Here is a 57,671-nt window from a genome sequence, read left to right as displayed (position 1 = left end):
CTTAGCCGCTTGACGCCAAGTTCTTGGAGCTTTTTACAACTTGTAAGCCCTGGCACAGACATAAGGTTTAGAGGCGCGGCAATTTGCTCTGCAGCCGCTTTAATTTCGTTATCGTCCTTCAATCCAGGAACAAAAATTCCACTTGCGCCGCTTTCCACATAGGCTTGTGCCCGGACTATCATTTCGTTGTACGGATCCATACTCAGCAAATAGGTATCTGTTCTTGCATTAATATAAAAATCGTTATAGCCGCTCTTCTCTAGGGCCCCTCTGATTTTCGATAAAAGCCTGCATTGTTCGTTCAATGGTTTAAGTCCTGCTTGATTCTTGCGTGAATCCTCTATATTGATCCCCGCAACCCCTATATCAGCAAGTTTCAATACATTCTCGACGATCGTATTCTCATCTTTTCCATAACCCGACTCTATATCGGCAGAAACAGGGATGTTCACATGATCCAATATCGTTTTTACGCGATTTAGTATTGTATCAAATTCAATTCTTTCACCATCCGGATAACCCAAGCTTTTCGCTATTCCCCAGCTGGTTGTACCGATAGCTTTGAATCCGGCTTTCTCCAGAGACAACGCAGAAAACAAGTCCCACGCGACTCCTAACAATAAAAGCTCGTTTGATTGATGTAGTACTTTAAACTCCTGAATTTTATTCATACCATTATTCCCTCCTGCATCTTTGTAGTAAAGCTAATTCTCCAACTGCTTCCGTCGGGTATCAGGCAATTCGACCCTGTCGAACCCATCTATCAATGAATTTCCTGACTTTTCGAAAGCAGAAGAAATCAGCTCCTTTTTAAAATGCCTAAGTATGCACTCCACGGTCCAACGTCAGCCCGGTATCTCTCCGCCATTACCCGAACCATTTGCGCCATGTGCGTAAAATCATGAACAACCCATGCAGAGAGGAGTTCCCTTAACTTCACGACGCCGAATTCCGGATGCAGACCGGTCTTTTCCAGATCGTGAGGATTGACGACTGCCCTCAGTTTGGATATGTTCGCCATTCTAATGGCACGGAACTCTGATAATGCCTCTTCAACAGTTCTCTCGGACGTGTCCTTTAAGTGGGAATAGCGATCGAATACGGGAAACGGATGGTTTTCCCCTTCCGCAAGAATGGATTCTATCCGCGGGATCCAGTTATGCTTCTCCGCTTCAACGAGATGCTCAACGACTTCAAGCGTGTTCCAGGTTCCCTCCCCTTCATTGCATTCGCCTGCGGCGACGTGCAGGACGTGCGCTTCCGTCAAGCGATTTCCGCTGCCGGAACCGTATGCATGGCTGCCATGGACTACGAGAAGTTCCTGGAAGGCAGCATGGTGCATGACTGGAGCGAAACACTGTAAAGCGGATCAAAACGAACATAGAGAAGGAGCCGGTGACGCCTCCTTTTTACATAAGAATGGAGAGTGCCGTTACCCTGATCCTGCTGAGTAAAGTGGTGCATTATGCGTGCTAGTCACTGTGTTGCTAGTTTCTGTGGATGGTATGCAGGGCACTGTGCCTTTTATTCTATTAAGATGGAAACCGCGCTGTATGCGAGAAGCAGGCCCATCGCGACGTTAAACGGGGTTTGGTACGCCGACAGCAATCGCTGAAATATGGAGCCGAACATGCTCCAACAGAAGGTGCTTATCACGCTCAAGAGTGCCAGAAACAAAGAGAAGCTGATCAAGGCCAGATGGGAAGAATGGTACGGGAGAATAAAGGTCGATACGGACGTTATGGCGTACAAAATGCCTTTGGGATTGATAAACTGCAGGAGCGCCGCCGTCAGAAAGCGGTTGTTTTTGTCCTCTCTGCTGCTCGTAGCTTTCTTGCGGTGGAATACGATTTTAACGGCGAGATACATCATATAGGCCGCTCCCAGAATCGTCATCCACCACCGGATGCCGGGAATGAGATGTTTAAGCAACAGATTGCAGTAACTGCACAGCAGCGCAACGACAAAAAAACCGGCGCCAACACCCAGACAAAAGGGGATCGTTCGTCGAAAACCGTACTGGTGGGCAAACAACATCGCCATGAAATTGTTGGGGCCCGGGGTAAAGGTGCTCACTAAAATATAGACTAAAAACGAAAATACAGGCATCTTGGATCTCCTCTGCTAGTTTGTTATAATGTCCAAAAAATACGCTATAACGCATTTCGGAGCTACATGTGGGAACAGCAGCCGGATGGCCAGCGCGGCGTGCAGGACAACCCCTCAGACGATCCAGAACGTCGTGCGCCAGTCGAACGTCATGGTAACCCACGTCCCGAATAGGACGCCCAGGATCAGCGAGATGATCTGCCCAGCAATGACGATCGCCACCGCGCTCCCCCACCTTGCGGGCCCGGCCAGAGTGGAGGCGTGGGGACGGATACCTGGAGAACAGGCCCGTCCCCAACGCGGCTACGATCCGTCCGGTCAGCATCAGGCTGTACGAGGAAGCGAATCCGCAGACCACGTTTCCAACGGCAAGCAGTAGCAGCAAACCGAACAACAATCTCCTGCGTTCTATCCTCCCGGGCAGTGTCGTCAGCAACGGCGACGACACTGATAAACAAGCGAGAACACCGTCACCAGCTGTCCGGCAATCGCCGTCGACACATGCAACGCCGCCGATCATGACCCTTCTCAAGCCATCGCAATGAAAACTATAACCAGGTTCATTCGCGGCTGGAACCAGAGGTCTTCTCAACGTCAACATAACTAAATCAGTTGCATTGAACACCGAGATACGCCCCCTCCGTCGGCCTATAAAAAAATACAGCTGCTTGGGGATCCCAATGTCACTTACTCTCTCAATGCTACTGAATTAGTTGCATTGATCGACGCGGAAAATAACGCCAATCGGCTTATTCAAACGGCAGACCGGCTTCCTCGGACGGCTCCTGCGACCGATTCCCTTTTCCGATGACTCGGGTCCTTCGGTCGTTCGGCTTCTCCGAGCCAGAAGCTGTTCCCGGCCTGCGCTTCTCCGATCCCCTCTGGTGAGCGGCTCTCCTCGGTTCGTCCTTCTCCACCCAAAAAGCCTGCCAAGTCTAAATATGAAGCGCGATCGTATAACGGCTGACGATGATCATGCGATGCACCCCCTTTCAATAAAACCATTATAGTTACATTGAATCACCCCCGTCAACGGCCCACCGGCATGTTCTCCAACTATATCAAGGATGCAAGCAACATGCTTACGTGCATAATGATGGTGCGGCAGAAACTCATCCAACACAGAATAATCAGTCGGAAGCACTCGATCACTTTCTTCATGGTTAGATCCGGGGTTTCTGTTGGGAAAACAGCACTATCCAATATGACTCCATGCTTATTACGGATACCGCATACAAACTTTGTCCCTCCAGCTTCAATCGCTCCGATAAGCATAAAATCCCCTACAATATTGTCCTGTTCTGCGCATTTTTTCGCTCTTTCGCTTCATTTTACTTGTACATCAAAAAGATATCCGAACAATAATGAAAACGTTATACGTATAATGTTGCAATCTAAATGCTTTTTGATATCCTAAAGAAGTAGAATACACGGGAAGGTTGAGATGAATGGTTAATATTACGATTGCCGATGTGGCGGCCAAAGCCGGCGTTTCGCTTGCGACAGTATCTCGAGTGCTAAACAGCCGCGATGGAAGTATAAAGATCAGTGAAAAGACAAAGCAAAAAGTGCTGCAGTCGGCCCAAGAACTCGGTTATCAGATCAATCCCTTCGCCGCTGCTCTCCGATCAAAGCGCTCAGGAGTCATCGGTGCGATCATTCGCGACATTCATGACCCCTTCCTATCGCTTCTTGTACGTGAAGTGCAAAAAGCCGCTCACGATAAAGGAATGGAAATGCTTATGGGACACGCCGATTACGATGCGCATACTGCAGAGCGTCAGCTGCATTTCATGATAAACCATTGGTTCGATGGTCTCGTTCTAATTGGAAATCTGTCCACCCATTCTCTTCTGGAACGCAGCAAACAAAGCGGTCCCCCCATTGTATCGATTACCGGGGACAGTTCACTACCAATTCCGCAGGTAAGAACAGATGACGCAAAAGGCGTTCATCTAGCTCTCGATCATTTAATCGAGCTGGGTCACCACAGTATAGGTTTCCTTGGGAATCTAGAGCACGGTGGAGTAAGAACACGATTGAGAGCCTTTAAAGATTACTTGCAGCACCGTGGTTTTGAGCTAGACGAAAGCCATATTCTAGACGCTCGCGACCGGTTTACCGCTTTCGAACGTTCCAAAGCGCTCTTTGAATGTCGCAAAGCTCCCTCGGCCCTGTTCTGCGCGTCGGATCAGTACGCCTTGAGCGCAATCCGTGCGGCTTGGTATCTAAACAAGCGAATACCAGACGACCTGTCCATTATTGGATTTGACGATATTGAAGAAGCGGCTGATTCCTTTCCGCCGCTAACAACCGTGAAGCAGCCAGCGCGAGAACTTGCCATTACGGCAATCGACCTGCTCACCGGCTTTATCGATGGAACGCTTGATACGATTGCGCAAAGCGAATCCGTTGTCGAGCCGCAACTAATCATCCGGCAAACTACTGCTACCCGAGTCTAGCTGAGAAGTTTGGTCCGTCCGCTTGCGGATGACTCTTAAGATGCTTCCATGATACGCAACATTTCGATCGCAATTTGTAACACTTCACCAAATCGCTCCATCGGAACTGAGCACCTAAAAAACAATTTGGTTGACTCGCACAATTTTCCGATAGACAGTGGAACCACGAGAATCAAGGCCGGAGGGTTGTCATAAGCTCCAAACGGGGGTTGCCTTGATGATGTCCGCCAACTCGCCGGCTCCCTTAGCAATGGCTTCAGCGGTCATTCCGAATTTACTCTTAAGAAATCAGGCCCCAGTAACTGTTGTAAAATGTCAGGCCATCTGACTGATCGGGGATACCTGTTATTTGTATGGGGACTTTAACCCCATGTGTTTGAATCGCCATTACGCAGTAAGTATGGTAGTCATCCAGTCATTCCTTTCCGGAACCCAGTGTACGGTTATAAGAAGTCCGAATTGGCACGCTGACTTCCCCAATATGAATATGGCTCTTACTTGACCCGCCATTCTTGCTCACCAGCTTGACGGATTTGAAGTTATCGACGACAACCGCCGCTCCCTCGCCCTTCAATAATCGATCCAGACCAACACCTGCAACATACATTCCTGCCGCCACCGCTGAACGGACACCGCTTCTGGCATCTTCGAACACAATGCAACTGCCGGGGTCGACGTTCAACCGTTCGGCAGCCAGAAGATAGCAGTCCGGAGCAGGTTTTCCTTGAGCGATGTGCTCGGCTGTAACGATTACATCAAAGTAAGTCTGCCATTTCATCTGGTAAATGACCTCGTTCACCTTTGACGGAGAAGCACTCGTTACGAGCGCGGTCTTTACACCCGCCTCGCTTACGGATGCCAAAAATGTTGATACGCCGATGATTTCCTGATAGGTCATCGTTGCTTCATACGATTCAAGTTTGGAAAGAACCACAGTACGTTCGATAGAAGTCAGCATAGGGAATAGACGGTCCAGTGTATAGGAAGCTTGACACCCATAGATATATTGATTAAAATCCGAAGGTTCCAAGCGGATGCCACATCCAGTGGCGACCTGGTTCCAGAATTCCTTGACGGAAGATTGAGTGTCGATAAGAACTCCATCCATATCAAATGCAATTGCTTTAAACATGCGGATACCTCCGAGATTTTACAAGTGAGGGATGATGAAGATGCAGCGATTCTAACGCTTCCGCAACCGCATCAGGGCGCTGCCGCGGCAGAAAATGTCCTGCTCCTCGGACGACTCTTCTTTCCGTGCCTTCGATAAATTTGGACATCAGTTCCTCCGATCGGAAGAGAGGGTGGACCGTATCTTCATCTCCGTGCAGCACCATTGCCGGAACTTCAATTTGCGGTAATGTCGATAGATACTTTTCAGTCTCGACGAATGCAGGATCACCGTTATCATTTCGATGAACATGCCTGTACTCCTGAATCACCACTTGTACAAAATCCGGATTCTCGAATGAATGGGCCGTTCGCTCGAAGGTAAGATCGTCAAAATGCCAGCTAGGCGACCAGCGTTCCCACAACTTTCGACAGATTTCTCTTCGATAAGCTTCCAGTCCCGCTTTTCCACGCTCCGTATTAAAGTACCATTGATACCAGCATTCTGCTTCCAGGGCCGGAGGAGCCGGCTTAGGCGGAGACATCACATCGTGGACATCATAACCGCCGATTGCAACCAGAGCTCGAATTCGTTTCGGGTTCAGGATCGCGGCGACGCAACAGGCTCGACATCCCCAATCATAGCCGGCTATAGACGCCCGTTCGAGCCGCAAGGCATCCATGAATTGCAATAAATCCAGCCCCAATGCAGCCTGCTGCCCAACCCTTGGCGTATCCGGATCGATAAATCGAGTCGGACCATAACCCCTCAAGTACGGCATCAATACCCGGTAGCCTGCCGAAGACAATATTGACGCCGTCCCATCCCAAACACGAACGTCATCGGGGAAACCATGCATCAGGATAACAGGGAAGCCGTCTGGCGCCCCCTCCTCTTCGTAAGCAATTTCCAACTGCGGCGTTCGAACCGTTTTCACTTTCACTTCACTCATTTGCGATCACCTCAAAGTATTGATCTGTCAAGTCGTTGCAAACATTAGACCGCTTTCCTTTTTGTCGCAAAGTCAACCCATATGCGAAAATCGAGTCGAAAGTGTCAGGCTTTACCGGTGAGACCTCCAACAGATCGTAGCCTGCCCGTGAAGCGCGCTGGATCGCAAGCAGTCCGGACTCGTTTGACCATTCCGCCAATCCAGGAGAGTGCAAGAATTCCATATTGAATCGCCATTCACTTCAACCTCTCCATGCTTAACTCGGTATTTCTTATTGTCGTTTTGGCTTGCACCAATAAACCCACACACTTTCAGCAATTGAATAAGTAAGATCCCCCCCTTAATGCAATCGATATACGTTAAACGTTTTCATTACCATCATATTGGAACCTGAAATTATTTGTCAAGCCATTTTCAGCGAATCGCTTCAAAGGAAGCCTTAGTCCATTGTTCTACTGTACAAGCATCGTGCGCTCCCGAAGCTTCCCGATTTTTCGCTCAGCATGTAAATAAAGGCAACCTCTAGAGGGTGCCTTTATCGTATGTTTTATTAATAGAGACCGACAATTTTGTCGCCGATTGCGCTGATTCTACGAGATGTAAAACGTCTTCAGCTTCGATTTCGCCGGCGAGCTGTCGACGAAGCCGGAAAGAAGCGCTTGGCACGATAGAACCAGTAGGCAATATGATTGCTACGTTGTCAAGAATGTTGAGGTAGGCGTGACATTCCTTCCCATCTTGAACATTCTCAATATAGCGAAATAAAAGAGCTCATTGAGAGCTCCTCAGATTGTCGAGAAACCCATGTCTTTGAGACGTTGGGTTTCTCTTTTTTCATTTGCAGTTGCTAAAAAGCCTAAAAAAGAAGGGTTACCCCCTCTTTTCCAGGCGATCCAGGTGGATCGTCATCTTCTTCATATTCTGCACGGCGGCCGTTATCAACGCTTGTTCCGTGATGTTGGAGAGTCCGCGCAAACGGCAATAGCGAAACCCATGGAGCTCTTTAGCATCCGCGAGGCTTCGCTCAATCTTTCAGCGTCGTAAGTAAACTTCCATTTGGCAATTCTTAATGCGGCGATAGCCTACGCAGGACACCTACTTATTTATCTTACTCCTCTTCTGGCTATGGATTTCACTTTTAAAAACCATCCCATCAAAATATGTCAATTCGACTCTCACCATTTGTTCTATTGAACACTTATAGCTGATTGGTACTGACATTTCATCAACTCTATCCGACTCACTCTAAAAGTAACAATTAACCTTTTCATTGGACCGCACTTGTCTTTGTATTTATCTTTTCCGCTATGTTAATCCAAATATAATTGTCACAATTAGTAAGATACTTATGAATTCAAATCCAGTATCGGTTAATTGAAACATACGATAAAAGGAATTCGTTTCCCGCCCTACTTCGGTCATTTGATCCCTCCAAGATCCACATAAGATTACTCATCTACAAATCTCCCTTTCACTAAATCTAATCTCTAGGATAGTTAATTTCCATGATATCCATAAAAGGGACCTTGGTAATAACTCCATCCTTTTTGATGTGTACTTTTCCAGTCCGAGAGTCCATTTGATCTATTTGACCCCTTACTGGCTCATCCCAACCCCACACAGTAAGTAGAATTTCTGACCCTTCTTGATAAGCCTCTGTAAGCTGATTGCCTATCTCCTCTAATACAAATTCATCCCTTGTCGGTCTCTTGGGAGCTTTTGATTTGATCATCGGTCTCTCCTCCTCGTTGTAAAGTTCGCAGTCCGCATAGGAGCGCTCCAATACATTAATAACTAGTATAATTTTACATTACAAAGTTACTTAAGAACAGCGTTACGCAAATCTACAATATTACTGATATAACAAAACCCAATAATAAAAAAGCACTTGGGTCGAAAATGCCACGATATTTGAGAAAGCAAAAAAGACGACTTGGAGTTGTCGGGACCTTTTCGGGCCTTGGGATATATTGCGTTAATCCGGCAGAGGCCCACAGAAGCGTTGGCACTTTTCAAGAGAGGCATCGCCATCTGCCAAACGTATCCGGGAACGTGGTTCCTCGCGCGAGGAGTCGAGGGGCTTGCAAGCGCGTTGTGCGGGCCGGGAGTATACCGGGCGGCCGCTACGCTGATCGGAGTCCCCGAGAAATGACGAGCCGATCTTGGCTCATTATTGTTAAAACAAAAAAAAGCCGCTGCCATGCGGCTTTTAAGCGTATATGTTCTTGTCGTCTTACAGCTGGCTTTTGTATTATTTATAATTTAAGTAATAAAACCTTCTTCTCATAGGTGTCTAAACACCATTGAAACTTCTTTAGGATATGATTGTTAATTGGTTTGCCCTCATAGTCAAATTCTTTAAAACCAAATTTTTGATAAAAATGCTTTAACTCTTCAAACGGTAGACAATACACTTCTTTTAAATTATTTTTTTTAGTTTCCTTTACCAAGTAATCAACTAACTCATTTGCAAGCGATAATCCTCTGAACTCATCCAATATATATATACCGCCAATTTCAGCTTCTTCTGCATTAAAATAAACAATCCTTCCAACGCCTGCAAATTCATCCTGATGTGTAACTATTGCAATTTTTTCATTTTCAATGAACTAAACTGCCCATTAGCGTAATAAAGCTGCCGATTAGCACCGGCAACTCTTTCTGTTCGTTTATTCGACTATCGTTTTCCGTTAGTTCAATTTCCCAATCTGAAAAATTCAGCTTGATTCATAAAATATTCATCAATTTTTTCGACGATGAGCCCTCCGTTTTCTTCCGAATTGCGTTTTACTTGAATCCATTCGATGTCTTTCTTAAACTGCTCCCATAGCCTTTGACGCTGCGCCATATCCTCATATTCCATCACGTAATATATTTTATTTTGGCCCGTTGCGTCTATCCAGAAATTCACGACCTTCATTCCCAGCCTTGTGAAAATTCTAAACGTATGCTCCTTAAATCTTTCCTGAATGGCATCCATTCGACCTTCGTAAATCGTATAGATTCGCAACTCATATAGCATGTTATTTCCTCCCTGAATGAATCTGATTGGTAATCCAGCACACATCTGTTTCGACTTTTTAAAAATCAGATCGAGCCATTCTCTCTGGACCATCCTGCTTAACCAGGTAGACCTAACCCTTACGTCTGCCTAGGCGTACGGCATATGACAATTTGTGCTCCCTCGTGGGTCTCTACATTTACGCCAATCACACATACCAAATGTTTACTTCCATGAAATCATGGGGAATGTAACCATGTTCTTGTCATCAGTCGGGAATGTTATCAAGTTATCAGTTTGATGGTTGATTTTCGTTTTGTACGGTGCGTTTTCCATAAGCGCAAAGAAAGACGCGCACGCCTTCAGTGATGATACGTTTTGTTTGTTCCTCATCTAATGTCCCGTTTTTTCTCGGTTGATCAAATACCAATAAAAACGTTAAGGCAGCGAAATGCTTTGTAGCTATTACAGGATCTGGCACATCGAGCAGTCCGGTTTATCCAAACTCGGTAAACCTCCTGGTAATCCCCTCTTCCGTTGCGTTATCCAGCTTTTCTAAAAACGAGGCTGGCAGATTGGCGGCTTCCATTGTAACCAGACGGATCAGAGCGCTGTAATCGGACGAACCGTTCGCAGAAGCTACAAATTGTTCGCAGAAAAAGATGAGCGCCTGCTCCAGATCCTGGAATTCCCAGAGGTAGTCTGATATCCCTTGCAAAATCGCCTTGGTGAAAAGGCGGTTTATTGAAGCTAACGTTTCCCTTTAGTTTCAATAATCATTTGACTTCGACATTAATACTGCCGAACAACTTCTCATCAATATAAGCGTTAAGCTGCCAAATGCCAGGTTTCGGTAGCCTCATTGAGGATGGTAAATGTGCATCTGCACCGTTATTTGGACCGAACAAGGATGTAGGAATATCAGCAGTAAACGGATTTATCTTCTCACCGGATTTTATATTCATGGCATCGACTTTAAATTCCCCGTCCAAATCAGCTTTACTTCCCCATAAGTGCCACATATGTTTATTAGCCTGATTCGCAACGAAATCCGGTCCCAAGATACCGATTTTCCCTTCTATGCCTTGCATTTCGATTCCTTCACTTACAAACTTTGGGCTGACTTCTGCATCTTTTTCGGAAGTATTTGAACAACCAAATAAAATCAGCAATCCAACGATTAATATGCTAGTACAAAGAAATTTTACAATAATCACTCCTCTCAGCTCATTACATTATAACGACCATATTCCCTATAAAATTCCAACCGTATTGATGTAATCTGCCCAATATCTTAATGTGCCCGCTCCTACGCGGCTATTAAGCGTCTATGTTCCTGTCGCTTACATAATAAACAGCAGCCCCCTACTCCCCGTTATCCTGCCCGTTAGTTGAGGAAAAAGCAGCCAGTTTTTAGGTCGACTGCCCTCAATTATCTTCATTGAGCTATCATTTCCCGTTAGCTTGCTTCACTTCAGGTTGTACACCGTGAGGGTCTAAGCGAGAAATCCGTTGAAACGGCTTTGTCTTCCAAAATTCATACGGTACGAACCCCTTACTCCGAATTGCATCTAATGATCGTGACTTCATATGAGGACGAGTAATGTACTGTTCTATGTTGCTCACCGTCAGCCTTACAAACATAGCTTCCATTATCTCTTCGGGCTGAATTTTTAATTGGCCATCAATGAGTTCTGCTTTAAATACCACCGATAATAGATTGCTTGTTTCCTTATAATAAACTCCCGTTACACCAACAGGACGTATCAGAATTCCAGTCTCTTCAAGGACTTCACGAGTAATTGCATCATCAAGTGATTCACCTTCTTCTACATTTCCACCAGGGAATTCCCACGTATCCGAGCGCCAATGAGTCTTTACTAACAGAACTTCACCTTTATTATTCTCAATGAGTGCCGACACTGAAATCTGATGTTTTGGCGGCAAATATGCATCTACCAAAGAAATCCCCCCCCATTCACAAGCTATCCTCAATCACCATATAACATGAAATTAACTTCATTTTCCATAATACCATATATTGGATGACGCGATACTATACTGCCCGTTATTTGAAAAAAAGCATCCGGCCAAAAAGCCGGCTGCCTTTAAATGTCTTCATTCAGCGATCGTTCCCCGTCAGCTTAACTTTTTAAAGAAACTATTACTGTTCAAGTCCTACAAAATTGCATCGCCAATCAGAAACCCATGCGGGAAAATAACCTAATCGATGAGCTACTCTCTGTGAGGCAATGTGACTGGCGATTACATCATAACTTGGTATCTCGCGCTTATTCGGATATCATGCGGTTCGTGAGGCTGCCCAGCTTCTCGATATTAATCGTGACGATGTCGCCGGCCTTTAAGTAGACCTGATTCTCCGGAGGTTTGCCGAGCACGACGCCTTCCGGCGTCCCGGTCAAAATTATGTCGCCGGGCACGAGCGTCATATGGTGCGAAATGTAGCTGACGATTTCGTCGCAGCGGAAAATCATGTCCGACGTGTTGGAATGCTGTCGCACTTCGCCGTTTACTATGCACTTGATGTCTAATGCGTTCGGGTCGCCGACCTCGTCCGCGGTAACGAGGTACGGCCCGAGCGGCGAAAATTTGTCGCACGACTTCCCAAGCAGCCACTGCTGAGTGCGCATCTGCAGGTCACGCGCGGACAAATCGTTGACGGCGCAGTAGCCAAATACGTAGTCTAGCGCCTCCTCCTTGGCGACATATTTGGCCGTCTTACCAATCACGATGACAAGCTCGGCTTCGTAATCAACCTTCTGCGATGTGCGCGGCAGCGGCACGTCTTCGCCGTCAGCAGCCAACGTGTTGCTGAATTTGCTGAACAGAATCGGATACTCCGGGATTGGCGCGTTTGTCTCCTCGGCGTGTTTGCGGTAATTAAGGCCGACGCAAATGATTTTGTTCGGGTGTGTAACACACGGTCCGAGCTTGAGACCCGATTTTCCGAGCAGGACGTCGCTGCAAGACGCCAGTGTGCGGTTAACTGCTTGCTGCAGCGTCCGAATCGCTTCCTCCCCGCCCTCGATCACTTCGTGCACGGTGCGCGGTCCCGGGCCGTCGCCAAGCGCCGCCGCAACGTCGACGATGCCTACCTCGGTAGCGACACCGAGGCGGTATGTATTGCCTTCAAGATAGGTTAGCAGTTTCATAGGTTATGGTCCTCCCTAAGCATTTTTTCCGAAGACGGGGACGCCATCGATGTAGAGTGGCAAACCCATCATGAACTTCGGTTCGTTAGAGGCATGGAACAGTGCCTCATACTTTTCCTCCGGATCGGCATACAACTGGCGCAAAACTGCCTGTTAGAGAAAAAGTCTTCGATTGAGCTATCGTTCCTGTTAGTTAATTCAATTCACAAATAAAAGCCGCAACTTGTTTTGAAATGATCAATTCTCCACCACAGGATTCAATTTTTTGTCTAGTTAGAGTAAGGAAAGTGTGTGAAATTGCTTCCCGTTGTTCGCGGCTTAATGATATGTCATGAAAAGGACCTTGATAGAGTTGAGTTGCCATATAGTATTTTAACACAGGCTCTGGATCTGTTACCTTGAATCCTGCCTCATAAGTTAGTAGTTTTACTCGATTAAAGTGCTCTAACAGTATGGCCTCTCCATTTTCTAAGGAAAAAGGAATCGGATCGTCTTTAATTTCAAATGGGATATGTAACTGATGCATTGTCTCCTGATGCAGTGCGAAGAATTCAGGCATCCCCCGGCTGCTATTAGTCGTAGCTAAAAATTGTCCTGTATTTCTTAAAACTCTGCAAATTTCCTTCAATCCTTTTTTCAAATCAGGTAGATGGTAAAGCATGTGATTAGCCATGACGACATCAAACTCATCAGAAAGAAACGGCAATTTTTCAGCGTCAGCAATCATGTGGAGGATAGGTAGCCCTTCCTGTTCTGCCTGAATACGTGCTGAATTCATAACTCCTTCTGTTAAGTCACAACAAACCATAAACCCGCCATTATTCTTCAAAATTTTACTGGTGGGGATCGAGAACCTCCCATTCCCTGTTCCAATATCAAGAACGCGTTCACTGCCCAACAAGTTAAGCTTATCTATGGTCCAAGTTTCAAACATTCCTGTTGATATTCCGTATTTACCCATGACCTCATACTTAGCACTAAGATTATTACCTGTGTTATAAATTGATCGTATGCTTTCTTTATTTTGTGAATTCTCGTAGTAGTTCCGCACTTGACTCATTTTCTCGCCCTCCTATCCGTACTTTTATTGTTCATAAATTCAATATAAATTAAAATTTCGATAAAAGTTAGGGGTTGAATTTGTCGATATTCCTGTAGACAAATTAGCACTATCCTGCCCGTTAGCTTAATGTCTGAAGCCAGTTATAGATTTGTTACTCCGTTTTTCCGGGCATCAGCTTATCGTACTCGGTTCTTCTTTGGAGCCTGCTCAGCCACGTATTATAAAATGCTAAAAACTACAATATCTTCAAAACAAAAAAAGCCGCTGTTTAGCGGCTTATAAGCGTGTATGTTCTTGTCGTCTTACAACCTAAGCGGATCTTGAGCAACATATTCGAGTCGCGATCGCTCAAGATCCGCCGTGCAGATATCGGTTCTCATATTCAAGCTGAAGCACGCATCAATCCGAGACACCGTGTCGAATGGTCGCATCGAATGGGAAGAGCTGACCAAGATAAGATGAATCATATCGAAGGTTTGACCAATGTACTCACGCGCCGTTTGTTAACAAGCGTTCGAGTTTTGTCTCGGTAAAACAATCGGAACAACACTTCCGAGATCGGATTTCTACCAAGATGCATTACTTTAGCCAAGCTATAAAGCGCGTGAGTATGGCGGACACTTCAGCCCGCGAGACAATACTGGCAGGGTCTAGAAGGTTCCCTGGCTTGCCGTTCAGGATCCCAATTTCGTAGCACAGCTCATGGCATCCTTTTCCCAAGCGGAAATTCTCGCCGCTGTCCGGAAAGCTCTTGTTGATGCCGTCCACAGCAGGTTGCTCGACATACCGGTACAGGAGCGTGATCAGCTGCTCACGGGTAATAGCAGCCTCCGGAACGCTGCCGTCGCTACCTAGAGGAATGCCTCTAATTGGTCGGTCTACCGTTATTTGTGCACATCGTGGCAGGCAGCTCGAATCGGCTGTAGCCCTCCATCCGGAACAGCCGGGTCGGCGCCGCCCAAGGAAGCGGATATTCACTGTACAGTTGCCGCTTCGCTGCCGCGTCTCTCATCTTCTCGGACAAGCTGGGCAGCAAGCGCACCGTGGAATCTCCATCCTCCCGCTCGGTCACGAATTGGCCGGGAATGGCACGAACGGCGCGAGCCGACTCATAGGCGCCGTTGGATACCAGCACGAAGCTTCGGCTTGCCTTGAGCGGCGAGAAGAGGGGGTTCCCTGGGGTTTCAATCGCTTTCATCAGGTTCAAATACATGCTGCACATCAAATCGGTCGGACCAAACGCCAAATCCTCTTCGGCGTCCTGTGCGCGAATGGTCAGCTTGTTCTGGTAATTCCAATGCGCTTCCCCTCGCGTTCCATACACGGCAATCGAAGGCACTTCGCTGACTTCGTGACAAAGCATGGCGTAAAAATGAACGCTCACACCGTTAGCCATAACGGCGCGAATACAGGAGACATCGTCCCCATCGATGTCATTGACGTGGTAAAGCTCGGCCTGCACCGATTCCGGGTACAAGTCTGCGGCGCCTCCTCCGGCCGCCAGCAAGCTATGGTGCAGCAAGTGGGCGAACGGATTGTTGAACGTCCCGTCCAGCACATACTGGCCGTCGCTGACCAGTTTGCCAGCCCAGCGGGTTCGATCGTAGTAAGAGCGAAGCCGTTTCCACATGCCAATACCGACCACATGCTCCACCTGCCCGAGCACACCGGAGCCGATCCTTTCCAGCAGCGTTCGGAACGCCTGGCCCGACGTATTCTGGAAGTTCACCTGGCACAAGCGCCCGGTCTCCATCTGCACCGCGATCATCTCGTCCAAGTCCTGGATCGTTACCGCCGGGGGCTTCTCCACCAGCACGTGAAAGCCCATCCGCATCACCTGGATGCACATCGGCTTGTGGGAGGAGATCGGCGTGACGATGACGACAAAATCGATATCCGGATGCTGCGTGAGCATCTGCACGTAGTCTATATAATGGACGGCCCCAAGCGCGGTCAGCTTGTCGTAAGACTCCTGATGAGCGCCGACATTCGGCTCCGCAAAAGCAGCAACCTGCAGGCTCCCCTCTTCGACCAGCTTCTGCATGACTTTCACATGTTCAGCGCCGAATCCCCCGATCCCGATCAGCGCGGTGCGACAAATCTTCACATTCCTTCCCTCCAAAGCTATGGCTTGACGAGCCGGGAACGATTCTCCCGGCCCGCCAAAGCTGCAAATTTATCATTCATACATGCTGCAAATAACGTTCCTTGATGAGCGTCAGTGCCTCGTCTCCCGGCATATCCCATACCTGCCGGTTGAAGATTTCCACCTCGATCGCCCCCACGTAACCGGCCGCTTCAACGGCATGACGCATCCGGCGCAACTCGATAAAGCCGTCCCCCATCATTCCTCTGCCCATCAGCAGGTCGGGTACCGGCACGATCCAATCGGAGACGTGGAAGCCGAGTATACGCCCCCTGGCCCGCTCAATTTGCGCGTACAGCTCGGGGTCCCACCAGACGTGGAACGCATCGACGACGACGCCGACGTCTTGCGGGTCGTGCTGCTCCGCGAGCGTGTTGGCTTGCGCCAGCGTATTGATGACGGAGCGTTCAGCAGCGTACATCGGGTGCAAAGGCTCGATGCCGAGCTTGACTCCGTGCGAGCGGGCGAACGGCACAAGTTCCGCGATCGCTTCTTCGACCGTCTTGCGGGCGAAATCGATATCCCGGTCTGGCGCCGGTCCGCAAACGAGCACGAGCACATCGGTACCGAGCTCGGCCGCTTCCTCGACAGCGCGGCGATTGTCGTCCAACCGCTCTTTGCGCGCAGGCGCGGTGGCCGCCGGAAAATAACCCCCACGGCACAGGCTGGAGACGCGCAGGCCCGCGTCCCGCACAAGCCGCTTGCTCTCGGCCAGGCCGGTCTCGGCCACTTTATGCCGCCACAGCGCGATCCAAGGCACTTCGGCGCGAACGCATGCTTCCACGGCCTCACGCATATTCAGCCGATCGGTCGTAATCTGGTTCAAGCTGAGTCTGTCTATGGAACGAAGCGGTTCCATACTGATCCCTCCCGGATTTCAAACATCTCTATAAATGATTACGGCCAAATACCCGCCAGCGCCAAGACAGGCTTCATCCGTTCGGTGGCAAGCTCCGGATCGGCCAATAGCCCGGCCCTGTCGGCAAGCACGAACAGCTCGGCCAAATGGACGATCGAGCGAGATCCCTCCGCTCCCCCGATCATGCGGAAATGCGGTTGGTGGCCGTTCAGATAGGCCATGAACACAATTCCCGTCTTATAGGCGTACGTCGGCTTCTGGAAAATATGACGCGACAAGGCAACGGTAGGCTCCATTATCGCCTCATAACTGACCAGATCGTCTGCGTCTAGCGCATGAAGCGCCTGGGCGGCGGCCGGCGCAATCGCGTCGAATATGCCGAGCAGCGCATGGCTGTAGCCCTGCTCATCACCCTTGATCAGTTCCGGGTAGTTGAAGTCGTCCCCGGTGTACATTTTGACGCCTTCCGGCAGCAGCCGGCGCATCTTGATTTCTTTACCGGCATCGAGCAGCGAGATTTTAATCCCGTCGACCTTGTCCGCGTTTGACCGAATGACGCGCAAACAAACGTCCATCGCGTCGTCCAGATCGTCCTTGCATCCCCAATAGCCGGCCAGAGCGGGATCGAACATGTCGCCAAGCCAATGCAGAATGACCGGCTGTTTTACCTGTCCCAAAATGCGACCATATACCCGCTCGTAATCCTCGGGCCCTTTCGCGCAAGCGGCAAGTGCGCGGCTCGCCATCAGAATGACTTGACCGCCCTCGCCTTCGATGAAGCCGACTTGTTCTTCATAGGCGGCTTCCACGTCGGCGATCGTGACCGACGGACCCGGAAACAGATGGTCGGTTCCCGCGCCGCAGGCGATTTTGCCACTGACCGAGCGCGCTTCCGCGATCGAAGCGCGGATAAGCTCTTTCGAGCGGTTCCAGTCGAGGCCCATGCCGCGCTGCGCAGTATCCATCGCTTCCGCCACGGCCAGACCGAGCGACCACAAATGGTGCCGGTAGGCGAGCGTCGAGTTCCAATCAATCTGCGAATGATGCAGCGGATCTGCGTCCGCAAACGGATCGCAGACGACATGGGCGGCCGAGAAGGCAATGCGGCCCGTAAACGGCTTGGCCGGCACGGAGAACGAACCTGCTTTGCCCGGAGTATATTCAAACAACGCTCCCCCTGCGCGGGGGAGGAGCAGCGATTGGGTCATCTGTATTCCCCTCCTTAAGAGGTAATTAAAAAATCGGCTTCTGATCACGAAGTATAGCTATGAAGCTTACTCGATGTCGAATCTTGAATTCAGCCGGGCCTTCCGCTACTCACGTAGGCTCACCTACGCTGCGTTGCTCAGTCCCTAGCTTCATCCAACCTTCTCGGTGCTGAAAAGCAGATTTTTTTTAGTATTTATTTTTACAGGCTCAGCTTCGGCACGTCGATCCAGCGGCGTTCCTGCCACGACTGCAAGCTGAGATCGGCAAGCTGGGTGCCCTTCGCGCCTTCGAGCAAATCCCACGGAAACGGCGTGCCGATGACGACATGCTTCAAGAAGAGTTCCCATTGCACCTTGAACGCGTTGTCGTATGATGCGTTGTCCGGCACCTCCACCCATTGGTCACGGAACCGGAACGGGTTCGGAATGTCCGGATTCCATACCGGCTTCGGCGTATTAACCCGATGCTGCGTCTTGCAGTCCCGCAAACCCGCCACGGCGCTGCCTTCGGTGCCGTCGACCGTAACCGTGAGCAGATCGTCGCGGTCTACGCGCACCGCCCAGGACGAGTTGGCCTGCACGATAATGCCGCCTTCCAGCTCAAATATGGCGTACGCCGCATCGTCCGCCGTGCATTCGTACGGAACGCCCTGCTCATCCAGACGTTTCGGAATATGTGTAGCGGCAAGACAGGAAACAGCCTTCACTTCCCCGAACAAATTCTCGAGAACATAGCGCCAATGTGCAAACATGTCGACGATTATACCGCCGCCGTCTTCCTTGCGGTAGTTCCACGATGGCCGCTGACCCTGCTGCCAGTCGCCCTCGAACACCCAATAGCCGAACTCCATCCGCACGGACAGGATACGCCCGAAGAAGCCAGAGTCGTTTAAACGCTTCAGCTTGAGCAATCCTGGCAAAAACAGCTTGTCTTGCACGACGCCGTTTCTCACCCCTGCCTCAGCGGCGATGCGGGCCAGTTCAAGCGCCCCTTCAAAATCGACGGCCGTCGGCTTCTCGCAATAAATATGCTTTCCCGCGGCGATCGCCTGCTTGATGCTTTCGGCGCGGCGCACCGTCGTCTGGCTGTCGAAATAAATTTCATAGTACGGATCGGCGAGGCATGCTTCAAGATCGGTACTCCAACGTTCGACGCCGTGGGCGGCGGCCAGCGCCTGCAGCTTGCTCTCCTGCCGGCCGACCAGAATCGGGTCGGGCATGATGACGTCTCCGTCCGGCAGCGCGACGCCCCCTTGCTTGCGAATCGCAAGAATCGAACGGATCAAATGCTGGTTGGTTCCCATCCGTCCGGTAACGCCGTTCATAATAATGCCGATGTTGCGAACTGCCACATTCATCGCTCCCTTCGCTTCGTATAACCGTATTGTAGTCGATGCGAAACCACTTTTCTTACAATTACGGGAACACGATTCTCAATTTTGGAAGCGAATTATTCGAGCAAAAAACAAAACCCCCCGCCGGCGCTTATCCGATGGGGGATGAAGGGGAAAATATGTTTCAATAAGGCTCCCTGCCTACTCAGCTTGCGTGGGCGCGTTCAGCTCCCGGTACGTTTTTGGTGACAGCTTGGCGACCGCTTTGAACGACCGGTAAAACGTAGACACGGAATCGTAGCCGACCTCGAAGCAGATCGATATAATATCCTTACCCGTTTCCACCAGCAGCTTCTGGGCGACGCGGATGCGTACCTCGGTCAAATATTGCATCGGTGTCATGTTATACCGTTCCTTGAAGATGTTGTTCACATGCCGTGTGCTGATGTCCAGCTTGGAGGCGATGTCCCCCGCGGTCAGCGGATCAAAATACTTCGAATCGATATAGCTGCGAATTTTCTCGGCACGCAGCTTGTTGGAGCTGGAGCCCGCTCCGGTGGCCTCCGTTCCGGCCGATCGAACCAGCAAGAGCAGCAACTGAGACAGCTGGACTTTGAGCGAAAGCCGGACGAGCGGCGACAGCTCCCTGGACTGCTCGAACAGCATTTTCCTCAGCAGCTGTCGCAGTTCGCTCGCAGCAAACAATCCCGGCTTCATCAGGCAGGAGGCCGGAAAGTAGGCGTGGAGCAGCTGCGCCCTCATATCCGGATCGAGCACTGCCTCGTCAAACGCCAACACTAACAAGGTCAGCCTGAAGTCGGACATGACGGAGTGGACGGAATACGGAACGATCAGCGCCGTATCGTCGACCGCAAGCTTCCGTACTTCACCCCCTAGCCGGATCGTACCTTCCCCTTCCAGCACAAATAGCAGCTGGTACGTCTGGTGATAGTGCTCAGACACGAGATGCCCGCCCCTATGCTTCTGTTCGTATAAGTCTATCGCATTCCTGGACAAGTCAATCCATTTCATCGTCACGGCGAAGCCCCCGTTTTTTAGCATTACATGTAAAGCCATTTTAGCGCGATCGGCGGCTTCGATACAACATTTTAGAATAAGTGAAGCTGACATGGACATTTATCGTTTGAACAAAAATAGCCGCAGTTACGCGGCTAATAAGCGTGTATGTTCTTGTCGTCTTACATGACCAAATCAGCCTGGCAGCATACCCCTTCATTATTTTTTATAATCTAACTCCAAGTTCTCTCCCCGCTTTATTCCATAGTGTTCGAGGGCTCGGATGCCACAGCTGCCGAGGACGTAAAATAGGCCTGCAGCCTCCGGTTCAACCATATGGAAGCTGCAATAAACAATGCCACTCCGATTAACTTGACGGGCTGGGCAATAAAATCGGACAAGTGCATTCCGATATAGGAAACGCAGAATACCATGACACCTTTGCCTAGAGTTACGGCTGCCGCAAAGGAAACCGTCGGCATTCGCGTTAATCCCGCGGCCATGTTTATAACTACGAACGGTCCTATCGGGAGCATGCTTAAGAGAAAAACGAAGCTAAACCCGTTCCTCTGCGCCCATACCATGGCCATCCGTACTTTGGGCCTGACCGCCCAGCGTTGAATAAATGGTGTATCCGACGCTTTGCGAAAAAGCCAAAACGTAAGAAAACTGCCCGTTACAAGGCCGATCCACGAATATAAAAAACCCAGCCACAATCCATAGATGGCGGCATTGGCGCCGACAATCATGATAGTAGGCAGCGGCGGAACAAAAGACTTTAGAAAAGTTAGCAGAATGCCGGGCAGCGGCCCCAGCGAGCGGAAACGCTCCAAAAGGAGTTCGATGTTTTGCTCCGTAAAATACTCCATTATGCTGATCTCAGCGCCTAACATAGAATGTGTTTCCCCCCTATAACTCCAAGTGATTTCATTATAACTCTATATGATGCTCTTATTTTCTAAGGTAGTAAAAGTTCTGTCCGCATCATTGTACTATTCAAATTTTAACTGGAGCGAATCACAAATTGGCATATAGCCTATCTTTTGATAGATACTATTAGATGTGGGATTTGCTAGGTCAGTATATAAGACGCACTTAGTAAACCCTTTATCCAATGCAAGTTGGCTTATTTGCGCCACAATTGAAGTAGCGTAACCCTTCCTGCGCTCATATGGAGGGGTATATACAAATGCCACGCCAATAGCCGTCTGCAATTCCCTTGTATATCCTGCCATAGAAACGGGTATCCCGTTGTCCTCTAAAATATAGAGCTTTTTTGATGCTATTCGGTAGAGGTAAGGGTCTGCATTTTGCGGGATGGACATTTCTGTTTTGCCATAACTCCCCGCTGCATAAAATGCTTCAGCCCAGTATGGGAAAAAGTGAATGTCCTTTTCATTTAGCAATCGAACGATACCAACCTTTTGAATGTCTGGGTTTACTGCCGTAAGTTCATAGATACGTTGGCTCATGGTGGTTTTAAAGGTTATTCCCTTGCGCAAGGTATATTCTTTGGCAAAATATTCTGCCAAGGTTTTTTCAGTTATCACACCTGGAATTTCACGGTCTTTCAGCCCGTCTATCAGACAGTTTATCGCATCCGGGTTAATGATGTTGTCTGTTGCATAAAGCGTAATATTGTGTGGCGGAGTCATTATGGCGGTAAGCTGTACGCCCTTAGCATCCGAAATAGTTGCCATAAGCCAATTTACAGGGTCACGCCAGTCTGTTTTGTCTTTTCCTTCATGCCCAATGATGATATTGCCAAGAGGAATCAAATTTTGCGCTTCATGACGCATCAGCACATCATAGGTGTCATTGTAAAACTCATGCACATCCGTATACAACTTGAATTGCATTGCAATATCACCCTTTCATCAGCTCAATTCCTGATCTTTAACCCAGCCAGTTAAACTACACCAATCCCTACCCAAAGCTTCAGCATCATCATATACAAGTTGCCGTAATGTCAAACGTTCTGTAACATCAATTTACTCATTCGATAACCCTCCAATATAATAAATATTCTATGAAGACGCAAAAAAACCCCATCCCATTAGGGACGGAGTTGCTCCGCGTTACCACCCTGATTGATGTTTATAATAAACGCCCTCTTAGCCATCATCCAACAACGATGCTTCTTTGTAACGGTAGAATCCCGGGCCCATCTACTATAATTCGGAGGCCAGCTCTGAGGTGATTTTTGATTCGGATATCCGCTGCCTCGCACCAACCGGCAGTTCTCTGAACGGCGTTTCCTGATCTACTTGTCCTCTTCATCGCATTTGGTAATTAATAATTAAGTTAACCATACATGTTCTTGTCTTTTTCGGCAAACATTTTTTATGCATTTTTTATATTTGATATCCCAAAAATTAAATTTTTTTGAACATATACCCATGTCCCCATAATGTCTGAATCCATCCATTTCCTTCCGGGTAATAGGAGAATAGCTTATCACGCAGGCGTTTAATGTGGGTATCTACTGTACGCCGGTCGTAAATCTCTCTGTGCGATGACTTCCAAATTTCAGTATGCAATACTTCACGAGAATAAACTTTTTCTTGATGTGTGATCAGGAAATAGAGCAGATCATATTCTTTCGGAGTCAGATGGACCTCATTTTGTTTCACCATAACACGGCGTGCTGAAGGATAAAGCACAATTTCACCAATCTTAAAACCGTTATTTAGCAAATCACCGGTTTCAGAAACATAGGGACTGGGAGAATATACACGGGTTATCATGTTTTGGATACGCAGCACAATTTCCCTCGGGCTAAATGGCTTGATGACGTAATCGTCTGCTCCGGCTTCAAAACCTTCAATGCGGTCCTTTTCTTCCGATCGCCCAGATAACAACAGAATCGGAATATCAGGTTGTGTTTGTTTCATACACTTGCAAATCTCGATCCCATTCATGTCAGGCAGTAACCAATCCAGCACGATCAAATCATAATTTGCGTGGTTCTCACCATATCTTTCGATGGCTTGTGTACCATTCGATGCTTCTTCGACTATGAATCCTTCGAACTCCAAATACATTCGTAGAATGTTGCGAATGCGTGTCTCGTCATCAACCAGTAAAACTCTTCTATGGTTTGTTATCATTTTTAATCGCCCTCCTACGCCTGAGTGAACGGAATCAACCAGTTAGCTTACAGGAGCTCAAGCGGTTTAAACCCCAGATTCACCAATCATCTGTAGTTCAATCTGTTTCAATTTATAAAAGTATCCCTTCTGTTCCATCAATTCCTTAAATGAACCGATCTCCACAATTTCGCCCTGCTCCATGACGACAATCTGATCCATCTTCTCTAAACCGGTGAGGCGATGACAAATGAGAAGAAGTGTATCTCCGCTCGCTTGCTCGTACAATTGCTTTAGAACGCGTTGCTCGGTTACATAGTCCAGAGAAGACGTTGGTTCGTCCAGCAACCACAGATGTCTTTTGCGCAGCATGGCTCGTGCTAGGGCAAGACGCTGTTTTTCCCCATCGGATAAGTTTTCACCTTTCTCATAGACCACCTGGTTTAGCGAAACATTTGGTAATTGGGCTTTAGCAAGTACCTCCATTAGCTCCTCGTCAGAATGTTCATCTGCATTCTCCAACAGATTTTCACGAAGCGTCCCTTTGAAAAAATGGCTTTGTTGCAACACTACATTTGTCAATTCCCAGATGTTTTCCTCATCCAATTCGTTAATCAAGACTTTGTTTATGCGTATATTCCCCGATGTTGTTGTTCGCAGTTTGAGCAACAACTCGATTAATGTAGATTTTCCTGACCCGCTCGGCCCAACAATCGCTGTTTTAGAACCTGCAGCAAGTTGCAGTGAGAAATTCAATAGTGCTGGCCGCCACTCCCCCTCATATTGAAAAGTAACATTGCTTATTTCAATGGATACAGGTAAATCGGTTGGCAAAGACTCAGACTTACTTGATCGTAATGTTGCAGCTTGAGATGGTATTGTTTCCGTCAGCCGATTGGCTGCATGTTCGCTATCTTGCTTATATGCAGGTAAAACGGCCAATGGAGCTGCCTCTTCGAAAACGGTTTGCGTGGCCATGACCAGCATGGCAAGAAATACGCCAGCAAGTCTTCCGTCCAGAATCAAATAGGCACTGAGCGTCAGCACACCCCAAGCAACAAAAAATGTAACAAAAACATGCATGGATTGTCCCCGTAACAATTGGACAGCAGCTCGTTGCTGTTCAGCTGCCAATAAAGCTGAATAGCGCTGAAGCTGCTCCTCACGCTGTGCCAATTGCCCATAAATCTTTAAATCACGAAATCCATACAGTGTTTCTGTGATTTCCGTGGACAGTTTCGATCGTTGCTCGCGGACGCGCTCATGAATTTTTCGCTGTCCCAACAGAACGATTCCAGGCACGACCAGTGAAGTCATCAACATTCCCAATACCAGCAAACCAGCAATCCAGAAGGAATAGGAAGCTGTAAAAAGCACCGTTGCCAAAAACACCATCATTACAACAAGCGGCGGATATGCAACGCGCAGAAAGTAGTGTTGTAAACTTTCTACATCTCCAACGATCCGTGCAAGTAAGTCCCCACTTCGATTTTTATTCAGTATTCCAGGTGTCAAAGGGACGAGCTTAGCAAAAAAGGAAGTTCGCAAGCGGCTGAGGATGGAGAACGTCGCCCGGTGGGTATACAATCGTTCTCCATAACGGCTCACCGACCGGAGAAAACCGAGAAATTTCACAAGGGATGTAAGGATAATCAATGTATAGAGCGGTGGCGCAAATACCGTTTGAGATATCAGATACCCGCTTGCGGAAAAGAGAGCTACACCGGCTATTCCAGCAATAAACCCTCCTATTATCGAAAAGATAATATCCTTCCGCTCTTGAAACATCGCTTTCGATAACATAGCCAGCTCACTCATGCTAATTCTCCTTTTTGTTGAACAGCGACCATTTCAGCATATTGGGGCAAGCGTTTCAGAAGCTCCTCGTGACACCCTGAATCCACGATCGATCCATGGTCTACAAACAAAATGTTGGTGGCGTGTTGAATCGTATATAAACGATGTGCCACAGTAATCATGGTAGACGTTTTCGACAATGTGGAAATGGAACGTTGCAGTATGCTTTCGGTGCGCAAATCGAGCCCTACTGTAGGCTCATCGAACAATATGATGGCAGGCCGCTTCAAAAATGCGCGTGCCAGGGCAAGACGTTGCTTTTCGCCACCCGATAGCCCACGTCCGCCTTCGCCAACGAATGTATCAAACCCCTTATCCAATTGTGCTGCAACCGCTGTAAGTCCGGCTTCCTCTGCGGCCTTCTCGATTTCTGCCCTAGAAACGTCCCTACCCGCACCGATCGCAATATTTTCTGCGAATGTACCAGCAAAAATGTAAGGGTGCTGTGTGATGTAGCTAACCTGTTTAAACCATTCTTCTTCATGATCATGAGAGAGTGGGTTTCCATTAACCAGAATGATCCCCGAATCCGGTTTCAGCAAACCGGCAATAAGATGAAGCAGTGTCGTTTTACCGGCTCCACTCTTACCAACAATGGCAATGTTGTCCCCCGGTTTAATAAACACACTTCCCGAGTGGAATTCAAATGAATCAGTAGCATACTGAAATCGTACATTTTTTAATTCTATCGAAGGGGGTACCGGAAGTGTCTTTGCATGGGACAACTGAAAATTTGGCATCCGATCGTTACCATCGCTTACATGCGCTTCTACCGTATTCTTCTCAAGCATACTCTCAACCTTACGGATCGCTCCCATGCTTGTCCGCCCGCTATGGAAAGCGGTGCCTGTATTTTTTAAGAGATTATAAAATTCTGGAACGAGTAACAGAACGAGTAAAGCCGTGTGAAACGCCATTGATTTGAAAACAACCAACTGAATGGCCAACTCAAGGGCGACAATACCGATACTAAGCATCACAATGGATTCCAACATGAACGTATTCATGAATGCGATTTTCAAAATATCCATGGTTGTGTCACGATAGTTGAGACTACTGCGCTCTATCTCCTGTTGCTGACGCTGAGTTCGCCCGAATATTTTCAATGTAACCAACCCTTGAAGGGAATCCAAAAACGTACCGGAAAAGTTGGCCAGCTGCGCATATTTTTCTTCCGATTTATTTTTCGTCTTTAGCCCCACCAGGATCATGAATATCGGAATAAACGGAGCCGTAAACATCATGATCCAACCTGAATTGGCATGTTGAGTAAATGTAACGATCAGGACTAAAATGGGAATGATCATGGCTTCCACCATTTTCGGGATGTACTGACTGAAATAACTATCCGCCTCATCTACTGCATCCAATGCTACGCTGACCCTCTCTCCCGTCTGTCCCTGAAGACTTAAACCCATGGAAACACGGGTCAAGTTTTGCAAAACAGATTCACGCATGTTGGTCTTTGCAGTGGCAGCCATATGGAGACCAATTCTCCCATTGACAAATGAAAACAATGTACGTAAAGCCATCATCGCCAAAAGCATGCCAAGGATCAGAGCCACGGATGAGAAAGAGGCTTTTTCCACGAAGATACGCTGAATGGCTTCTGCAAGCAATGCAGCCTGACCAACAATGGCTGTACCAAGTGCAAAGGATATGATGCCAAGAAGAACAACATATTTTCGTTGTGCAGACATGTGTTGAGCAACGAGGTTTTTATTTCTCTTCACGTAAAAACTCTCCTCCTTCCGGAAAGTGGCCTTGAGGGAATATTCCCGTAAGAAACAATGTACTAGTCTATTTGTTTCCTTTCACATAATCTGCATCAAACAGAAAAAGCCTGAAGACCAAGATCAATGAAGGAACTAAGAGGCACATACCACCGATAAACGCCACAACCAGTGCGAATCCCATAGACGAAGAGGTGACACTACTTTGAATGGTGATGTATGGATCAAGAATGTAAGGATATTGCCCAATGCCGTAAGCAAAAAAAGCACTGAAGAATTGCAGCATGATGCATATAAACGCCATCCCGTAACGGCCTCCTCGGTATAATAACCACATGGCAATCATGAAAAAGGCAACGGAGAGCGCGAGAAGCCACCATAAATCCATCATATTTTGGAAATGCCGCTCATTGTGTTGACCTAAAAAAATAAATGCTGTCAGTGCGATAACGATTGTAGGCGTGCTCCAAAAAAGCGCATAGGTTCGCATCAATTTCAATGCAGCATGATCTTCAGCGCGCGAAGCGTAAAAAGCGAGAAACGCAGCGCTAATGAATAAAACAGATACGATAGCCAGTCCAACGATGCTCCAAGACAGTGGACTGCTCAAGAGTGCCCAGTAATCCAACGAGGCCGTCTCTCCTTGTTTCAAAATAAATCCGCCTTCGGATAATGTCAGCGCCACTGACAAGGAAGCAGGAATAAGCACTCCGGTTGCTCCATACAGAAACAGATAAACCATATTATGTTTGGAGCCATAATTTTCAAATGCATAGAATGAACCGCGTATAGCGAGCAAAATGACCGCAAGACTTCCTGGGACAAGCATGGCTGATCCATAATAATAGGAGGTTTCCGGGAAAAAGCCAATGATGCCAATGTAGAAAAAAACGAAAAATACATTCGTGATTTCCCAAACTGGCGATAAGTAACGAGAAATCAGTTTATTGATGACATGATCCTGTTTGGTTAAACGAGCATAAAAGGCAAAGAAACCTGCGCCAAAATCAATGGAAGCGATGATGATATATCCGTACAAAAACAACCATAGCACGGAAATTCCAATCAATTCGTAATTCATCATGTGTGCTCACCCTTCAATGTTGATTTGTCGCTTGCACGCTGCGTCCACGTCTCCATCTCAACTTCCGCCGGATTGTTATAGAACATGCGACGAAGCACAAGAACACTAACGGTTCCCAATACGATGTATAGTAGAAGGAAAAAGAAAAAAAGGATCCTGACGCTTGGGGATGTCGTAGCCGCTTCCTCTACACGCATATATCCTCGGATGATCCAAGGTTGTCTGCCGAGTTCTGCGTAAAACCATCCCAGTTCAACTCCTAAAAAAGCAAGCGGTGCTCCTAATGCAATCATTCGCAGTATCCACTTGTTGAGTTCGTTACGCTTTTTCCAAAATACAAATAGGAAATACAGAAAGGAAATGCCTAAGAATAAAAATCCAATGGTTGCCATTAAATCGAAAAAATAATGAACCACGAGTGATGGTTGTTCATCGATAGGAAATTCATTAAGGCCCGTTACTTCTGCATTGAAATCTCCAAAAGCCAAGAAACTCAGAAATTTGGGAAGGTGGAGTGCTCCTATAATTTCATGCTCAGCATTAAGCCACCCTAACAATATCAAATCTGCGCCGCTTTCCGTTTCAAAATGCCATTCGGCAGCCGCAAGTTTTTCAGGTTGATGTTCGGCCAAAAACTTAGCGGATACGTCTCCGGCTAATGTGTTTACTAAACTGAACAACAAAACGACAGCCATCATCAGCTTTAAGGCTTTTTTGTGGTATGCTGAAACCCCTTTTCGAAGTATTGCGAATGCTGCAACACCTGCAAGCAGAGCAGCTCCTGTTAAATAGGCCGAACTTAATACATGAAACACCTTGGAGAATGTTGCCGTACTCAGCATGGCTTGAACGGGGTCAACGGCTGTGAATTGTCCTCCTTCAAACGTAAATCCCCCTGGTTGATTCATAAATCCGTTAACCGTCGTGATAAATACTGCTGACATCCCTGCACCGATGACAACAGGAATCGTTAGTAACCAATGCATCATCGGGTTTTTAAACCGTTCCCACGTGTACAGGTAAATCCCTAGGAAAATGGCTTCAAAAAAGAAGGCGAACACTTCCATAAACAATGGAAGTGCAATAACATTTCCCGCAAGTTTCATAAAATTGGGCCATACCAAGGAGAGTTGTAACGAAATTGCTGTTCCTGTGACTACGCCTACTGCAACAGAGATAACGAACCCTCGTGACCACCTCTTTGCCATTAGAATATAGTGAAGATCTTTCTTACGAATACCGATAAACTCGGCGAGTGAAATCATTAATGGGATACCCACGCCAAGTGTCGCGAAAATAGCGTGGAATCCTAGTGTCATTCCAGTCACGAGTTTACTCCATAGCACCGTATCGATTCCCATCTTAACTTCCTCCCTTCCACGCTGTTCCTGTACACACAATGAAAAATAAAAACATCAGGTTTAGACGTAAAACTCTACGACCTTCGGGGGCTAACCTATGCTCTGCTCCTTCGTGAATAAAAAGAGAACTTTTTCACATAGTAAGTTGGCATTTCCCCAAATGTGTGAGAAATGCAGTTGAAATATTACAAAAGCTGATACTTAAAATTTATTATATATTCGACGTTTAGCCTTGCAATCATGGTCACACCTTCTCCTCTAAACGTTCAAGTAAAGATCAATTCTTTCTTACAACTCCGTGAAAAATACAAAAACCACCCGTTTGGGCTATTGCATAAGACAGCTGCCCAGTTCCGTTCCGATGTGCCAGTACACCAGATTAACTGGTCTTTAGGCAGCATTGCTGCAAATAGGATGAGAAGATTTGTGTATTCATTAGCATGTGCTTGTTATCCCCATCCAACTTGCTGAGTAAAATCCCTCCTTCCAACAAGGAAAATGTAAATGATGCTAGCGCATCCACATCCAGATCCTCCCTAAACTCCCCAGCTTGAATGCCGTCACGAATAATACTTTTCATCATATCCAAGAAGGTATGCATCCCTTGCCTTGCCTGACCACAAAGCTCCGAATGAGTATCGTCACTTTCTACAGCTGTATTCTGCATGGGACATCCGCCAATAAATGGGGGATCGCTGACGACGTTCTCATAGACACGAAAAAAAGCAACCAACTTTCCTGACGCAGACTGCTCTTGATCGACCGCTTCAGAAAATTTACTGGTGACCATACTGGCAGCATAATTGTAGGCTTCAAGCGCGATCTCGTCTTTACTGGCAAAATGTCGATAGATGCCCCCCTTCTTAATTCCTGTGTCGGCAATAATATCGTTTAGCGATGTACCGGCATATCCTCTCTGGTTAAAAATTTCAGCCGATTTCATAATGATGTGTTCCCTTGTTCTGTCCCCTTTTTTCATGAGCTCCTCCGTATGAACCGTATTTTATTTCATTTGTTTTAAACGAATTACCCAATTCGTCCTTGCAATTCACTCATATCATGCTAATATAAAAAAATACCAATCGGTCTCTTTTCGCATTATACAGCAAGCCATTCTAGAATGAAATAGCGCTGGGTCATTATTATTTCATTGCTGGCATTGGCTTGTTGGAATAAATAAAACTTATAGGGGGATTTTCAGTGACTGTAAAAGTAGGTATAAACGGTTTTGGACGAATCGGACGACTCGCTTTTCGCCGAATTCAAGATGTGGAAGGCGTCGAGGTTGTAGCGATTAACGACCTTACGAACGCTAAAATGTTAGCTCATCTGCTCAAATATGATACGACGCAAGGCACTTTTCACGGTGACATTGAAGTCCATGACGGAACCTTCAAAGTAAACGGCAAAGAGGTTAAGGTTTTGGCTAAGCGGAATCCTGAAGATCTTCCTTGGGGTGAGCTTGGCGTTGATATTGTTCTCGAATGTAAGGGCTTCTTCACCACAAAAGAAAAAGCCGAGCTTCACCTGAAAGGCGGAGCGAAGAAAGTCGTCATTTCCGCCCCTGCTACAGGCGACATGAAAACGATCGTATACAACGTGAACCATGACACACTGGACGGAACGGAAACCGTCATTTCTGGCGCTTCCTGCACAACCAACTGCCTGGCCCCTATGGCTAAAGCTCTGCACGACAAGTTTGGTATCCAATCCGGGCTGATGACGACCGTTCACGCATACACGGGAAACCAGAACACGCTTGACGCTCCGGATCCAAAAGGCAATTTCCGAGCTGCGCGCGCCTCAGCCGAGAACATCGTTCCCTACTCCACCGGTGCCGCAAAAGCCATTGGCCTGGTTCTTCCGGAACTGAAGGGCAAACTGGATGGGGCATCTCAACGTGTACCTGTACCAACAGGTTCCGTGACTGAACTCGTTGCCGTTTTGAATACCAAGGTAACGGTTGAGCAAGTTAACGCTGCTATGAAAGAAGCTTCCGATCCAGAAACTTTCGGCTACACGGAAGACGAAATTGTATCTTCCGATATCAAAGGCATCACATTCGGTTCGCTCTTTGACGCCACGCAGACGAAAGTTCTGACAGTCGGTGACCAGCAATTGGTGAAAACCGTAGCTTGGTACGATAACGAAATGTCTTATACAGCCCAATTGGTTCGTACGCTGGAGCACTTCGCTAAGATCGCTAGATAAACAATCAAAAGATGGAGAGAAGGAAAATTCTATGAAGGATGCACGCCACAATACGATAATGCCGATTCGGTGATGGCGCTGTGCGAAGGCTGGGACGCTGCATCCCTGCTTCATGTTACAGATCGCTGCGCAAGGTGGAACTCCCACTTCTGCGGTTCTTGAGCAAATCCGCGGCGGCGCCATGCGGATTATCCTGAATTCCGAACCGAAAGGATGATCACAATGAAAATTCTCGTCACGGGAGGCACCGGCTTGCTCGGCGGCCGCCTGATCCCAAAGCTCGTGGAGGATGGTCACCAGATATTCGCCCTCACACGCTCTGTATCATCTCACGCCAAACTCAAGGCCATGGGTGCGACGCCGGTCGATGCCGATCTCGAAAGCAGCACGCCAATCGTGTTACCGATGATCGATGCGGTAGTGCATGCGGCCGCCCTTTTCCGCTTTTCAGGGCCTCGCGAACCCTTCTTCCGTACCAACATCGATGGCACCGCAGCCTTGCTGAAGGCAGCCGAGTCAGCCTGTGCGAAGACATTCGTCTACATCAGCGCGGCGGGGATCCACATGGATAACGGCGGTATGCTCATCCGTGACACCGATGAAAGCGCGCCGACTTTCCCGAACCACTTCTCGGCCTACCTGGCGAGCAAGGCACGGGCCGATTCATTGGTTCTGGCTGCCAACAAACCCGGCTTTCGCACGATCGCGCTTCGCCCACCGGCTATCTGGGGGCCTGGTGATCCGTTTAGCCGAGCGCTTCCCGAAGCAGTCGGATCCGGGCAGTTCGCGTTCATCGACCGCGGCGATTACCCTTTTTCTACCTGCCATGTGGACAATGTGATTGAAGCCATACAATGCGCTCTTGAGCGCGGAGAAGGCGGCCATGCCTTCTTCATCAAAGATCAGGAAGGGCAGACTTTCCGTGAGTTCGTCGCCTCGCTTGCGAACTTGCAGGGCCTGTCCATCGATAAGCTGCGTTCGATGCCATACTGGCTCGCCTCTGCCATTGGCCGGCTGTTCGACACGATCTGGGCCGTCACGCGGAAAGACGGCGATCCGCCGATCTCACGCTCGATGATACGCATGATTGGGCGTGAGTTCACCGTCAACGATACCGCTGCACGTCGAGAGTTGGGCTATGTCGGAAGAACTTTGCGCGATGCTGGCTTGCAAAGCTATGAGGAACCATCTGCTTGACGATAGGGCTTTGGAGGGCAAACGACGGCAATCGATGGTATGTTGTTCTCTGGACTGGCTCTTTTGGCCAATTTGGTAGGCAGCGTCTGACGAAGATGAGCACTTCAGGATCATCAAAAAGCGTATTAGCGTAATAAAAAATGGAGCAGTCGCCGCCGGCGATATGCTCCTCTATTGTTTAACTAAAGTCTCCGTTCCCTGCTCATCATTTTAGCATAACGCCACTATCTGCTTATCCTGATTACACACTCACCCTGAGCGGCGGGTATAATGGCTGTAAGCTTCATCCGATACAAGGTATCTCCCCATATCTCTCTCATGATTTCGTCCTCGAGAAAAATTTTTTCTACTGAGTACGCATACATTTCGCTGTCATATTGTATTTTTATCCTATTGTAATTTTTATCTTGAAGGATAATATTCCCGTTTTCTTGGGTTTGAGGAGGGTGAGGCGTTATTAGAATCTGTGTGATATCATCCGTCACTTGATTTAGAAGAAAATTGTCACTGATTTCAATATTCGGGGACAAATCACGATAGAAATGAACTGATCGTATCCAGCTTCTTATTCCGGCGAATTCGGGGTAGGCTCCCGCGAGATTCATGGATAACGATGTAACTTTATCATTCAGGTTATACTCGACTTCATCGGCCCTAAATTGTCTTCCGTCCTGTTGCTGAACGCCATTTACCAAAGGGAGATTGTGATATCCGGATTGCATCGCCCATAGGGTATACCGCTCCGAGAAAAACGACTTAGATGTATAGGTCAATAATCCGGGATCAATTATCATCGGGGAGCCATTACAATATACAATGAATTGTCCAATGTCATTGTGATTATGGCTTTCACCGTTATGCCCGCCCTTGGCAGCTAGGAATAACCCTTTGGACGAACCCTCCTGCTCTCGTGCCACCATGACTTGAATGCTGTCAAACCATGCATCTCGAATATAAGGAGATTCTCCGGAATACTGCTCTACTTCCGTATAATTAAATAAAGCCGGCAAAAGGCGAAACATGGATGAAAACTCTAAGCGGGTCCCTTCTTCCCGCTTCATTCTCTGGGCCCTTGCTCCAATCTCACACAACCTCGAATCTCCAATACGGCGTCCATATCGATATGTAAGTTCCGCGGGTATATGGACTTGTGCCTGGCTGTCAGCGAAGTTGACAAAATACGAGTCATCGATAAAAGCTTTGTAAATATAACATCCAATGTGCCTAATTAGAGGTTCTTGGTATACATCAATTTTACCGCCGGAAACGCCGTGAAGCAGTTCCAGACTATCAAAAATCGTTCCTCCGGCATACATCCAATACTTCGGACCTTCCTCACAACCACCGTCTGAAGGGAGTCTATGTAGATACATATCTAAGCTTCTCATCGCCTTGACCACCGCTGCTTCCCGTCGATTGGGGTCGTCTTCCAACAGCAAAAACGCCGCTAAGCAGTTTGAATTGCACCATGAATTCCAATTGTTCAGCATCTTCTCCTGATTGAAACCCATCCACCAAAAATCATTCCGCTGTAAATAAGGATCAAGAATCCTCCTTTTCACCTCGTGCTGTATACGCTCGCTTACCATAATGCTTATTCCATCCAATTTGGTTTTCAGCAGATAATAAGTCCATGCAAGCAGCGCGGCCGTCTCGGCAGAAAATAATTCAATGATCTGATCCGATATGTCTGGAAGTGGATCCTGCCTCTTCATCATATAACCGTGGCCAGGGATCCCCCAGAATGTTTCTTCACATATACACCATATTCCGTTTATGATATCATCCATGAAGCGTCCCTGATTTTCAAAACATTCGGCGATGACTAAAGAAGCCAGCACCTCTCTTCTTTTCCACGAAGCATTGTCAAAATCGACCCGATTACCCGTTCTGCTATAATCCATATATTGAGTGGCAGTTATAGTAGGCCATGCATAATGAAGCTTACTTGTGGCTTCATTGATCCAAAAAGACCTAAGATTCAATGGTAGCTGGTTCCATTGATTTCGGTCTTCGATTGTAGGAAACGGTCGGTAATTATCCCGGTTAAGCAAACACTTTCCAAGATTGTCATTAATAAATCGCTCAGCCAACATGAACGTCAACCTCTCCCCAATATATCAATGATGAAAGCCTTTTACATTAGCCCAATGAAGAATACTTGTTATACAACAACTTATAATATATTTAACCAACTGATCTTTTAACTAGTAGACAAATTAGTTGTGGACTGAATTCGTAAAATATCGGTAGACGGAGGACAACCAAATAATCGGGCATATTCGCGACTGAATTGAGAAGGACTTTCGTAGCCGACATGAAATGCGACATCTGCGACGTTGTATTTATCAGTTATTAAAAGTCGCCGCCCTTCTTGTAATCGCAGCTGTTTCTGATATTGAACGGGTGTCATAGCAGTGACTTGCTTGAAATGCCGATACAGAGATGAAGTACTCATATTGGCGATCTGCGCTAATTCATTAATGCGTAAAGGTTTGTTAAAGTTTGTTTTAATTCGTTCTACGACCTCTGCAATCGTTGCAAAATGACTCCCAGATGTAGCAATTTGCTTGAAAAAATCCCCCTCTTTTTCAGTAAGTAACCTGTATATGATTTCCTTAATGATTAATGGTGCTAGCGCTAAAATATCTTTTGGAGTATCCAATAGTCTTACTAGCCGAATCACTGCATCAAGAAGATTAATGTTCATTTTACCAACAAATAAACTTTTCGGATAATACTCTATGCTTTCTGGTAACAGATGGGTCTCCTTCATGATTTCAAAAATCTCTCCTGCATCAAGATCAAGCCTGATTGACAAAAAGGGAGCTTCCGGCGAAGGTTTGATCACCTGTCCCGATATAGGCACGTCTAAAGACACAGCTAAATAATCGCTAACCCCGTATTTGTAACTTTCATTGCCCAGAATGATTATTTTTTCACCTTGGGCAACAATGCATAAGGAGGGCTTTTGAATCCTACATATTGGGACCATTGCTTTGGAGTCTTGGATGAGATGGAGTGAAGGAATCAGGGTTTTATGGTCCCCATCTTTTCCTGTAAGCTTTTTGATGAGTCCCGCTAACTCTTGTTGTTGCAAAGCGATTTCGGTCACACGGAACACCTCTGCTCTAATATGCTGTCTCTCATGCTTTTAAATATAAAGTAAAGCATTGTGTTTGTTAATAGTATGACAAGAATAGGCATCATGTTGAAAGTTTTGTTATACAGGTCAGAGCAGGTGCTGATACATAATAAACACATCTTAAATGAAAGGATGAGATATCATTGCTGGATCAAAAGGTATGGTATGTTACAGGAGCTTCGAAAGGTCTTGGACTTGCTCTTGTAAAAAAGTTGTTAAGTAACAATTACCGGGTCGCTGCTACATCAAGAAACTTAGAGGAGCTGAAACGAGCTGTTGGCCAGGTCCCCGAGGATCGTTTTTTGCCACTGCAAGTGGATCTGAAAAGTTTCGAGTCTATTGATCAATCCGTGAAATTGGCATACGAATATTTCGGACAAATCGATGTGGCGGTCAATAACGCCGGATACGGAATTGGAGGAGCAATTGAGGAACTTTCACAACAAGAAATCATGTCAAACTTCGAAGTTAATGTGTTTGGCAGTATTTACGTGATCCAAAGTGTTCTACCCTACATGAGGGCGAAACGCTATGGCCACATCATTAATATTTCATCGATCGCTGGAGTTGCTCCACACACGGGATGGAGTATTTATGCTGCCACAAAGTCGGCTATTATTGGGATGTCTGATGTGTTAGCCCAGGATGTTAGATCTATGGGCATTAATGTAACGGTTGTTGCGCCGGGAGGATTTAGAACTGAGTTTAACTCAGTCGAATCTCTTGTTGTCGCGGATTATAAAATAGCGGATTATCTTCCTCTCCACGAAGGTATTAAACAATTTGCTGCAAATCATGGCAAGCAGCTTGGTGATCCGGAAAAGGCTGCTGAAGTCTTTATCGAGCTGGTAGAATCCGACAATCCACCGACCTGCTTATTTCTGGGATCCGACGCATACCAGCGGGCAACCGAAAAATATAACAAGCTGCTTGAAGATATGCAGGCAAATAAGAAAATAAGTGAACGAACGGATAGTAACTAATCTTCGTTATCAATAACCGATGTAATCAATGATTGGTTGACGCTCATTTAATGAGCGTTTTTTTCTGCTTGCACATACAGCTATTTGAAAAATAACCTTACTGTATTGTAGAAAAAACCAAGAATCAGAACATATTCCTCTGGTAATGTGTTATCAAAGATGACCACCCTATACGTTGGAAGGAGTTATCGCGATGGAAGTACTGTTACCGCAAAGCAAAATTGATTTTTATCAGGAGAATGGTTTCGTTGAAATCGAGAATGCCCTAACGGAAGAAGAAATGAATGAATTATCCGAGTTTTTGGAGGAAGCCATGTCACAGGAAAGTAATCATTCGGTAGCCACCTCTGTCAAAGGCGAAAGCTACTACAAGGTATTAAACCAGAAAGTAAACCTTTGGCGCGATCATGGCGGTATGAGCCGTTACACATTTCACCCGAAGCTGGCTAAGATGGCAATGAAGCTAAGCGGTGCGAGCGGCATTCGCCTCTTCCATGACCACGGATTATGGAAGATGCCGCAGGATTCCAAGCCGACGGCCTGGCATCAGGATTTTCCGTATTGGCCGATGACTGAACCCGGCGCCTTGTCTGTCTGGATTCCAATGCATGATGTCGACGAACATAACGGCTGCATGATGTTTGTTCCTGGCTCCCATAAGGTAGGCACGCTGCGGGGGATTAACTTAGCAGACCCTCAGGACTTATATGATCAGATCAAAGGAACAGAGCTGGAGAAGACGAAGCCGGTGAAGGTCCCGTTGAAACGAGGCAGCTGCACGTTCCACCATGGTCTCACCTTCCACTTCGCACACGCGAATCAAAGCGACGAACCAAGACGTGTATTGGCAATCATTTACATGCCGGACGGGACCATTTACAGCGGCAAAAGCCACCTAGTAACAGACCATGCTGGTCTTGAGGGAGGGAAACCGTTCGGCGGCGGTTTATTTCCTTTGGTCGCCAAACAGACATAGACACGAAAGCGGGCGGGGTCATTCGATCTAGCCCGCCTTTTCTGTCTTACCCGTTTGCCTGCAAAGCGTTATAATTTAGTTATGATTAGGCCTATGTAAAATATTGGAGATGATCACATGACACGAATGGACAGCGGAAAGTTCCTAGAAAGCCGTGATTTCTTGTTTCATGCCGCTCCCTACCGATTCAGCTCGGGGGAGATCGTCCCCTCCCATTCGCATGACTTCATCGAGCTTGCTTACGTTGCCCAAGGACAAGGAGAGCATTACTATAAGGGAGAGTACTACAATATTGCGGAAGGCGACGTTTTCATGATCGAGCCGGATGAGGAGCATGCTTATCGAGCGGGCCATGCGCATCTCCCGGTCGTATATAACGTGCTCTTTCAACCCGAGTTGTTACGGCGCGAATTGGAACCGCTCGCCGATGTCGCCTCCTTCGTAGACTTCTTCTACTTGGAACCCTTTCTTCGAAAGACAGTACGTTTTCAAGGGCATCTCCGATTGAAGCCTTATGAACAGATCGAAATGGAATCCCTTCTCCATCGCTTGATTCTCGATTTCAAAGAAAAAAAGCTTGGATATCGTATTTTGACGAAGACGCGCCTGATTGAACTTTTTATTTTTTTGAGCCGCTGCCATCACGACCGGAAGCATTCCCCCCTGCAGGAATTATCGTCTGACGAGAAGGTCATCCTGCACATCAGCGAGTTTATTCGCAAGCATTACGCACAGCCGTTAACGCTTGCTCAGGTCAGCGAGATGTGCCGGATGAGTCAGACCGGATTCTCAACCAAATTTAAGCAATATATCGGCAAGACATTTACTGAATTCCGCAACGAGACACGCATTCGAGTGGCGAAGCAGCTGCTGGAGCAGTCCGATCGCAAAATTATGGAAGTTGCCCAGGATGTCGGCTACGAGGACTTAAGTTTCTTCAATAAAATGTTTAAGAATATGGTTGGATTCTCACCCAGCCAATACCGCAATGCAGCCACAACAGCTACACATGCTTCTAACTCTCCACCATCATAAGCAGCGTCATCGATTGGCCGTATGGCATCGGGCAAGTTTTATTCTGCTTATAATATTCAATGGAATCAGCGACCAACGTGCCATTCGAAAACTTCTTGCACAGTGCCGCAGGGGTCGATTCTGGAAAGCACAGCCTGCAGCGCCTCATCCCGGCTCTTAACGGTCACCGTGGAAGCCTTTTGGATTTAAATTACAAACCGGGCTTAAATAGTTTTTTCAAAGCTTTTCTTGCGTTAACTCCTTCTCCCTCAGACCACTTATTCATGTTCCTGAAATCAGTGTTGTCTGTGATCTGGTCAATGTTACCAATCAAACGTTTTTTGGATAACTGCCGAATGTCTGTATCGACAATTTGATTTGCGATGAGGCAAGCAACATCTTCACCCCTCATGACTTTAAAAGGACGATCAAAAAAGTATGAAACTTCTTCAGGAATCTTTTCAGTGATCTTTAGTCCGTTGTGCATATGTGATAGATGCTTGTAAGCATTATTCAAAGCACACTCGCGTTCTCTCCATGTAACTGCCGTTTGAGCAGTCCAAAGATAAGGAAGTATTTGATCAGAACATTTCAAACGTTTAAATGCCGTACCAAACCATTTTGGATAAGGTGCATATTGACGCTCCATGAGAAAACAGAGATTTATAATATCGCGGACAAGGCGAGAAGCAATAATAGCTGAGCCAAGTTCGTCCCCTATAAAACCCGAACGATGCATCAGATGTTCTTCTTGACCGATTCGCTGCCAACTGGATGCCATCAGGTATAACCAAATATCGTGAGGGTAATATTCGAATCGTTTGCGTAATGTGGAAAGTTGACCGTTATCATCCCTATAAACTTCCCCCTGTGTTATTTCGAGAAGTGACTGCGAAGGAAAGGTTAGCCAATCTATTGGCTCTAACTCTTCAATTTTGTTTACAGCCAGGTAACTTTCAATGAACCTCGGCACCGTGGTAATTACGCTCCTCCCTATATCTACGGGAAAGCCATAGAACCGTTCTGGAGCTCGTTCTTGCAGTGTTGATTGTATGTGTTCGGAATACCCGATATCTGGTTGGTTAAGAAAAAGATATACCCGGGGAACCCAATCATGATCAGTCGACATTTCCGTATCATATCCGAGCACTTCGCTACCGGGACCAATTAGAGCCGATGAATAAGACAAGAAAGAGTATTTGTCCGTCATGACAGGCTCAACGATTTCGATATGAAATCGACGGCATAATTCTATTCCTTTGATAAAAGACATTTCCCATTCCCCCAAGTCCATCAACCACAATTTTCATTTTTAAGCCCATTCACTCATTATTTCAGCATAATCTGGATGCAATGTATAGTTAAAAAAACATTATAGTAGAACTATCCTCCCTGTTAGCGTAATGAGCCTTTTTAAGAGCTAAACCGGCTGGATCTTGATGTCTTGACGATTATGTAGTCAAACCATGCCTATGGAAAAAGCCAACTCATTCATCTGAGTTGGCTTTTTCCATAGTTTGAATCAAATAACTGACAACTAACCATAAGTGATCCCGAGCATACCTGCCTATTCAATTTGAGTAGCATTAGGATAAACGTTCGTATGACCTCGGCCAATCGTTCCCGAGTATCCACTTGTTTTTTTCCTTATCTTCTGTTCTTCTTGCGGCCTCACTTTACTGCCCAAAGTGACGACGCTAGCTTGGCCAAATGAGGTGCAGTTTCTCTTATTTCCCTTAAACAAGACGTACGGATCAATCCGCCCTTGAAATAGCTTAATTCCTCCATGGATTCGCAAGATGAGCATCTTTCCTTGTCAGCTGTACTTTATTAATAAGATGAACGAGCGAAATCGCCGCCATCTTTTGCACCCTCTTGTCCGTTAGGACAGAAAGAAACGGCTTCTTACCAAATAGTCAGAACGGCTTCGGCGATAGAGTACCCCTGCTCCCGACCTGCGGTCGCTGTTACGCTGCGGCGGGCCGGGTCGTACGGATTCGGGCCGATTGCTACAATGCTGCGTTCATCGGGTGTTATGAGATAAACGTCCGAGCTTGTACGCATGCTTGCCGCATCCTCCGCCGCTCCCGGGATGGAGCCATAACCATTTGGCATCGGGGAAAGAATCACGATCCGTTCGTAGCCTTCAGCCAGCCGTGAATTGGTCGTAGACACCATTCCTCCGTCGGTCCATAAGCGGTCACCGATCGATACAAGCGGCCAAATTCCCGGAACGGCTCCGCTGGCTGACACGGCATCGAGCAAAGAAACTCCCGATTGATGATCGAAAGTATGAAGTTGCCCGGTATCGGCATCGATGGCGGTCACCTTAAGATTCGCCGGCCATTTTCTGGTCACAAGACGACTCTCGACCACGGTGCGCCGCTGTTCAGGCGATACTGGAGAGGGAGTATTTTTGGCGATAAGGCCGAATTCTGCCCCGACTTTTCGCGGATCGCTTCCTCCCGTGGCAAATGCCCTATACCACGCTTGCCTCAATTCATCGGAAGCGGCGACCGGTAACTCGGCCGCGTTCGCCTCCGACTGGGCGGCAAACAGATTATTCATGTCGTATCCACTGGCCAAGGCTGCTCCGACAAAGGCACCGGCGGACGTTCCGATGATCACGTCAGCTCGATGGAGGTCTACTCCAGATTCGAGGAGTCCCGCTAAGACGCCAACCTCCCATGCGATCCCCGTCACGCCACCGCCCCCCAAAACTACAGCTCTGGTCGGTGAATTCTTTTTCTGAGCGTTCATTCACAGCTCCTCCTTCTGATCGACTATTGTGCTAATAGGTTTGACAAGGTTCCATTAGACCTCTAAAGTATAAACTATAAAGTATACTTGAAGGTCAAGCCTTACGCGGGAGGAAGTATGAAAATTCATATGCTGGCGCAGAAGACCGGGTTAAATCCGCCGACCATTCGTTATTACGAGAAGGAAGGATTGCTGGATAGACGCCACGTTGAGCGCAGAGACAATAATTATCGTGAATATACCGAGGAAGCGGTCGAACACCTTTTACTGATTAAAAGGGTTCAGGCTGCGGGTTTTACAATAAGGGAAATCAAAGTTATTTTGAAGGAAGAAGACGAGAACAAACTTGAGCTCTCCAAGGCCATTGAATTTTTGCGGAAGAAGATGAAGGAAATGGACCATAGGAAAAGAGAATTGGAACAATCGCAGTCTCTTCTCGCCCGGATGCTAGACAACAAATTGGCGCTGCTGGAGAAGAAGGGAACATGAGAAAATCGTTTATGCTCCTATCGTAATACACTTCAGCTATAGTTCTCGCCTCTATTTTCCTTAAACTATTTTTACTGTTAAACTCAAACCACCGTATCGATATTCCAGAGTAGTTAGTCCGTAACAGGTAATTCGATATCGACCGTGGTTCCTTGATTAACGGCGCTTCGAATGCTCAAGTTCCCTTTATGGTCATGAATAATTTTATAGCACATCATCAAACCAAGCCCTGTCCCCTGTTCCTTTGTCGTATAAAAGGGTTCCCCTAACCGATGAAGGTTGTCAGTAGGTATCCCAATACCTTCATCCTTAATACGGATAATGAGCTCATTCAATTGCTCAAAGGCGACGATCTGAATTTTGCCACCATTCGGAGTTGCCTCAATTGCATTTTTTAATACATTGACGAACACTTGTTTAATATCCACTTCCGAACAACAAATTGGAGGAAGATCTCCATGTATTTCTATGTAAACTTGAACCCCATTCATTGTAGCTTGGGCTTCTAATAAATTTATTACACTATACAAAAGGGTAACTATATCGTTCCTTTTTAAAACCTTCGGCTGCGGCTTGGAGAATATCAATAGCTCATTGATAATACTATTCATCCGGTCGACCTCAGATAGCATAATCTCACAGTGCTCAACTCTTCTCTTATCAGATTCCTTCATAAGCTGAAGAAATCCCTTTAGTGATGTTAAAGGATTACGGATTTCGTGTGCTAGCCCTGCGGCCAATTGTCCAACAACATTTAATTTATCTGCTTTCCGGAAAAATTCTTCAGATTTTATTCGCTCTGAGATATCCCGGGTAATGCCTGTCAATGCAATAATTTCGCCATAGCCATTTTTAATTGGAGAAAGGGTTATAGAAACATGCACTAACTCTCCGGCTTTATTCTGCCGAACCGTCTCAAAAGTCTTTGCCAGCATATCACCTTGGATTTCTTGGGTAATGGATTTGTATTCATCTTCCATCTCCGGCGGGACAATGGGCAACTGCCTACCAACCAACTCATCTTCTGACCAACCATATAACAATTCAAATGAATGGTTTACACGTACTACGTTCCCCCCAGTATCTATGATACAAATCCCATCTGCCGAGTCATCAATGATCGATTCCAGCAATTTCTTAGTTTTTTCCAGCTCTTGTTCCGCCTTTTTCCGTTCCGTAATATCCACACATGAGGCAATAACCTCAATGACCTTACCATTTCGTCGAATTGGCCTCAGCGATGCTAAATAATAGATGCCTTTCGATTCCCCTTCATACGTGACTCCTTCATTTCCTTCCCAGGCTTTAACATAGTGCCATTCCTTGGCTGCCGCTTTCCCAGCGGGGAGAAAGTCCTTAAGTTCTTTCCCAACGACATCTGTTTCATCCAAACCCATTTTGGACATTAATTGTCCAGCACAATAAGTATGAACAAACCGCCCATCTTCATTAATAAATTTGAAGGTCATACCTTGCTGCTCTCGTAATATTTCCTCAATATCTTGGAAGTACTTTTCTAGATCCTTGTCCGATGGTTGACTAAGCATTGGTCTCCACACCTCTTCAGAAGGGCTCGAATAGGAACACATTCGACAAGCATTTTAGGAAGTCCTTCACAATGGCTCCTCGACTTATTTGCCACATCACATCACAGATTGTTTCCAGAGAAATATAGACTTACTCGCATATTGAAATTGGGGTTGACAGGATAAAGAGTGACCGCGTACAATTATTTTGTTTCATATGAAACATAAATTATACATAAATTTTATAACACCCTGTTTTATAAGTATCGAAAAAGATTCAAGTGAAACAATAATTAATGAAGGAGGTTCATGCCTGCCTATGGAAATCGTGAATCCCAAGACATTGACGGATCAAGTTACATCTGTCATTTCCCATGTCGTGGTAACTACTGCCTCTAAACTGGCCTTCATCTCAGGTCAGGTTGCTGTAGATGAAACAGGCGCATTGGTCGGTTCAAGGGACTATTACGCGCAAGCGATTCAAGTGTTCACCAATCTTAAATATGCATTGGAAGCCGTGCGAGCGGATCCATTGTACATTGCAAAAATGAGCATTTTTGTGGTAAACCACCACCCGGAATTGATTTCGATTATTTTTGACGCCGGATTTCATGTGTTTGGCTCTAACTGGCCGAAGACAGCAAGTACCTATATAGGCGTTCAAGCATTAGCCGATCCTGAATGGCTTATCGAAATAGACGCTATCGTAATCTTCCCATAATGTTTAAGAAAAGAGGTTATTGATATGAAATATGAAGTCATCCTTATCGGTGGCGGACCTGTCGGCATGATGTTAGCTGGAGAATTGGCATTAGCCGGTGTAAAGGTCTGCGTCATTGAGCGATTAAAAGAGACAACCCCGTATTCACGTGCGCTTACCGTACATCCACGAACCCTTGAAATATTAGATATGCGTGGAGTGAAATCACAATTAATCAGTAAAGGCCGCTTACTTTCGAGAGGACATTTTGCCGGATTAGAAACTCCTTTGGATTTCTCTGTGCTGGATTCTTCTTCCAATCACACTCTCTTTTTACCGCAGAGTGAGACGGAGAAGGTGCTGGAGGAATGGGCTCTTAGCCTTGGCGCAGAGGTCTGGAGAGGGTTTGAGGCTCTATCTGTGCATCAGGATGAGGATGGGGTCGACGTTAAGATCGCCGGACCTCATGGAGAAACAACGTTAAGATCAGCTTATGTGGTTGGTACGGATGGAGCCAGAAGTTTGGTTCGCAAATCTGCAAATATATCCTTTGAAGGTACAGATGCGACCTTTACGGCTATTCTGGGAGATGCCGTTCTATCTGATTTGGCTCCTATGAGTGTTATATCCCGAATTACAGAAAAAGGTTTGGTCAGCATCATGCCGATCAATGATCGTATCTATCGGGTCTTGATTATCGATATGGAGAGACGCAACATCTCTAAGGATGAGAAGGTTACACTGGAAGAGTTTCGTTCATCACTCATCCGTACGACCGGAAGCGACCTGGGATTGAACGATGTAAAATGGATGTCCCGTTTCGGAAATGCGACGCGGCAGGCGGGACGCTATCGGAATGGTCGATTGTTCTTAGCGGGAGATTCGGCGCACATTCATTTTCCGGCTGGTGGACAGGGAATGAACGTCGGCTTACAAGAAGCGATGAACTTAGGCTGGAAGCTTGCAGGAGCCATCAAAGGCTGGGCTCCGGAATGGCTATTGGACAGTTATCATACCGAACGTTTTCCATGGAATACGGCCTTGCTCCGGAATACCGAGGTCCAAACCCTGCTTCTGGACGTGACTCCTCCCATCACGGAACTGCGAAGCATGCTGGCTGATCTGATTCAAATACCGGAGGCTAATTATCAAATCGCTGCACAGATTTCCGCCATGGATGTACATTATGCACCCGACGCCGAAGCGCCTTCCCATCCTTTAAACGGGAAACGGTTCAAAGATCTCCGCTTACAACTGAAAGACGGGCAATTGATTAACTCCTATCCGCTCCTGAACAAAGGTACTTTTATTCTGCTGCAGTTCCATTCTAATGAACAGATTAGCGGCCAATGGGAAACGTATAGCAACCTTCAAGTATTACATGCATCTTTGGCTGAGGCAGACGCGGATTGGAACGACGTCCACACGGCACTTATTCGTCCGGATGGACATATTGCCTGGGCGATTTCTCTATCTGAGGCGAATCCAATGCAAAAAATAAATGAAGGTATCACTCGCTGGTGCGGAGACATTACGGATTAGCCCTACAAGCATCATAAATCTACCGTTAAAACAAAAAAGCCGCTTTTACGCGGCTTTTAATCATGTATGTTCTTTGTCGTCTTACAACACTACGCCCCGATTTACTTTAATTAAATACCTTCTTAACAAAGTCAATAAGCTTGGACTTTAATACATCACCGTGCTCTCCCCTGTGGTACATATCTGTTCCGTGATAGCCACTCTCATCCACAATCAGCTCTTTATCCGTTGCTCCGGATGCTTGATATAATTTGCGCACTTCTTTTTCAATGGAGCCTCCATAATCGCCAGGTGAAAAAACAAACACGGATGGTGCTTTAATCTTCTCCACGCTTGGAATGGCATCAAGTGGTCCACATTGTGCAGGAGAAGAGAGAATAATCAGCCCCTCAATAGGCAGCGCTTGACGAACGCCTGCAATGATTGCTGTACTGCCGCCACATGATGCTCCTGCCAAAAACACTCTTTTTGCACCCAATCGTTTGAGTTCGCTTAAGGCAGCATCTGCATCACGATCTATATTCTGATTATCCTCCGGAATATTCTGTGAGGCACCATGATTACGATATTCAGGAATAACAACGAGATATCCACTATCAGCCAGCTCTGTTCCCATGTCAAGAAAAGAGCAAATGTTATAGCCTTGCTCGTGTGCAAGCAGGACTCCTTTATCTCCGCTGCCAAGCACAAGTGCAGACAGATGCACCCCATCGCTAGTTGTCAACGTAGTGGCTTTATCGCGTAGCTCTTCTGGAACGCAACTGTTCACAAGATGCCCGCTAGAAGAGCGTACCGTTTGATCTGGCCAGGCAGGATCATAATCAATCGGTTTGTTAGTTGGTATGTTCTTCACTTCGGCAACTGGTGTTTCATTTACAGCATCTTCTATAGGTTTCGTATCTTGAGGTTGATTAGATAGAGATTGATTTTCATCTGGAGATATAGGATTTTTGGTCGTGCATCCTGTAATCGTTACTAACAAAATGAGTAATACAAATACCATTTTTGTTCCTTTTAAAGATACATTCATTGATTTTCTACACCTCTAACTATTACTTGTTGAAGGAAACTCCTGTTAAATCAATTGATCTCATATTTACCCTCCTTTGATTGGTGTGTGTTAAATATACACAAAATGTATGTTCGATTAAAGGGAGCGATGTGCAGCCGACCAAAAAGCCAGCAACCTCCAGATGTTTTCAGTGAGCTAGCGGTTCCGGTTAACTCAATCGTCACTCGTAGCGGTTACTCAGGATCCCTTCATACTTCATTCCGATTTTCTCCATAACTTTAAAGGTGCAGGATTTCCCGTCATCACTAAAGCAAACCCGCGATTTGACTCATTTTTCTGTCAAATTGAGAACCTAAAACTTAGGCATCTCGTTTACGGAAAAGTACAATAGCTACTGTAATCAAGATCAGTGTCCATAACATTGAAATACCTGCCCCTTGCATGGGTGTAAGGTAATTTATTTCATCAGTGGAAGGCGGCATATACATATAATATCCTGCTGTATCTGGAAAGTAATTTCTAATAGTAGGAAAATCTCTCGTCAATGGACTGACAACGAAATAATAACCAAGCAGCACAACTAAAGCAGGAGTGGTTCTTCTAAATAAAGCACCTATAGCTGCACTAAGAAGTGTGGTACATGTTAGATAACCTGTTGCACCTAATAGTATTTTTATCATCGTGTCTATTTCAATCACTACTGCTGTGTCTCTCATCATCGTAAAAGTATATAGAACACCTGAAGCAGCCATAATAAATGCCGCAGGAATGGTTATAATTGCCAATGCGAAATGCTTCGTGGATAATTGAACCCCCCGCCAAGGTATCGTAGCTAAAGTAGTTCGAATCTGTCCACCAGTGTACTCCGAACAAGTAGCTAGTATACCAAGAATAATGAACCCTGCTTGAAGATATCTCATAGAAGCAAGTCCTATATTCAGTATACTTTGCGTTCCTGCTGCCCCTTGTAGACCAACAGAAGTAAAAGCTGCAGCTAACAGTAAATTAAGAATGAATGTACCTGTAAGAGTGAGCCATATTGAAGGTAGTGTAACTAATTTATCCAGTTCAGCGCCTAGGATTCGTGTTATCTCTTTACTCGAAGGGAAACTCATGATGCAACGTCCCTTTTATGGAATACGATAGCTGCAGCAATGAAAAGAACGACGACCCAGGCAAACATGACTAAACCGCCTGTGAACGGGGTGAGAAATCTATTGCTCAGAAACATAAACATTTCAAAGCCGGCCCGATCCGGTAAGTATAACGCCAACTTTATAACCTTAGAAAGAAGGAAGCTGAATGATACAAAGGATGTATTTATGATGAGCACAGCAAGCGGGATCATGCCATGCTTTGTTAGAACAGTAATCCCAAATGCTAAAAGAGCAGTGAATGCCCAGTAACAAACTGCACCGAGCAGTTTAGGCCATTCAAATGCAGGGGTGTACTCGCCAAGAACAAGATGCGTAGCAGACACCGTTGTCATAATAGCCACAACACTAAGCAATATGCTGATCACTGTCACAGCGCCTGCTTTTGCCAACAAAAAATGAATCCTTGATGAAACAACCGTTAAACTTGTTGTAATCTGCTGTCCTCCGCCGGATTCATTGCCCTCTGCCAAATACTCGCTGCTGACGGCAAGCACACCGAGAATAATGACGCCTTGTACACCAAGACCTAATCCAATGTAGCCAACTTCCGATAGCCGTGTGCCAACTCCAGTTATAATCTCTTCTTTTTGTGCGGTACTATCCAAAGCAGCAATGACCGCTGGGGCTACTGCTCCAATAAGAAAGGCAAGCCAAATGCCCGGCAGGGAGAACAATTTAGATAATTCCGCGTTGAACGCTCTCATACAACATCACCTGCAAGTCCAGATGTCAGGGCAAAAAAGGCTTCCTCTAGCGTGGAATGGTTACCTATTACTTCTTCCAATGTTCCATCTGCAACGATTTTTCCGTGATGAATAATCACCACATCATCAACAGTCTCTGCAAGCTCTCCCATAAGATGACTGGATAGTAACACCGTATTACCAGACGCAGCACGTTCACGTAAAAATGTCCGAATCCAGCGAATTCCTTCCGGGTCGAGGCCGTTTACGGGCTCATCTAAAACCAATATTTTGGGATCGCCAAGCAGTGCAGCTGCCATCCCAAGTCTTCTCCCCATACCGAGGGAATACTTCCCGACTCTTTTACCGGCTGCATTCGTAAGACCTACTATATCCAGCACTTCTTCAACACGTGAGCGAGACAATCCTGCGGCATGTGCCATCCAACGCAAGTGCGCCCGTCCTGTTCGCATACGATGAGCTCCAGATCCATCAAGTGCGGCACCTATTGTTGTTAGAGGATTATGTAACTCTGCGAATGGCTTCCCATCAATTAGTGCATTTCCTGAGGTGGCACGATCTAACCCAAGCAGGATCCGTAGTGTAGAACTTTTACCTGCCCCGTTTGGACCTAAAAAACCCGTTACTCTACCTGGTCTAGCTTTAAAACTGATACCTGATAAGATTTCTTGAGTTCCGCGATGTTTGACTAAGTTATTAATGATAAGCAACCATAACACTTCCTTTCTGTTATGGTCCAATTATAAAGAAGCAAGGTTACATCTCGGTTATCATGCTGTTTACTTCTGGGTTAACTCTAGGTTAAGCTCTGCCAATAGCTACTCTTGTTCCATTTTCATTGGATGTAAAATCAGCTTTCAGCTTCATTTTTTTTAACATATAATTTGAAGTCGATAAACCAATCCCCGCTCCGCCCTCGTAGGATGAGTTATCCATACCTGGACCTCTGTCTGCAACAATAATCTGTTCTTTTTCTACATCAACCACAATGTTTATATATTTTCCCTCTGCTGCATGGCGAATAATATTCTGAAATAAATTATCCAGAATTCGTGTCATCCATTTAGGATCTGCTTCCCAATAAAAAGTCTCCTCTGTCGGTAAATCAACATCGAGCTGAATTTCTTTTTCTTCAAATAGAGGATACCACGCAGCAACAGATGCTCTTACTAAACGTCCAATATCTGTTGAAGTGGATTGAAAAGGATGTTTCCCTGATGTAAGCAATGTGTAGGAAAATAAATCATCCATTAGATCTCCGACTCTAGTAATCGTATGATTTATCTCTGTTAATGAATTCTGTCCTTCTAAATTTATAGATTCTTTATTTAATCTGGTGACGTGTCCTCTCAAAATAGTAAGTGGTGTTCGTAAATCGTGAGATAAATTCGCAATGAGTCGATGTCGTAATAACTCCTCTTCATATTCCCGCTTACGACTGTCTTCAAGCCGCTGAATCATCCAATTAAAAGAACTTCCTAACTGGTCTATCTCATCCATACGAGCCGCTTGAACAGATATGGGTTTAGGAAATGAGTTATTTTTAGCTGAAGATGACATGACTTCCTGTAAGTGAGCGAGACGTTTTTGAAGTTTCAAGAAGAACAGCCAAGATAATATAACAAATGCGACCATAATAAAACCAAACAATAGCACGGAAATGTAAAACAGATTTAACGTATTCACATTTTTTTCATGTGTATTTGAAACCCCAAAAAACGCACTGATGAAAATCAGCATTATCGGAGGAAGAAAGATAAATAGAAAATGTACTTTTAGAAACCGACGAAATAATGATCTGTTCTGTTTCATAGTTTCACCCGGTAGCCTATTCCCTTCAACGTTTCGATAATCTCTGGGGAATCTGGATTACGTTCCAACTTTTGACGTAGCCGACGGATATGCACCATTACTGTTTTATCACCCGTTATATAAGCTTCTTGCCAAATTGCTTCATAAATTTGTTCTTTAGGTAAAACTTGATTAGGATGGCGTAAGAAATACATTAAAATTTGATGTTGTTTCCCCGTCAATATAATTTCTTCACCTGTGCGTTTGTCAAATACCATTTGGCCTTCCGGATCTACTTCAATATGATTTCCTAATAAAATGCGTTCGGAATGTGTGACACCACTTCGACGGATTAATACTTCCAATCTTGCAACTAATTCATCCGTATGGAATGGTTTCGTTAAATAGTCATCAGCAAATTGTAAGCCATCTACCTTATCATCGATCGATGTTCGAGCGGATAACAGCAAAATAGGAACAGCAGGAGCTGCTTTTTTTAATCGTTTTCCCACAGTAAAACCATCTAAACCAGGTAACATGATATCCAATATAACGATCTCATGCTGATTTACTTCTTTCTCGGCTCCTTCACCGGAAAGCAGCCACTGAACTGAAAATCCTCGTTTTTCCAATTCCTCTTTCACCAAACTGCCTATCTTCTCATTATCTTCTATATATAATACGCTTCTTTTCAAGTAACATCCCCCTCTCTATATTGAGTTCACTACTAGCCAGATTAACACAATATAAATAATCGTTTCCAGGTAAAACAATCTTATCGTTCGCTTACTCTTGTTTTCTTACTTTAATGCTGCTGGTTCATTTTTCGGATTATCCTCACCCTCAAAAATGTTTTTTACTTCTGCATGGCAAATACATCAGGATCATGTGATACCTCAAAAATGAAGCTGCCAATCAGCAACCGGCAGCTTCTTACTTGTAAGTTATTCAACTGTGGTATCCCGTTAGCTTAGTCGTTCATTCATTTGTTTAAGGTGATGAGAATCGTGGTCAATGAATATCTTCAAGTATTTATCCACTGTAAACTGACGTTTTCCAGAACCAATGGTGAACTTAGCATTACTGTCGATTCCAGATATCGCTTTAATTAACATTCTACGATTCAGGACAAACTCATCTATTAAAGAACCAGTTGTTGTAAAAACACTTATGTATTCGATGGCTTCTCTATTATGTAAGTCATGATTAGGGAAAGCGTTCAAGTTTGCACCCTCATTCATATGTGGGACATGATTCCGTAAAATGAACCTATCCCAATAATATAGATGCCCAATGATTTCCTTGACTGACCACTTACCTTCACTTATTGGCTCAAGAAGGCTTTGTTCATCGAATTCTTTATACTTTAGTATTGCTTCTGCTGTCTGATCATAACTTGAAGCTGCTTTATTACTCATTTATTAACCTCCATTTCAGATATGGATTAAGATAATTTATCCATTAACAACGCTATTGTTTTAAAGTGAAAAGTAGAGATCACTTATAAATAAACGATCCTGCCCTTACCAAATTCAAAGATTTATTATGCCAGTAAAACTTCCGTCCCCCAAAAAATAACTTCTAATTCACCTAAAGTGGATATATGAAATAATGTCCTTTTCGAGCTCATCAAAAGTGTGGTACGTATGCAAATAATACTTCTCGCATTTTAGAGTTTCCCAAAATGATTCCATGGGGCCATTATCGATGCATCGCCCAACTCGAGACATGCTCTGAGACAGTTCGCTTTCGTCCAAGCGCGCTTTAAAGTCCAGCGATGTGTATTGGAAACCGCTGTCGCTATGAAGCATTGGCTTGCTTCCTGGGGCTGCCTGCAAGACAGTGTTTTCGATAACCTGGTACTTAGACAAACCACCTTATAAATAATCCAGCACCGCCTGTAGCTTAAGCTCCGCACTATAACTTCGATTTCGATTACGATTCTCCAATCCTTTGCAAGCGTACAGTTTGTATTGACGCTGCCATTTCCATAACGTCGGGTTGTGAATGCTATACTTCTGACATGCAGCATTAAAACCAATCTCACCACGCTCAATTTCTATTAGGATCGTAAGTTTCTCAGAAGCCGAATAGGATCGTCTTTGCATGAAAAAGCTCCCCTTAGTTTAGCGCCATAAGCTTGTTTTCAGAAAGTTTGAACTTAATAAAGCACCTTGCTCCTTGGGTTTCCATCCTTGTCTTATTGCCTCAGAAATAATTAAAGCTATTTCAGAAGGTATTGGCCCAATAATCCTCTTTGATTGAGATAGATATTTCACATCGCACTTTACCGTTGCTATTACATTAGTGTCATAATTTACAATTAACTCTGAACAATAGTTGGAGAGGAGATATTTGTATGTATGATAATAACCAAACGATGAACCCCCCTGCTGATCGCTCTCCGGTTACGGTCATTGGTCTTGGTCCAATGGGCCGAATGTTGGCTGCTGCATTTTTACAAAATGGCCATCCGACTACAGTATGGAACCGCACCAAAGGTAAAGCAGACGAGCTTGTCAGCCAAGGAGCGACTGTTGCAGATACGGTTGCCGATGCGGTTGCGGCAAGCCCGTTGGTAATCGTTTGTGTACTCGATTACAATGCCGTATACTCTATTCTCGAGTATTCGGCTGCTTCTCTGAAAGGTCGAACTTTGGTAAATCTCACCAGTGGTTCCCCGGATGGAGCGAGGCAAATGGCTGCATGGGCTGCAAAAGGCGGATTTAACTACCTCGACGGTGCGATTATAGTCCCTGCAGTTGGTCAACCGGAAGCGTCTATTTTGTACAGCGGTTCTGAGAATGCTTATCTTACACACCAGAGAACACTAATGAGTCTGGGAGGCACTGCCTCATATCTTAGTATTGATCCAGGCCGTGCAGCAGCATACGATGTAGCATTACTGGATATTTTCTGGACATCGATGACCGGTTACATCCACGCCCTTGCCATGGCCAGTGCGGAGAATATCACGGCGACGGATCTCGTGCCTTATGCTAGAAAAATCATCGGCATGATGCCCGATATAATGGTTGAATTTGCAAATCAGGTCGACAACAGCCATTACCCAGGAATTGAATCCAACCTCATCTCCACCGAGGCTGTAATGGATAACATTATCCATGCATCCAAAGCCCGCGGCATCGAAGTTGGAGTACTAATCGCCGCGAAAAATCTTGTCCGTCAGGCGATCGATTTGGGCTACGGCAAGCAAGATTTCTCGTATTTAGCAGAGCTGATTCGTAAACCTCACGATAACTAACGTTAGTCCGAGCATACCACTTGAAAGGAGCCATTTCTATGAAAATAAGCCAATTGTCTAAAATAACTGGCGCTAGTACCCGATCAATCCGACATTATGAAGCAACCAATTTACTCACTGCTTCCCGTCTAAAAAATTGGTTTTCGGGAGTTCGATGAAGCTTCCATAGAGCGCATCAAAACGATCAAAACTTACTTCAACTTAGGATTGACGACAAAACAAATAGAAAAAACCTTAAAGTGTACGGACGGGTATTATAAAGATGAAGCAGAGAAGGTTTGTCGGGAAATGATCCAAATGTATGAAGAAATGCTGCTAGAAGTCAACAGAAAAATGAATGCATTGGCTGTCGTCAAGCAAGAGATGGAAGAGCAAGTCCGGCAAATGAAGGATAGCTTATATAGCTAAACATTACTGATTGCATTCGCTTTGATATAATGTTGAATTAGGCTTCGATAGAACAGACATCAAAATCCTTCGGAGCGCGCTTCCGAAAGGATTTTTTGAAAACATTATGACCACTTCTCTACCACATCATGAATTCCCACGATATTTTCGGATCTTTTACCTATATGGTCTTGAACGATCCTGCCCGTTAGCTTAACGCATGTAGCCAGTTAGCGTTGTAACTCCGTTTATGCGGGTAACAGGAGTAGGCTATTATTCACCACAGTGACTTTATTGGCTACGGAAAAAGCCGCATTTTACGCGGCTATTAACGGCAACTGATCGTTTGACCACTTGCCGTTGATTCTGTAAATGAGCCCCATTAAGGAGTTCTCTCGGTTTTATAAGGTCTTCGTCATATGAATGGTTTTATTGAAAAAGTCCATTCCGTCCATTTGATGCGAGATCACAATCAATATACCCATATATCGCTGTTCCCGTAGGGAGTGAATGATGATGCGTCGAGTCTCTTCGTCGACGTTAGCTGTGGGTTCATCTAATATTAATACATCCTTGTCGGCAAGCATGGCTCGTATAAAAGCGATGATTTGAGCCTGACCACCCGAGACACCTGAAGTGTTTTGATTGATTTCGGTATCCAGTCCTTTTGGCATCCTGTCTATATACTCTTTCAACCCAAGTTCGTCAATCAGGTTTTCAACAGTGCTGCGGTTACAATTTTGCCCGTATAAAATATTGTCCAACACAGTCCCACGGAAGAGAAAGGTACTCTGGGATACCACACCAATTCTTTGCCTTAATGAGTCGCTTTGAATCGATGAGGCATGGATTCCGTTAAAGCGAATGATTCCGAAGGCAGGCTGGTACAACCCTAATAAAAGTTTAATAAGTGTCGTTTTTCCCGTACCGTTATCCCCAAGAAGAAGAACCTTATCCCCTCTCATGAACGAGAATGTCAAGTCATTAAAGACCAGAGGAAGATCCGATCGATACCGATATCCTACACGGAGGAATTCTATCGTTTCAATCCTTGAATTCAACTCGACAACCTTACCACTGTTTTCGTCCTCCATGTCCAATAGCTGGTAAATTCTTTCGACACTCAAGCAAACCGGTTTCAAGATCGTATTCAAGGATGTGAGACTTTGTGCACTGGCAAACACTTTTGTAGTGTATAGGGAAAATGATGTGTACATGCCAACCGTAAATTGCCCTTTTAAGATGAGGATGCCGGAGATTAACAATATGATTAGGGTGAACAGGTTGTTTAACAAGCTGACGTTTTCAGTTAAAAAAATCAATGACTTGTTTTGTTTGACGCTATGGTGAAACAGCTCATTCATCTTGGATTTAAATTTGAAGAGCTGCGTCTCTTTACCGCCGAGAATTTTAATGTCCTCTATGCCATTCATGGATTCAAAGACTTCCCCGCTTAAAACAGCGGACGACTCCATCATTTCCCTTGTGCTGTTCAAAAATTTTTTGTTGGATGATTTGGATATAAAAATGAAGATAGGTACTAAAACAATAACTACGCAAGATATTTTATAATTAATGGCGAACATCGTGATCACTGCAAACATGGCATTTAATACGCTAAGCACCATACTGATAATGACTGGCGAAAAGGCATTTCCAACTGAATTGCATTCAGCCACTCGTCCCTGGAGGTATCCTTTTTCGGTGGTTGAGAGGTAACTCATTGGCAATGATAGTACTTTTGACATGACCAAATACTTTAACTCGTTAACGATCGAATAACTTATTTTAACAAACAACCATCCAGATAAAAGAGAAAATGCATACTGCACCAGATATAGAACAGCCATCATGCCTAACAACAAAAACATGTCGTTGATGTTCTTATCTTTTAATAAAACCCGATCAAGCAATATCCCTGTTAGATACGGGATGGGAACTGTCAAAATCGAACTCGCCAGAACAGCGCCTACCCCGAACATAAAGGACAGTCGGTACTTTCCGATAAAGGGAACTAGTTTAAAAAGATTCTTCCACGGTCCGATTCTACTTATTGCTTTAGAGGGGATCGTCAAATTCAACGAAATTCCCCCAAACGTTGCAGATGAGCTTCTCCAATACTTTTTTGAAACGGGGATCATCCAGAAACGCAGATAGCTCAGGATGATTCGCAATCATTTCGTACATCTTTTTTCGCTGGTGCTGTGTATTGCCCATGAACCACATCCCCGAGCCCCACTCTGCTAACTGATCATGGATCAAGTCAAAAAAGGAGTCCCCGCCTGCTGCAGTCCGCTTCTGATGACGAGCTGCGAGTTCTGTGAATCGTTTGAGGTTATCCAGCGCCTGTTCTTTATCTCCCAGAGTCGTATACCCTAGAGCAGCTGTAAGAAAAAGGTTTGCATACAGGTTAGGGTTTAGATGCTTAAAATCGAAGGCTTCCGCTAGGGCAAGTGCTCGTCGATAGATCTCCTCGAATGTTTTAATGTGATCCACCGAAGACATTAAGTAAGAGATCATAAGTCCGAACAATGTAGTGACATGCCGGTACATGCCCATTTGCAGGAAAGTTTTCGAGTTATCCGTGTTGCCCAGCATTTGGTATGCGTAAGATTTGATCCATTCGACGGGCATGAGTGGCGCGTTCATTTCCCCAAGCAGGTCCAGTGCCTTATTAGGATCGCCAAGGGCCATGCAGCAGCTTGCTTCCAAATACACGGCTTGATGGATGAGCTCTATGTCGTCACTTTCTTCTTTCACTCGAATAAAAAGCTTCTTTGCCTCTTGGATCAACACATTCATCTCAGAGACATCTTGCAAGAGTGTACTGTGGTTTAGAATCAACATCCCCACTTTTTTTAGCAACGGAAAGCAGGCGCAGTATTTCTTCGTTATTTCACGGCAATGGTTCAAGGCTTCATCCAATGGTTGTGAATCGAAAGCACGGGATAACTGATCGCATAATTTTCGAATATCATCCGATTCTAATTGCGGTCGATAATCCATTAAATCATCAATGGTTGTATTAAAGAATGAGGCAAGAAGCGGCAGCATTGTTATATCCGGGTAACTTTGGCCTGTTTCCCATTTGGAGACCGAGGCTTTCGATACTCCTATAAAATTGGAGACATCCTCCTGGGTCATGCCCTTTTCTTTTCGTTTTCGAGCAAGCACCTCGGCGATATTGATTTCCCTCATTTTCATCACCTTCCGTTAATAAGTCTAACGAAAGGAGTGGAATGATGACAATGGA

General features: G+C 45.8%; 54 protein-coding genes, 4 pseudogenes and 1 other annotated feature (1 of these 59 cut by a window edge). Of the genes and pseudogenes, 14 read left to right on the top strand and 44 right to left on the bottom strand.

Annotated elements, in window-relative coordinates:
- Both K2F33_RS22820 and K2F33_RS22815 read right to left on the bottom strand, forming a co-directional pair.
- Positions 1-671 carry the 5' portion of an isocitrate lyase/PEP mutase family protein gene (locus K2F33_RS22820; RefSeq protein ID WP_263878722.1) on the bottom strand. It extends 97 nt beyond the left edge of the window, so 671 of the gene's 768 nt are visible here — the first part of the coding sequence; it begins with the start codon at positions 669-671; the stop codon falls past the left edge of the window.
- A gap of 128 nt (positions 672-799) precedes the next feature.
- A pseudogene (locus K2F33_RS22815) lies at positions 800-1,225 on the bottom strand (DinB family protein); the annotation flags it as partial.
- A gap of 3 nt (positions 1,226-1,228) precedes the next feature.
- Between K2F33_RS22815 and K2F33_RS22810 the strand changes: the two are divergent.
- Positions 1,229-1,363: pseudogene (locus tag K2F33_RS22810) on the top strand (thioredoxin-disulfide reductase); the annotation flags it as partial.
- Between the two features lie 161 nt (positions 1,364-1,524).
- On the opposite strand, the gene K2F33_RS22805 reads toward K2F33_RS22810, so the two are convergent.
- Positions 1,525-2,109: a LysE family transporter gene (locus K2F33_RS22805; RefSeq protein WP_263878720.1), complete on the bottom strand. Its 585-nt coding sequence runs from the start codon at positions 2,107-2,109 to the stop codon at positions 1,525-1,527.
- A 193-nt stretch (positions 2,110-2,302) separates the two neighbouring features.
- Between K2F33_RS22805 and K2F33_RS22800 the strand changes: the two genes are divergently transcribed.
- The gene (locus tag K2F33_RS22800; protein ID WP_263878719.1) at positions 2,303-2,488 is read left to right on the top strand and encodes a hypothetical protein; all 186 of its coding nucleotides are present in this window, start codon (positions 2,303-2,305) and stop codon (positions 2,486-2,488) included.
- 370 nt (positions 2,489-2,858) lie between these two features.
- Here K2F33_RS22800 and K2F33_RS22795 read toward each other — a convergent pair whose 3' ends face one another.
- Positions 2,859-3,026, bottom strand: a complete 168-nt coding sequence (locus tag K2F33_RS22795) for a hypothetical protein (RefSeq protein ID WP_263878718.1) — start codon at positions 3,024-3,026, stop codon at positions 2,859-2,861.
- 531 nt (positions 3,027-3,557) lie between these two features.
- On the opposite strand from K2F33_RS22795, the gene K2F33_RS22785 reads away from it, so the two are divergent.
- Positions 3,558-4,571, top strand: a complete 1,014-nt coding sequence (locus tag K2F33_RS22785) for a LacI family DNA-binding transcriptional regulator (RefSeq protein ID WP_263878717.1) — start codon at positions 3,558-3,560, stop codon at positions 4,569-4,571.
- Between the two features lie 415 nt (positions 4,572-4,986).
- On the opposite strand, the gene K2F33_RS22780 is transcribed toward K2F33_RS22785, so the two are convergent.
- The 4 genes and pseudogenes from K2F33_RS22780 to K2F33_RS22765 form a co-directional block, all read right to left on the bottom strand.
- The gene (locus K2F33_RS22780) at positions 4,987-5,703 is read right to left on the bottom strand and encodes an HAD family hydrolase (protein WP_263878716.1); all 717 of its coding nucleotides are present in this window, start codon (positions 5,701-5,703) and stop codon (positions 4,987-4,989) included.
- Positions 5,696-6,634: an alpha/beta fold hydrolase gene (locus K2F33_RS22775; protein ID WP_076165204.1), complete on the bottom strand. Its 939-nt coding sequence runs from the start codon at positions 6,632-6,634 to the stop codon at positions 5,696-5,698. Before K2F33_RS22775 ends, K2F33_RS22780 begins: the two co-directional genes overlap by 8 nt.
- Before the next feature lie 870 nt (positions 6,635-7,504).
- A pseudogene (locus K2F33_RS22770) lies at positions 7,505-7,666 on the bottom strand (transposase); the annotation flags it as partial.
- A gap of 448 nt (positions 7,667-8,114) precedes the next feature.
- Positions 8,115-8,366, bottom strand: a complete 252-nt coding sequence (locus K2F33_RS22765) for a YolD-like family protein (protein ID WP_076165200.1) — start codon at positions 8,364-8,366, stop codon at positions 8,115-8,117.
- Positions 8,367-8,636: 270 nt separating this feature from the next.
- Between K2F33_RS22765 and K2F33_RS22760 the strand changes: the two genes are divergently transcribed.
- The gene (locus tag K2F33_RS22760; RefSeq protein ID WP_263878714.1) at positions 8,637-8,786 is read left to right on the top strand and encodes a hypothetical protein; all 150 of its coding nucleotides are present in this window, start codon (positions 8,637-8,639) and stop codon (positions 8,784-8,786) included.
- A 103-nt stretch (positions 8,787-8,889) separates the two neighbouring features.
- On the opposite strand, the gene K2F33_RS22755 is transcribed toward K2F33_RS22760, so the two are convergent.
- The 22 genes and pseudogenes from K2F33_RS22755 to K2F33_RS22650 form a co-directional block, all read right to left on the bottom strand.
- Positions 8,890-9,225, bottom strand: a complete 336-nt coding sequence (locus K2F33_RS22755; protein ID WP_412974011.1) for a GNAT family N-acetyltransferase — start codon at positions 9,223-9,225, stop codon at positions 8,890-8,892.
- Between the two features lie 104 nt (positions 9,226-9,329).
- Positions 9,330-9,656, bottom strand: coding sequence for an NIPSNAP family protein (locus tag K2F33_RS22750; protein ID WP_263878713.1), 327 nt, complete (start codon positions 9,654-9,656; stop codon positions 9,330-9,332).
- 271 nt (positions 9,657-9,927) lie between these two features.
- Positions 9,928-10,116, bottom strand: coding sequence for a TetR family transcriptional regulator C-terminal domain-containing protein (locus tag K2F33_RS22745; RefSeq protein ID WP_263878712.1), 189 nt, complete (start codon positions 10,114-10,116; stop codon positions 9,928-9,930).
- A gap of 15 nt (positions 10,117-10,131) precedes the next feature.
- The gene (locus K2F33_RS22740) at positions 10,132-10,353 is read right to left on the bottom strand and encodes a hypothetical protein (protein WP_263878711.1); all 222 of its coding nucleotides are present in this window, start codon (positions 10,351-10,353) and stop codon (positions 10,132-10,134) included.
- A gap of 58 nt (positions 10,354-10,411) precedes the next feature.
- Positions 10,412-10,852 (bottom strand): DUF4871 domain-containing protein, encoded by a 441-nt coding sequence (locus tag K2F33_RS22735; RefSeq protein WP_263878710.1) that lies wholly within the window; start codon positions 10,850-10,852, stop codon positions 10,412-10,414.
- A gap of 232 nt (positions 10,853-11,084) precedes the next feature.
- On the bottom strand, positions 11,085-11,597 hold the full coding sequence (locus K2F33_RS22730; protein ID WP_412973940.1) for an NUDIX hydrolase: 513 nt from the start codon (positions 11,595-11,597) through the stop codon (positions 11,085-11,087).
- 329 nt (positions 11,598-11,926) lie between these two features.
- Positions 11,927-12,808 (bottom strand): fumarylacetoacetate hydrolase family protein, encoded by an 882-nt coding sequence (locus K2F33_RS22725; RefSeq protein WP_263878709.1) that lies wholly within the window; start codon positions 12,806-12,808, stop codon positions 11,927-11,929.
- 15 nt (positions 12,809-12,823) lie between these two features.
- A pseudogene (locus K2F33_RS22720) lies at positions 12,824-12,931 on the bottom strand (short-chain dehydrogenase); the annotation flags it as partial.
- Between the two features lie 70 nt (positions 12,932-13,001).
- Positions 13,002-13,868 carry a class I SAM-dependent methyltransferase gene (locus K2F33_RS22715; RefSeq protein ID WP_263878708.1) on the bottom strand — a complete coding sequence of 289 codons (867 nt, stop codon included), beginning with the start codon at positions 13,866-13,868 and terminating at the stop codon, positions 13,002-13,004.
- Positions 13,869-14,736: 868 nt separating this feature from the next.
- Complete coding sequence (locus tag K2F33_RS22710; RefSeq protein WP_263878707.1) at positions 14,737-15,978, bottom strand: Gfo/Idh/MocA family protein; 1,242 nt, start codon at positions 15,976-15,978, stop codon at positions 14,737-14,739.
- Between the two features lie 76 nt (positions 15,979-16,054).
- Complete coding sequence (locus K2F33_RS22705; RefSeq protein ID WP_145133218.1) at positions 16,055-16,876, bottom strand: sugar phosphate isomerase/epimerase family protein; 822 nt, start codon at positions 16,874-16,876, stop codon at positions 16,055-16,057.
- Positions 16,877-16,914: 38 nt separating this feature from the next.
- Complete coding sequence (locus K2F33_RS22700; protein WP_263878706.1) at positions 16,915-18,084, bottom strand: dihydrodipicolinate synthase family protein; 1,170 nt, start codon at positions 18,082-18,084, stop codon at positions 16,915-16,917.
- A 200-nt stretch (positions 18,085-18,284) separates the two neighbouring features.
- Positions 18,285-19,436, bottom strand: a complete 1,152-nt coding sequence (locus K2F33_RS22695; protein ID WP_076169258.1) for a Gfo/Idh/MocA family protein — start codon at positions 19,434-19,436, stop codon at positions 18,285-18,287.
- Positions 19,437-19,619: 183 nt separating this feature from the next.
- Complete coding sequence (locus K2F33_RS22690) at positions 19,620-20,450, bottom strand: AraC family transcriptional regulator (protein WP_263882425.1); 831 nt, start codon at positions 20,448-20,450, stop codon at positions 19,620-19,622.
- A 242-nt stretch (positions 20,451-20,692) separates the two neighbouring features.
- Positions 20,693-21,328, bottom strand: coding sequence for a TVP38/TMEM64 family protein (locus K2F33_RS22685; protein WP_089547452.1), 636 nt, complete (start codon positions 21,326-21,328; stop codon positions 20,693-20,695).
- A 99-nt stretch (positions 21,329-21,427) separates the two neighbouring features.
- A complete protein-coding gene (locus K2F33_RS22680; RefSeq protein ID WP_263878705.1) occupies positions 21,428-22,294 on the bottom strand; it encodes a GNAT family N-acetyltransferase in 867 nt (288 codons plus the stop codon).
- 196 nt (positions 22,295-22,490) lie between these two features.
- Positions 22,491-22,724: a binding site (T-box leader), on the bottom strand.
- A gap of 86 nt (positions 22,725-22,810) precedes the next feature.
- Positions 22,811-23,545, bottom strand: a complete 735-nt coding sequence (locus K2F33_RS22675; RefSeq protein WP_076165176.1) for a response regulator transcription factor — start codon at positions 23,543-23,545, stop codon at positions 22,811-22,813.
- Between the two features lie 66 nt (positions 23,546-23,611).
- Positions 23,612-25,342 carry a thiol reductant ABC exporter subunit CydC gene (cydC, locus tag K2F33_RS22670; RefSeq protein ID WP_089547455.1) on the bottom strand — a complete coding sequence of 577 codons (1,731 nt, stop codon included), beginning with the start codon at positions 25,340-25,342 and terminating at the stop codon, positions 23,612-23,614.
- On the bottom strand, positions 25,339-27,081 hold the full coding sequence (gene cydD, locus K2F33_RS22665) for a thiol reductant ABC exporter subunit CydD (RefSeq protein WP_412974010.1): 1,743 nt from the start codon (positions 27,079-27,081) through the stop codon (positions 25,339-25,341). Before cydD ends, cydC begins: the two co-directional genes overlap by 4 nt.
- 100 nt (positions 27,082-27,181) lie before the next feature.
- Complete coding sequence (locus K2F33_RS22660; RefSeq protein WP_263878703.1) at positions 27,182-28,198, bottom strand: cytochrome d ubiquinol oxidase subunit II; 1,017 nt, start codon at positions 28,196-28,198, stop codon at positions 27,182-27,184.
- Positions 28,195-29,559 (bottom strand): cytochrome ubiquinol oxidase subunit I, encoded by a 1,365-nt coding sequence (locus K2F33_RS22655; RefSeq protein WP_263878702.1) that lies wholly within the window; start codon positions 29,557-29,559, stop codon positions 28,195-28,197. The genes K2F33_RS22660 and K2F33_RS22655 overlap by 4 nt, the downstream gene beginning before the upstream one ends.
- A gap of 379 nt (positions 29,560-29,938) precedes the next feature.
- Positions 29,939-30,538, bottom strand: a complete 600-nt coding sequence (locus K2F33_RS22650) for a TetR/AcrR family transcriptional regulator (RefSeq protein ID WP_263878701.1) — start codon at positions 30,536-30,538, stop codon at positions 29,939-29,941.
- A gap of 221 nt (positions 30,539-30,759) precedes the next feature.
- Here K2F33_RS22650 and gap point away from each other — a divergent pair, with 221 nt between their 5' ends.
- Together gap and K2F33_RS22640 are read left to right on the top strand one after the other, a co-directional pair.
- Complete coding sequence (gene gap, locus K2F33_RS22645; protein ID WP_263878700.1) at positions 30,760-31,770, top strand: type I glyceraldehyde-3-phosphate dehydrogenase; 1,011 nt, start codon at positions 30,760-30,762, stop codon at positions 31,768-31,770.
- A 222-nt stretch (positions 31,771-31,992) separates the two neighbouring features.
- A complete protein-coding gene (locus K2F33_RS22640; protein WP_263878699.1) occupies positions 31,993-32,967 on the top strand; it encodes an NAD-dependent epimerase/dehydratase family protein in 975 nt (324 codons plus the stop codon).
- Between the two features lie 224 nt (positions 32,968-33,191).
- Here the strand turns inward: K2F33_RS22640 and K2F33_RS22635 are convergent, their stop codons facing one another.
- Together K2F33_RS22635 and K2F33_RS22630 are read right to left on the bottom strand one after the other, a co-directional pair.
- Positions 33,192-35,063 carry a heparinase II/III-family protein gene (locus K2F33_RS22635; protein ID WP_263878698.1) on the bottom strand — a complete coding sequence of 624 codons (1,872 nt, stop codon included), beginning with the start codon at positions 35,061-35,063 and terminating at the stop codon, positions 33,192-33,194.
- 107 nt (positions 35,064-35,170) lie between these two features.
- The gene (locus K2F33_RS22630) at positions 35,171-36,082 is read right to left on the bottom strand and encodes an AraC family transcriptional regulator (protein WP_263878697.1); all 912 of its coding nucleotides are present in this window, start codon (positions 36,080-36,082) and stop codon (positions 35,171-35,173) included.
- A 173-nt stretch (positions 36,083-36,255) separates the two neighbouring features.
- Between K2F33_RS22630 and K2F33_RS22625 the strand changes: the two genes are divergently transcribed.
- The 3 genes from K2F33_RS22625 to K2F33_RS22615 all read left to right on the top strand — a co-directional run bounded on the left by K2F33_RS22625 (position 36,256) and on the right by K2F33_RS22615 (position 39,106).
- Positions 36,256-37,095: an SDR family NAD(P)-dependent oxidoreductase gene (locus K2F33_RS22625; protein WP_263878696.1), complete on the top strand. Its 840-nt coding sequence runs from the start codon at positions 36,256-36,258 to the stop codon at positions 37,093-37,095.
- A 193-nt stretch (positions 37,096-37,288) separates the two neighbouring features.
- The gene (locus K2F33_RS22620; protein WP_212983900.1) at positions 37,289-38,071 is read left to right on the top strand and encodes a phytanoyl-CoA dioxygenase family protein; all 783 of its coding nucleotides are present in this window, start codon (positions 37,289-37,291) and stop codon (positions 38,069-38,071) included.
- A 117-nt stretch (positions 38,072-38,188) separates the two neighbouring features.
- Positions 38,189-39,106 carry an AraC family transcriptional regulator gene (locus tag K2F33_RS22615; RefSeq protein ID WP_263878695.1) on the top strand — a complete coding sequence of 306 codons (918 nt, stop codon included), beginning with the start codon at positions 38,189-38,191 and terminating at the stop codon, positions 39,104-39,106.
- Between the two features lie 190 nt (positions 39,107-39,296).
- On the opposite strand, the gene K2F33_RS22610 is transcribed toward K2F33_RS22615, so the two are convergent.
- Positions 39,297-40,358 (bottom strand): DUF4037 domain-containing protein, encoded by a 1,062-nt coding sequence (locus K2F33_RS22610; protein ID WP_263878694.1) that lies wholly within the window; start codon positions 40,356-40,358, stop codon positions 39,297-39,299.
- 632 nt (positions 40,359-40,990) lie between these two features.
- Positions 40,991-41,845, bottom strand: a complete 855-nt coding sequence (locus K2F33_RS22605; protein WP_263878693.1) for a patatin-like phospholipase family protein — start codon at positions 41,843-41,845, stop codon at positions 40,991-40,993.
- Between the two features lie 117 nt (positions 41,846-41,962).
- Between K2F33_RS22605 and K2F33_RS22600 the strand changes: the two genes are divergently transcribed.
- The gene (locus K2F33_RS22600) at positions 41,963-42,334 is read left to right on the top strand and encodes a MerR family transcriptional regulator (protein WP_263878691.1); all 372 of its coding nucleotides are present in this window, start codon (positions 41,963-41,965) and stop codon (positions 42,332-42,334) included.
- 113 nt (positions 42,335-42,447) lie between these two features.
- Here K2F33_RS22600 and K2F33_RS22595 read toward each other — a convergent pair whose 3' ends face one another.
- Positions 42,448-43,881 (bottom strand): PAS domain S-box protein, encoded by a 1,434-nt coding sequence (locus K2F33_RS22595; protein WP_263878690.1) that lies wholly within the window; start codon positions 43,879-43,881, stop codon positions 42,448-42,450.
- 298 nt (positions 43,882-44,179) lie between these two features.
- Here K2F33_RS22595 and K2F33_RS22590 point away from each other — a divergent pair, with 298 nt between their 5' ends.
- Positions 44,180-44,581 carry a RidA family protein gene (locus tag K2F33_RS22590; RefSeq protein ID WP_263878689.1) on the top strand — a complete coding sequence of 134 codons (402 nt, stop codon included), beginning with the start codon at positions 44,180-44,182 and terminating at the stop codon, positions 44,579-44,581.
- A gap of 24 nt (positions 44,582-44,605) precedes the next feature.
- Positions 44,606-46,102 (top strand): monooxygenase, encoded by a 1,497-nt coding sequence (locus tag K2F33_RS22585; protein WP_263878688.1) that lies wholly within the window; start codon positions 44,606-44,608, stop codon positions 46,100-46,102.
- Between the two features lie 106 nt (positions 46,103-46,208).
- On the opposite strand, the gene K2F33_RS22580 is transcribed toward K2F33_RS22585, so the two are convergent.
- From K2F33_RS22580 to K2F33_RS22550, 7 genes are all read right to left on the bottom strand, one after another.
- Positions 46,209-47,132, bottom strand: coding sequence for an alpha/beta hydrolase (locus K2F33_RS22580; RefSeq protein WP_263878687.1), 924 nt, complete (start codon positions 47,130-47,132; stop codon positions 46,209-46,211).
- 341 nt (positions 47,133-47,473) lie between these two features.
- Positions 47,474-48,229, bottom strand: coding sequence for an ABC transporter permease (locus K2F33_RS22575; protein WP_263878686.1), 756 nt, complete (start codon positions 48,227-48,229; stop codon positions 47,474-47,476).
- On the bottom strand, positions 48,226-48,975 hold the full coding sequence (locus K2F33_RS22570; RefSeq protein ID WP_263878685.1) for an ABC transporter permease: 750 nt from the start codon (positions 48,973-48,975) through the stop codon (positions 48,226-48,228). Before K2F33_RS22570 ends, K2F33_RS22575 begins: the two co-directional genes overlap by 4 nt.
- A complete protein-coding gene (locus K2F33_RS22565; protein ID WP_263878684.1) occupies positions 48,972-49,685 on the bottom strand; it encodes an ABC transporter ATP-binding protein in 714 nt (237 codons plus the stop codon). Before K2F33_RS22565 ends, K2F33_RS22570 begins: the two co-directional genes overlap by 4 nt.
- A 91-nt stretch (positions 49,686-49,776) precedes the next feature.
- A complete protein-coding gene (locus tag K2F33_RS22560) occupies positions 49,777-50,787 on the bottom strand; it encodes a sensor histidine kinase (protein ID WP_263878683.1) in 1,011 nt (336 codons plus the stop codon).
- Positions 50,784-51,461 (bottom strand): response regulator transcription factor, encoded by a 678-nt coding sequence (locus K2F33_RS22555; protein WP_263878682.1) that lies wholly within the window; start codon positions 51,459-51,461, stop codon positions 50,784-50,786. Before K2F33_RS22555 ends, K2F33_RS22560 begins: the two co-directional genes overlap by 4 nt.
- A gap of 270 nt (positions 51,462-51,731) precedes the next feature.
- The gene (locus K2F33_RS22550; protein WP_263878681.1) at positions 51,732-52,184 is read right to left on the bottom strand and encodes a DinB family protein; all 453 of its coding nucleotides are present in this window, start codon (positions 52,182-52,184) and stop codon (positions 51,732-51,734) included.
- Positions 52,185-53,125: 941 nt separating this feature from the next.
- On the opposite strand from K2F33_RS22550, the gene K2F33_RS22540 reads away from it, so the two are divergent.
- Positions 53,126-54,031, top strand: coding sequence for an NAD(P)-dependent oxidoreductase (locus K2F33_RS22540; protein ID WP_263878680.1), 906 nt, complete (start codon positions 53,126-53,128; stop codon positions 54,029-54,031).
- Positions 54,032-54,069: 38 nt separating this feature from the next.
- Positions 54,070-54,189 carry a MerR family DNA-binding transcriptional regulator gene (locus K2F33_RS22535; protein ID WP_263878679.1) on the top strand — a complete coding sequence of 40 codons (120 nt, stop codon included), beginning with the start codon at positions 54,070-54,072 and terminating at the stop codon, positions 54,187-54,189.
- 630 nt (positions 54,190-54,819) lie between these two features.
- Here K2F33_RS22535 and K2F33_RS22530 read toward each other — a convergent pair.
- Both K2F33_RS22530 and K2F33_RS22525 read right to left on the bottom strand, forming a co-directional pair.
- Positions 54,820-56,499: an ABC transporter ATP-binding protein gene (locus tag K2F33_RS22530; RefSeq protein ID WP_263878678.1), complete on the bottom strand. Its 1,680-nt coding sequence runs from the start codon at positions 56,497-56,499 to the stop codon at positions 54,820-54,822.
- Positions 56,477-57,616: a helix-turn-helix domain-containing protein gene (locus K2F33_RS22525; protein ID WP_263878677.1), complete on the bottom strand. Its 1,140-nt coding sequence runs from the start codon at positions 57,614-57,616 to the stop codon at positions 56,477-56,479. Before K2F33_RS22525 ends, K2F33_RS22530 begins: the two co-directional genes overlap by 23 nt.
- Positions 57,617-57,671 lie beyond the last annotated feature (55 nt).

The organism is Paenibacillus sp. PSB04 (genome assembly GCF_025809195.1).
GTDB classification, from domain to species: domain Bacteria; phylum Bacillota; class Bacilli; order Paenibacillales; family Paenibacillaceae; genus Paenibacillus_AQ; species Paenibacillus_AQ favisporus.
Note: the sequence above shows the minus strand (reverse complement) of the source record. Positions and strands in the feature narration are given on the sequence as shown.

Coding starts and splice junctions, on each gene's coding strand:
- K2F33_RS22650 (WP_263878701.1), bottom strand. CDS start 30,538: ATGAAAAAAGGGGACAGAACAAGGGAACACATCATTATGAAATCGGCT.
- K2F33_RS22750 (WP_263878713.1), bottom strand. CDS start 9,656: ATGCTATATGAGTTGCGAATCTATACGATTTACGAAGGTCGAATGGAT.
- K2F33_RS22715 (WP_263878708.1), bottom strand. CDS start 13,868: ATGAGTCAAGTGCGGAACTACTACGAGAATTCACAAAATAAAGAAAGC.
- K2F33_RS22590 (WP_263878689.1), top strand. CDS start 44,180: ATGGAAATCGTGAATCCCAAGACATTGACGGATCAAGTTACATCTGTC.
- cydD (WP_412974010.1), bottom strand. CDS start 27,081: ATGTCTGCACAACGAAAATATGTTGTTCTTCTTGGCATCATATCCTTT.
- K2F33_RS22775 (WP_076165204.1), bottom strand. CDS start 6,634: ATGAGTGAAGTGAAAGTGAAAACGGTTCGAACGCCGCAGTTGGAAATT.
- K2F33_RS22785 (WP_263878717.1), top strand. CDS start 3,558: ATGGTTAATATTACGATTGCCGATGTGGCGGCCAAAGCCGGCGTTTCG.
- K2F33_RS22570 (WP_263878685.1), bottom strand. CDS start 48,975: ATGAGAGCGTTCAACGCGGAATTATCTAAATTGTTCTCCCTGCCGGGC.
- K2F33_RS22685 (WP_089547452.1), bottom strand. CDS start 21,328: ATGTTAGGCGCTGAGATCAGCATAATGGAGTATTTTACGGAGCAAAAC.
- K2F33_RS22690 (WP_263882425.1), bottom strand. CDS start 20,450: ATGAAATGGATTGACTTGTCCAGGAATGCGATAGACTTATACGAACAG.
- K2F33_RS22615 (WP_263878695.1), top strand. CDS start 38,189: ATGACACGAATGGACAGCGGAAAGTTCCTAGAAAGCCGTGATTTCTTG.
- K2F33_RS22600 (WP_263878691.1), top strand. CDS start 41,963: ATGAAAATTCATATGCTGGCGCAGAAGACCGGGTTAAATCCGCCGACC.
- K2F33_RS22550 (WP_263878681.1), bottom strand. CDS start 52,184: ATGAGTAATAAAGCAGCTTCAAGTTATGATCAGACAGCAGAAGCAATA.
- K2F33_RS22635 (WP_263878698.1), bottom strand. CDS start 35,063: ATGTTGGCTGAGCGATTTATTAATGACAATCTTGGAAAGTGTTTGCTT.
- K2F33_RS22535 (WP_263878679.1), top strand. CDS start 54,070: ATGAAAATAAGCCAATTGTCTAAAATAACTGGCGCTAGTACCCGATCA.
- K2F33_RS22805 (WP_263878720.1), bottom strand. CDS start 2,109: ATGCCTGTATTTTCGTTTTTAGTCTATATTTTAGTGAGCACCTTTACC.
- K2F33_RS22700 (WP_263878706.1), bottom strand. CDS start 18,084: ATGACCCAATCGCTGCTCCTCCCCCGCGCAGGGGGAGCGTTGTTTGAA.
- K2F33_RS22540 (WP_263878680.1), top strand. CDS start 53,126: ATGTATGATAATAACCAAACGATGAACCCCCCTGCTGATCGCTCTCCG.
- K2F33_RS22705 (WP_145133218.1), bottom strand. CDS start 16,876: ATGGAACCGCTTCGTTCCATAGACAGACTCAGCTTGAACCAGATTACG.
- cydC (WP_089547455.1), bottom strand. CDS start 25,342: ATGAGTGAGCTGGCTATGTTATCGAAAGCGATGTTTCAAGAGCGGAAG.
- K2F33_RS22560 (WP_263878683.1), bottom strand. CDS start 50,787: ATGAAACAGAACAGATCATTATTTCGTCGGTTTCTAAAAGTACATTTT.
- K2F33_RS22595 (WP_263878690.1), bottom strand. CDS start 43,881: ATGCTTAGTCAACCATCGGACAAGGATCTAGAAAAGTACTTCCAAGAT.
- K2F33_RS22800 (WP_263878719.1), top strand. CDS start 2,303: ATGATCTGCCCAGCAATGACGATCGCCACCGCGCTCCCCCACCTTGCG.
- K2F33_RS22680 (WP_263878705.1), bottom strand. CDS start 22,294: ATGCAATTCAAGTTGTATACGGATGTGCATGAGTTTTACAATGACACC.
- K2F33_RS22525 (WP_263878677.1), bottom strand. CDS start 57,616: ATGAGGGAAATCAATATCGCCGAGGTGCTTGCTCGAAAACGAAAAGAA.
- K2F33_RS22620 (WP_212983900.1), top strand. CDS start 37,289: ATGGAAGTACTGTTACCGCAAAGCAAAATTGATTTTTATCAGGAGAAT.
- K2F33_RS22780 (WP_263878716.1), bottom strand. CDS start 5,703: ATGTTTAAAGCAATTGCATTTGATATGGATGGAGTTCTTATCGACACT.
- K2F33_RS22640 (WP_263878699.1), top strand. CDS start 31,993: ATGAAAATTCTCGTCACGGGAGGCACCGGCTTGCTCGGCGGCCGCCTG.
- K2F33_RS22610 (WP_263878694.1), bottom strand. CDS start 40,358: ATGTCTTTTATCAAAGGAATAGAATTATGCCGTCGATTTCATATCGAA.
- K2F33_RS22655 (WP_263878702.1), bottom strand. CDS start 29,559: ATGGGAATCGATACGGTGCTATGGAGTAAACTCGTGACTGGAATGACA.
- K2F33_RS22585 (WP_263878688.1), top strand. CDS start 44,606: ATGAAATATGAAGTCATCCTTATCGGTGGCGGACCTGTCGGCATGATG.
- K2F33_RS22725 (WP_263878709.1), bottom strand. CDS start 12,808: ATGAAACTGCTAACCTATCTTGAAGGCAATACATACCGCCTCGGTGTC.
- K2F33_RS22765 (WP_076165200.1), bottom strand. CDS start 8,366: ATGATCAAATCAAAAGCTCCCAAGAGACCGACAAGGGATGAATTTGTA.
- K2F33_RS22675 (WP_076165176.1), bottom strand. CDS start 23,545: ATGATAACAAACCATAGAAGAGTTTTACTGGTTGATGACGAGACACGC.
- K2F33_RS22580 (WP_263878687.1), bottom strand. CDS start 47,132: ATGAATGTATCTTTAAAAGGAACAAAAATGGTATTTGTATTACTCATT.
- K2F33_RS22605 (WP_263878693.1), bottom strand. CDS start 41,845: ATGAACGCTCAGAAAAAGAATTCACCGACCAGAGCTGTAGTTTTGGGG.
- K2F33_RS22660 (WP_263878703.1), bottom strand. CDS start 28,198: ATGATGAATTACGAATTGATTGGAATTTCCGTGCTATGGTTGTTTTTG.
- K2F33_RS22575 (WP_263878686.1), bottom strand. CDS start 48,229: ATGAGTTTCCCTTCGAGTAAAGAGATAACACGAATCCTAGGCGCTGAA.